Genomic DNA, 57671 nt, shown 5'->3' on the forward strand with positions numbered 1-57671 from the left:
GCTTGCTCAAGACACTGGAGGAAAGAGCCCAGTAACCCGCTTTTTTAAAAACGGCTTCCAAGTCCCAACATACACAAAATTGTAAAACATTCTTAAAATTCATTCAAAAATGGCTGACTTAAAAGCATTTGCTGAACAACTCGTAAGCTTGTCCGTTAAAGAAGTAAACGAGTTAGCACAGATTCTGAAAGAAGAATATGGTATTGAACCGGCCGCTGCCGCTCCCGTAATGGTAGCCGGAGGCGCTGCTGCAGGCGGTGGTGCCGCTGCTGAAGAAAAAACCTCCTTTAACGTAGTGCTGAAAGCTGCCGGACCCAACAAGCTGAACGTGGTGAAGGTAGTAAAAGAGCTGACCGGACTGGGGCTGAAAGAAGCCAAAGAACTGGTTGACGGTGCTCCCAAGCCCGTTAAGGAAGGGGTTGCCAAGGCAGAAGCCGACGACCTGGTTGCCAAGCTGAAAGAAGCCGGCGCCGAGGTAGAAGTACAGTAAGCTTTTTCGGAATACTTATTACAGGTCAAAAGTGTCCGCACTTTTGACCTTTCCCCCTTTTTATACGAGTCTTAATTTCGAACGCTGAATATGTCTCAAAAAAAAGCCCAAACCAACGAAAGAATCAATTTCGGAAAGATTAAACAAAGCACTGAGACACCGGACTTGCTGGCTATACAGATCCAATCTTTCAAGGATTTCTTTCAATTAGAAACTACCCCGGACAAGCGTAACAATGAAGGTTTGTTCAGGGTGTTCAAAGAAAATTTTCCGATAACCGATACGCGAAACATCTTTAACCTCGAATTCCTGGATTATTTCGTGGATCCCCCGCGCTATACCATCGAGGAGTGTATCGAACGCGGACTTACCTACGCGGTACCCCTGAAAGCCAAGCTGCGCCTCAGCTGTAACGACGAGGAGCATGTGGACTTTCAGACCATCGTGCAGGATGTGTTTCTGGGCAATATTCCCTACATGACCCCGCGGGGCACCTTTGTGATCAACGGCGCCGAACGGGTGGTTGTCTCCCAGCTGCACCGCTCTCCCGGCGTGTTCTTCGGACAGTCGGTGCATCCCAACGGCACAAAAATATATTCCGCCCGCGTCATCCCCTTCAAAGGCGCCTGGATGGAATTTGCAACGGACATCAACAACGTGATGTTCGCCTATATCGACCGGAAAAAGAAATTCCCGGTAACGACCCTGCTGCGCTCTATCGGATACGAAACCGATAAGGACATCCTGCAGCTTTTCGGCATGGCCGATGAAGTAAAGGCCGACCGCAAAGAACTTTCTGCCTATATCGGCAAAAAACTGGCCGCCCGCGTGCTCCGCAGCTGGGTGGAAGACTTTGTGGACGAGGATACCGGTGAAGTGGTATCCATCGAACGGAATGAAGTGGTGCTGGAGCGCGACAGCGTGCTGGATGAAGAAAGCATAGACCTCATCCTCGGTATGGATGTAAAGACCGTATTCCTCCAGAAAGAAGAGGTAAGCGGCGATTATTCGATTATCTACAATACCCTCAATAAAGATACTTCCAACTCCGAGCTGGAAGCCGTACAGCACATCTACCGCCAGCTGCGCGGAGCCGATGCGCCGGACGACGAAACCGCCCGGGGCATCATCGATAAGCTGTTCTTCTCCGACAAACGCTATGACCTCGGGGAAGTAGGCCGTTACAAGATCAACCGTAAGCTGGAACGCGATATCCCCCTGGACAAAAAAGTGCTGACCAAGGAAGATATCATCGCCATCATCAAATACCTGGTGCAGCTGACCAATGGCAAGGCCGAAGTGGACGATATCGACCACCTGAGCAACCGCCGGGTACGTACCGTGGGCGAGCAGCTGTATGCCCAGTTCGGCGTGGGGCTGGCCCGTATGGCCCGCACCATCCGCGAACGGATGAATGTACGCGACAATGAAGTGTTTACCCCGGTAGACCTCATCAATGCCCGTACCCTTTCCTCGGTGATCAACTCCTTTTTTGGTACCTCCCAGCTGTCGCAGTTCCTGGATCAGACCAATCCCCTGTCCGAGATCACCCACAAACGCCGTATCTCGGCGCTGGGGCCCGGCGGTATCAACCGCGAGCGCGCCGGCTTCGAAGTACGCGATGTGCACTACTCCCACTACGGACGCCTGTGCACCATCGAAACGCCGGAAGGTCCCAATATCGGGCTGATCTCCACCCTGTGCGTGCACGCCACCATCAACGATATGGGCTTTATTGAAACCCCGTACCGTACGGTGAAGGATGGCCGGGTCAACCTCAGCGAAATCAAGTACCTGAGCGCCGAAGAAGAAGACGAAGTGAAGATCGCCCAGGCCAATGCGCCCATCGACGATAAGGGTAACTTTATCAACGACAAGATCAAGTCCCGCGAAACCGGCGATTTCCCGATCCTGGAGCCGGGTGAAGTGGAATATATGGACATCGCGCCCAACCAGATCGTAGGGCTGAGCGCCTCGCTGATCCCCTTCCTGGAGCACGACGATGCCAACCGCGCCCTCATGGGCTCCAACATGCAGCGCCAGGCCGTGCCCCTGCTGCGTCCGGAAGTGCCCATCGTAGGCACGGGGCTGGAAGGAAAGGCCATACGCGACTCCCGCCTGCAGATCACCGCAGAAGGAAAGGGAACGGTGGAGTATGTGGACGCCAACGAAATCCATGTGCGCTATCAGCGGGATGCCATGCAGCGCCTGGTTTCCTTTGAAGACGATCTGAAGATATACCACCTGACCAAGTTCAAGAAGACGAACCACAGCACCTCCATCAACATGCGCCCCTGTGTAAAGCAGGGCCAGGCAGTGGAGCCCGGCGATTTCCTTACCGAAGGATACGCCACCAAAGACGGAGAGCTGGCGCTGGGCCGCAACATGAAGGTGGCCTTCATGCCCTGGAAAGGCTATAATTTTGAAGATGCTATCGTGATCTCCGAAAGGGCCGTGCGGGAAGACCTCTTTACCTCCGTGCATGTGGACGAGTATGAGCTGGAAGTGCGGGATACAAAGCTGGGCGAGGAAGAGCTGACCCCCGATATCCCGAACGTGAGCGAGGAAGCCACCAAAGACCTGGATCCCAACGGTATCATCCGCATCGGCGCCAACGTAAACGAAGGCGATATCCTGATCGGTAAGATCACGCCCAAGGGCGAAAGCGATCCTACCCCCGAGGAAAAGCTGCTGCGTGCCATCTTCGGCGATAAGGCCGGCGATGCCAAGGACGCTTCCCTCAAGGCGCCTCCTTCTACGGTAGGGGTGGTTATCGATAAAAAGCTGTTCTCCCGGGCCAAAAAGGATAAGAACACCAAGGCGCGTGAAAAAACGGCTATCGAAAAGCTGGAAAAGAACCATCAGAAAAACGAAGAGGATCTGAGCAAGGTGCTGATGGAAAAGCTGCAGGTGCTGCTGAAAGACAAGACCTGTACAGGGGTTACCAACAACTTCGGGGAAGTGCTGATCTCGAAAAATGCCAAGTTCACCGCCAAGAACCTGGCTGCGATCGACTACCAGAACGTGAATCCCCTCGGCTGGACCAACGACGAGGCCACCAACGATTTCATCAACACCCTGCTGCACAACTATAACATCAAGTACAACGAGGAGCTGGGACGCTACAAGCGTGAAAAGTTCAACATCTCCATCGGGGACGAGCTGCCCGCCGGTGTGCTGAAGCTGGCCAAGGTATACCTGGCTACCAAGCGGAAGCTGAAAGTGGGCGACAAGATGGCCGGCCGCCACGGCAACAAGGGTATCGTAGCCCGTATTGTCCGGGCAGAAGACATGCCTTTCCTGGAAGACGGCACCCCCGTGGATATCGTGCTGAACCCCCTGGGCGTACCTTCCCGTATGAACCTGGGCCAGGTGTACGAAACCGTGCTGGGATGGGCCGGGGAAAAGCTGGGCGTCAAATTCGCCACCCCCATCTTTGACGGGGCGGAAACCGAAGAGATCGCAGGCTATATCGAAAAGGCCAAGCTGCCCAGCTTTGGTCATACCTACCTGTACGACGGGGAAACGGGTGAACGGTTCCACCAGAAAGCCACGGTCGGTGTGATCTATATGATCAAGCTCAGCCACATGGTGGACGACAAGATGCACGCCCGCTCTATCGGCCCGTACAGCCTCATTACCCAGCAGCCGCTGGGCGGTAAGGCGCAGTTCGGCGGTCAGCGTTTTGGTGAAATGGAAGTATGGGCGCTTGAAGCCTATGGCGCTTCCAATATCCTGCAGGAGCTGCTCACCATCAAGTCCGACGATATCGTGGGCCGCGCCAAAGCATACGAGTCCATCGTAAAAGGCGAGAACATCCCGAAACCAGGCATCCCCGAATCGTTCAACGTGCTGGTGCACGAGCTCCGCGGCCTGGGCCTGGAGCTGGATTTTGAATAAGTTATCCGGTTTGCCCGTCCCGCCTCAGGCGGGACGGGTTTCTGCGTAAATAATATTTAATATTTATCTATGGCTATCAAAAAGGAAAATCGTCCCAAGTCGAGTTTCAGTAAGATTACGATCAGCCTGGCTTCTCCGGACGCCATCCTGGAGCGTTCTTACGGCGAAGTGCTAAAGCCGGAAACCATCAACTACCGGACCTACAAGCCGGAGCGGGACGGATTGTTCTGTGAACGTATATTCGGTCCTGTAAAGGACTATGAGTGCTACTGCGGTAAATATAAGCGTATCCGTTATAAAGGTATTGTCTGTGACCGCTGTGGTGTGGAAGTAACCGAAAAGAAGGTGCGGCGCGAACGCATGGGCCATATCAAGCTGGTAGTGCCCGTCGTGCATATCTGGTATTTCAAGTCGCTGCCGAACAAGATAGGCTACCTGCTGGGGGTTAGCTCCAAAAAGATGGAGTCTATCATCTATTATGAACGTTATGTGGTGGTGAACCCCGGGATATGCGGCGACCGGCTGAACAAGCTGGACCTGCTTACCGAAGAAGAATATCTGGATATTCTGGATTCCCTGCCCAAAGACAACCAGCTGCTGCCGGATGAGGATCCCAATAAGTTTATTGCCCGCATGGGCGCCGAGTCCGTATACATGCTGCTGCAGCGTATCGACCTCGACGGCCTGTCTTACCAGCTGCGCAACCAGGCGGCTACCGAGACATCCCAGCAGCGCAAGGCGGAAGCCCTCAAAAGGCTGAGCGTGGTGGAAGCCTTCCGGGAAGCCAATACCCATGTGGAAAACCACCCGGAATGGATGGTGATGCAGTATATCCCGGTGGTGCCGCCCGAGCTGCGGCCCCTGGTACCGCTGGACGGCGGCCGTTTTGCCTCCTCCGACCTGAACGATCTTTACCGCCGGGTGATCATCCGGAACAACCGCCTGAAACGCCTGATCGAGATCAAGGCGCCGGAAGTGATCCTCCGCAACGAAAAGCGTATGCTGCAGGAAGCGGTGGACTCCCTGTTCGACAACTCCCGGAAGTCCAATGCGGTAAAAGCCGAAGGCGGCCGCGCGCTGAAATCGCTCAGCGATATCCTGAAGGGAAAACAGGGCCGTTTCCGCCAGAACCTGCTGGGGAAACGCGTGGACTATTCCGGCCGTTCGGTGATCGTGGTGGGTCCCGAGCTGAAACTGCACGAATGCGGGCTGCCCAAAGACATGGCGGCGGAATTGTTCAAGCCGTTTATCATCCGCAAACTGATCGAAAGGGGTATCGTAAAAACGGTAAAGTCCGCCAAAAAGCTGGTGGACCGCAAAGAAGCCGTGGTTTGGGATATTCTTGAAAATATCCTGAAAGGACACCCCGTATTGCTGAACCGCGCCCCGACGCTGCACCGCCTTTCCATACAGGCTTTTCAGCCCAAGCTCGTGGAAGGTAAAGCCATACAGCTGCATCCCCTGGTATGTTCGGCCTTCAACGCCGACTTTGACGGTGATCAGATGGCCGTGCATGTGCCCCTCAGCAATGCCGCCATCCTGGAAGCACAGCTGCTGATGCTGTCTTCCCACAACATCCTGAACCCGCAGAACGGCAGTCCCGTAACCCTGCCTTCGCAGGACATGGTGCTGGGTCTTTACTATATCACCAAAGGGAAGAAGAGCACCGATACGGAAAAGGTAAAAGGAGAAGGCAAGGTATTTTATTCTCCCGAAGAAGTGCTGATCGCGCTGAACGAGAAAAAGGTGGAGCTCCATGCCTGGATCAAGGTAAGGGCCGAAGTGCGCAACGAACAGGGCGAACTGGAAAAGAAGCTCGTGGAGACGACCGTAGGCCGGGTGGTTTTCAACCAGACCGTTCCCAAAGAAGTGGGCTTTGTCAACCAGCTGCTGACCAAGAAATCGCTGCGTGAGATCATCAGCACCATCATCAAGCTGACCAACGTAGTAAAAACCGCGAAGTTCCTGGATGACATCAAACAGCTGGGCTTCCGCATGGCTTACGAAGGCGGTCTCTCCTTTAACATCAATGACCTGATCATCCCCGACGTGAAGGAAATGCTGGTGAACGGCGCCCAGTCCGAAGTGGACGAGGTATGGGACAACTACAACATGGGGCTGATCACCAACAACGAACGGTACAACCAGATCATCGATATCTGGTCCCGCGTGGATACCCGCATCACCGAGACCCTGATGCAGGAGCTGGCTTCCGATAAGCAGGGCTTCAACTCGGTATACATGATGCTGGACTCCGGAGCCCGCGGCTCCAAGCAGCAGATCAAGCAGCTGGCCGGTCTCCGCGGCCTCATGGCCAAACCGCGTAAGAGCGGCTCTTCGGGTTCCGAGATCATCGAAAACCCGATCCTGTCCAACTTCAAGGACGGCCTGAGCGTGCTGGAGTATTTCATCTCCACGCACGGGGCCCGCAAGGGTCTGGCCGATACGGCCCTGAAAACCGCCGACGCCGGTTATCTGACCCGCCGCCTCGTGGACGTGGCGCAGGATGTGGTCATCAAGGAAGAAGACTGCGGCACTCTCCGCGGTATCGCCATCAGCGCGCTGAAAGACAATGAAGAAGTAGTGGAACCGCTGTTTGACCGTATCCTCGGCCGTACCTCCCTCCATGATGTGTACCATCCCCATACCGATGAGCTGATCGTGGCCGCCGGGGGAGAGATCACGGAAGACATTGCCCATGATATAGAAGAAAGCGGTATCGATACCGTGGAAATCCGCTCCGTGCTCACCTGCGAAAGCCGCAGGGGCGTGTGCGTGAAATGTTATGGTAAAAACCTTGCTACAGGATATATCACCCAGATGGGTGATGCGGTGGGCATCATCGCCGCACAGTCCATCGGCGAACCCGGTACCCAGCTTACGCTCCGTACCTTCCACGTGGGTGGGGTGGCCGGCTCTGCCGCCATCGATTCCCAGCTGATCGCCAAGTTCGACGGGGTCATTCATTTTGACGGCCTGCGGACCACTTTCAGCGAGAACGCCGAAGGAGAAAAAGTGGAAATGGTCATCGGCCGTACGGGTGAAGTGCGGATCATGGACGATAAGAACGAACGCCTGCTGACCACCAACAATGTGCCTTACGGCTCTACCCTGACGGTAAAGGACGGGCAGAAGATTTCCAAGGGCAGCATCATCTGTACCTGGGACCCGTTCAATGCGGTAATTCTGTCCGAAATCGCCGGCAAGGTGAAATTCGAGCACGTTATCGAAGGGATCACGTTCCGCGAAGAGGCCGACGAACAGACCGGACACCGCGAAAAAGTGGTAATCGAAACCAAGGACAAGACCAAGATACCTTCTATCCTGATCGAAAAAGGGAAAGAAAGCAAATCCTATAACGTGCCGGTAGGCTCCCACATCGTGGTGGAAGAAGGTGATGATGTAAGAGCCGGACAGGTGCTGGTGAAGATACCGCGTACCATCGGCAAGCTGAAAGACATCACCGGTGGTCTGCCCCGCGTAACCGAGCTGTTCGAAGCCCGTAACCCGTCTAACCCCGCCATCGTATCGGAGATCGACGGTGTGGTATCCTTTGGGAACATCAAGCGCGGTAACCGCGAGATCGTTATCGAGTCCAAGGAAGGCATCGTGAAGAAATACCTGGTGCCGCTGACCCGGCATATCCTGGTACAGGAAGGCGACTTTGTAAAGGCAGGTACTCCCATGTCGGAAGGCGCCACCGCCCCGGCCGATATCCTGTCCATCAAAGGACCGTATGCCGTGCAGGGTTATCTCGTTAACGAGATCCAGGAAGTATACCGCCTGCAGGGTGTGAAGATCAACGACAAGCATATTGAAGTAATCGTCCGCCAGATGATGCGGAAGGTAACCATAGAGGATCCGGGCGATACCCGCTTCCTCGAGGGCGACACCGTGGATAAGTTCGAGTTCTTCGAAGAAAACGATAACATCTTTGACAAGAAGGTCGTTACCGAAGGCGGCGATTCCGAAACCCTGAAAGCAGGTCAGATCGTGACCCTGCGCCAGGTGCGGGAAGAAAATTCGCTGCTGCGGCGCTCCGACAAGCAGCTGGTGCAGTTCCGCGATGCGGAACCGGCGACATCCAGCCCTTTGCTGCTGGGTATTACCAAGGCTTCTCTCGGAACCCACAGCTGGATATCCGCCGCTTCCTTCCAGGAAACCACCAAGGTACTGTCTCAGGCTTCGATCAACGGCAAGAGCGACGAAATGCTGGGTCTGAAGGAAAACGTGATCACCGGTCACGCCATACCTGCCGGATCGGGCATGCGCGAATTCGAAAACATGATCGTAGGTTCCAAAGAGGAGTACGACCTGCTGCTTTCCTCCAAGGAAGTACTGCAGTACGATGAGGAAGAATAAAAACGGCGCATAGGCTCCGTTAAGAAGGAGTAAGAAGTTGAATGGTCATCTTCTTACTCCTTTTATTTTATCTGCCGGATTGTTAATGCTTTCCTAAAATGATAAAAGGCAGGGGCCGATTGACCGTGGGGAATATTAATTTTGATTTCTTTTTAATTTATTTGCATGGTATAAAAAAGGGTTATGAAAAACTTATCGATTGCCTTAAATGTCGTCTTGTTTGTCCTGGTGGGTATTCTTTTTTATCTCCACTTCTCCGGCCCGCGCAGCGCTGCTGTACCTGCAGGCCCGCGGAAGGCCGAGGCGCAAAACGGAACCCTTAAAATAGCCTATGTAAATATCGATTCGCTCGAAGCGAACTATGAATATTTTAAGATAAAGAAAGGCGAGCTGGAAAAACAGCAGGCCTCCATCGAACGGGAGCTGAACGCCAACGCGCAGGCCCTGCAGAAGGAGGTGTCCGATCTGCAGCAGAAAGCCTCTACCATGACGCAATCTGAAGGAGAAGCGGCGCAACGCAGCATCGTGCAGAAGAACCGGGCGCTGCAGCAGAAGGAGCAGACCCTCCGCCAGCAGTTTGTGGAGCAGCAGACCCGCTTTAACGATGAGCTGCAGAAGAAGCTTAACGATTTTCTGGAACAGTATAACGCGGATAAAAGATATACCTACATCCTGTCTTATTCCCCGGGTCTGAGCAATATCCTGTATAAGGACGAAGCCTATGATATCACCAAAGAAGTGATCGACGGGCTTAATGCGGCGTCGAAAAACCAAAAATAAAACGGCATGTCCAGAAACGCTCCTCCTCCTGATGCCGGCGGTTCCTTTCGCCGGTCGCTGACCCTGTTTGACGGGGTGATGCTCGTCGCAGGTGTAATGATCGGCTCCGGGATCTTTATTGTCAGCGCCGATATTGCCCGTACTGTCGGCGGTACCGGCTGGATGATGCTGGTGTGGGTGCTCGGCGGATTTATGACGGTGGTGGCGGCGCTGAGTTACGGAGAGCTTTCCGGTATGTATCCGGGTGCAGGCGGACAGTATGTTTACTTGCGCGAAGCCTATAACCCTCTCATTGCCTTTTTGTATGGCTGGGCACTTTTTACCGTTATCCAGACAGGACTGATTGCCGTGGTGGCGGTAGCTTTTGCAAAATATGCCGCCTATATTTTTCCCTGGTTGGGCGAAGACATACCCCTGCTATCGCTCGGCGGCTTTTCGATTTCCGTCGCCCAGGCGCTGGCCATACTGATGATCGTTTTTCTGACCTGGGTCAATAGCGGCAGCATACGCAACGGCAAGATCATCCAACGCATCTTTACCAGCGCCAAGATACTGGCGATGGTATTTCTGGTGGCGGCCGGTATTTTCCTGGGAGCCCGGGCGGGGATCTGGCATGCCAACTGGGCGGACGCCTGGGACAGTTTTCATTATGTCACCACCCAGGTCGATGGCAAAGCCGTCAGCACCGCCGTTCCTCATCACGGCCTTTTGCTGATCGCCATGATAGGAGTGGCCATGGTGGGCTCGCTCTTTTCCAGCGATGCCTGGAACAGCGTTACCTTTATTGCCGCGGAGATAAAAAATCCGCATCGTAACGTAGGGCTCAGCCTGCTGCTGGGTACTTTTTTGGTAACCGTCATTTATCTGTTGTGTAACCTCGTGTATATCGCGGCCCTGCCGATAAAGGAGATTGCCTTTGCCCCCGCCGACCGGGTAGCCGCGGCCGCTTCGCTCAACATTTTTGGTCCTTACGGCGCCATTGTCATTGCCGCCATGATCATGATATCCACCTTTGGCTGCGACAACGGCATTGTCCTGAGCGGAGCCCGGGTCTATTATGCCATGGCGAACGACGGCCTGTTCTTTAAGCGGGCAGGAAGGCTGAACAAGGCCGGGGTGCCGGCGTACGGGCTTTGGATACAATGTATCTGGGCATCCGTGCTGTGCATCTCCGGGCGCTACAGCGACCTGCTGAACTACATTATTTTTGTGGTGTTGATTTTCTATATGCTCACCATTGCCGGTATCTTTATCCTGCGGAAGAAATACCCCGATATGCCCCGTCCTTACCGTGCCGTCGGTTATCCCGTGCTGCCCGTCATCTATATCCTGATGGGGATGGTGGTCTGCATATCGCTGCTGATCTACCGGCCGCTGTATACCTGGCCCGGCCTGATTATTGTGTTGCTGGGTGTGCCGGTGTATTATCTGACGCTGCGGAAGACCCGAACCTCCTGAAGGGGGAATAGAGGTGAAGGGTGAAAGGTGAAAGGCGAAAGGCGGGTGAAAGGCATTTTAAGCTTAAAGTTCAAGGTCTAAAGTCTAAGGTTTCATTTCGGGCAGATCAACTTTAAACTTTAGACTATTGAACTTCAGACCAGAAATTACTGATTATTGACCATATCATGTTCACAGAAAAGTGCCTGGACATATTCAATGCCTGTATCCGCGATTATCATCTTACGGATGATATCGATGCCGTTTTGCCCGATCCCTATCCCGGGGAGACGGAGGAACAATTGCTTTATCATAAATGCTGGATCGACACTGTGCAGTGGCATCTGGAAGACGTGGTGCGCGATCCCGGGATAGACCCTGGCAGGGCGCTGGAGATCAAGCGCCGGATCGACCGCTCCAACCAGGAGCGTACCGATAAGGTGGAGCAGCTGGATGACCGCTTCCTGGAGCAGCTGAAAGCCGCCGTGCTGTTGCCTGCCGCCCGGCTGAATACGGAAAGTCCGGCCTGGGCGGTAGACCGCTTGTCCATACTCTGCCTGAAGATATATCATATGCAGGAGGAAGTGGATCGTAAGGATGCCGATCCTGCACATATCCGGCGCTGCAGCGAGAAGTTGCATGTATTGCAGCAGCAGCAGAAAGACCTGTGCCTGGCTATCGAGCAGCTGTTGGAAGACCTGCATGCCGGCAGGCGTGTGATGAAGGTGTACCGGCAGATGAAGATGTATAATGATCCTTCACTCAATCCCGTGCTGTACGGGAACAAGAAAGGCTGAACAATATGGGGCGAACCGCGCAACAGCCCTCCACACTGCTGGTCATGCGTTTCTCCGCGATGGGGGACGTCGCCATGACCGTACCGGTGATCGTGCAGCTGCTGCAGCATTACCCGGCGCTGCAGGTAGTCATGGTTTCCGATAAAAAATGGGCGCCTCTTTTTGAAAATATTCCGCGGCTTACTTTTTATCCGGCGGACCTGAGAGGCCTGCACAAAGGCTTTTTCGGTCTCCGGGAGCTTTATCGTTCCCTGCGTTCTTTTCGTATTTCGGCAGTGGCCGACCTGCACCGGGTACTGCGTTCGCGTGTAATGGATCTCTTCTTTTCTGTGGGAGGATACAAGGTCTCGGTGCTTGATAAGGGGCGGCCGGAAAAGCGCCGGCTGACCCGCAAAAGAGGAAAAGTGCTACAGCCGTTGCGGGCCACCGTGCAGCGTTATGCAGATGTATTTGCGGCGCTGGGATTCCCTTTCCCACTCCGCGAAGATGTAGCGCCCCTCCGGCCGCCGGTCCTCCGGCCTGAGCTGGCGGCGAAACTTCCGGAGAAAGGGACAAGACGATGGGTGGGTATCGCTCCTTTTGCGCGTCATCCGGAAAAGACCTATCCTCCGGAAAAGATGCAGGAGATCGTCGGCAGCCTGGCGTTGCGGGAAGACCTCCAGCTGCTGCTTTTCGGCGGCGGTAGCGCGGAGGTGCAGCGGCTGGAGGAATGGGCCGCGCGGTATCCGGGCGTGTGCAGCACGGCAGGAAAATACAGCCTGGAAGACGAGCTGGCGATTATCGGCCGCCTGTCGCTGATGATCAGCATGGATTCTGCCAATATGCATTTGGCGGCACTGTTTGGCGTGCCGGTCATCAGCATCTGGGGCGCTACGCATCCCTATGCCGGGTTCCGGGCCTTCGGACAGCCGGAGGAAAACCGGGTACAGATAGCGCTATACTGTCGTCCCTGTTCGGTGTTTGGAAATGTGCCTTGCTACCGGGGCGATCATGCTTGTATGGAGCAGCTGCCGCCAGCGCTGGTGCTGCAGCGGGTAAATGCAGTATTGGACGGAAATGTTTCATGATAAGGGCATGTTTTATCCGCCGCCGGATGCAGTTTGGTAAAATCTGGGATGGAAGGGGGATTTTCCGGTATGCGGCGATAACCGGGAAGGTCGGTGGGGGGAAGGAAAGACGGGAGACACGGACAAATCAAAAAAAATGTACTTTTGCAGCGCAATTGCCCGATAGTATAAAGGTAGTACGACAGATTTTGGTTCTGTTTGTCCAGGTTCGAATCCTGGTCGGGCAACAAACGCCTCCCGCGATAGCAGGGGGCGTTTTTCTTTGGCAGCGAAGCGCGCTTGCGCGCTGTAGCGGACAAAGAAAAACGCCCAGACCGCGCAGCGGTCGGGGGGCTTTGGGTAAAGCCCCCTTTGAGGATCGCCGCAGGCAATCCTGAAAAAAAGAGTGCTGAAAGCTTTGCTTTCAAGCGCGGCGGAAAAAAATAGCCTGCCTGCGCAGCGGTCGGGGGGCTTTGGGTAAAGCCTCCTTTGAGGATCGCCGCAGGCAATCCTGGTCGGCCTTTGTCGTGAAAATCCCGCAAATATATCCCCTTTTAGCGTCCGCAAGGGTCAGAAAGAAATTAAACTGCATCTCCGAATTTATCGGTGCTACCAGACCCTTTTATTCAAAAAAATTTGCGCAACTGAAAAGTTGCATTTACATTTGCAACTGAATGGTTTCATTAAGAAGATTTTATTCATGAGACGGGATGTTTTTCAGGCCATTGCCGATCCGACACGGCGCGCTATCATAGGACTTGTTGCCGGTCGCGGCATGACGCCCAATGCGATTGCCGAACATTTTGACACCACCCGGCAGGCGGTATCCAAACATCTGCGCATCCTTACGGAATGTCAGCTGCTCGAGCAAACGCATTCGGGAAGAGAGATTTATTATCAGCTCAATATTGTCAAAATGAAAGAGGTGGATAAATGGCTGGAGCAGTTCCGGAAGATCTGGGAAAACCGCTTTAATGAACTGGATCATATATTATTAACCCTTAAAACAAAAAAAGATGAACAGTAATCTTCAATTCGGCTTTTCCGTAAACAAAGAGGAAAAAGCTATCGCGATAAAGCGTGAGTTTGCAGCGGAACTGCCCGTAGTATGGGATGCTTTTACCAAAAGCGAGATCCTGGATCAGTGGTGGGGTCCGAAGCCCTGGAAAGCCAGGACCAAAACGATGGATTTCCGGGAAGGCGGCACCTGGCATTATGCCATGGTGGGTCCTAACGGGGAAGAGCATTGGGCGGTGATGAACTATCATGCCATTGATGAGCGAAAAAATTTCACCGGTCAGGACGGTTTTGCCGATGAGCAGGGTAATGTGAATAAGGATATGCCGCAATCCAACTGGCGTGTATCCTTTACCGGGAAGGGAGATAAAACCCTCGTGGAATTTCAGCTCACCTTCGACGATCTGGACCAGCTTGAGGGGCTGATAAAGATGGGCTTTAAGGAAGGGCTGACCATCGCCATGGAAGGGCTCGATGATGTCCTGGCCAACCGTCAGTAGCCGTATCCGGGACCGGAAAGCCGCTGGTATGTTATTTGGAGGTGTTTAATAAAACCGCTTTGCGGGAAACGCCTTGCCATGGGAAAGCCAAAGCATAAAATATATACCGGTACCTCGGGCTGGCATTATAAGCACTGGAAAGGCACCTTTTATCCCGAAGGTACCCGCAACGAAGAGCAGCTGGATTATTACATGAAGTTTTTTAAAACGGTCGAGCTCAATAATCCTTTTTATCATCTTCCCCCGCCCGCGACTTTCCGGAACTGGAACAGAAAAACACCCGGCGGCTTTGTTTTTTCCGTAAAAGCAAGCCGCTTTATTACCCATGTCAAGAAGCTGAAAACAGGGGAAGAGCCCGTTCGACATTTCTTTTCGAGCGTCAATGCGCTGGGCGACAAGCTGGGCCCCATACTCTTCCAGCTTCCGCCCCGCTGGCATAAAAATCATGAGCGTCTTGCCGGTTTTCTAAGTCTTCTTCCGCAGGGATATCGCTATACCTTTGAGTTCAGGGACCCCACCTGGTACGACGGAGAGGTATATGATCTGCTGCGTGAACACAACATTGCTTTCTGCATCTATGAACTGGCCGGCCATCTCTCTCCCCGGGAAATAACCGCAGATTTTGTGTATGTGCGCCTGCACGGCCCCGGTGAAAATAAATATGAAGGGTCCTATTCAAAAGCGACGCTTAAAAAGTGGGCGGTCCAATGTAAAAAGTGGCAGCAGGAAGGAAAGGATGTGTATCTTTATTTTGATAACGACCAGCTGGGGTATGCCGCCTTCAACGCCCTGGAGCTTTCGCGGCTGCTCGAAACCTGATCCCGCTGTTTAAGGCATCTCCTCTTCTGGGGAACAACTTTTTTTAGTACCGGATCTCCCGTCCGGTCTCAAAGTCATACAGCGTGCTTCTCCTCAGCTGATAATAGGCGATCCAGTATTTTTCGAGGGTCTGGATATATTCGATGAGCGCCTTATCCTTATCGTCCTGTGCCAGTCCCAGGTCGGTGATGCTGATCTTGCCCAGCAGATAACGGTTTTTGGCTACGGAATACCGCTTCTGGGCAATGGTGTCCGACTTGGCCGCGATAAGGAGCTGACCCTGCAGCTGCTTGAACTGGTTGACCGCCGTCTCCACCTGTATATCAAAATCCCGTTGTTGGTACTTCAGGTTCTCCAGGGTGCTTTCCAGGTGATAACGGCTGCTGTTGATATTGCTTTTATACTTTCCCCAGCCCACCAGCGGGATGGACACGTCCACGCTTACATTCTGCGAGCTGAGCGGGTCCATATAGGCCTGCCTGAGGTTGCCGGCGCTCTGATTAAGTCCGAAGCTTGCGGAAACCGAGCCGTTGGCGAACTTGCCGGACTGGGCTCGTTTCAGCTGCATCCTCGCCTCGTTCTCGCTAAGCTGGAAGCCGATGATGTCGCTCCTGTTTTTGCGCGCTTCCGCTACCGCCTGGGCGGGGTCGACCTCGAAAAAGGGCACGTCGGTCACAGGTATCAGATCAAACTGCAGGCTGTCGTCATTTATACCGAGGAGATTTTTCAACCTTCCGTTATTGACGCTTACGCTGAGCTGGTTCTGGGCCAGGCTGTTGCGCGCGTTCATCAGCTGCAGCTCCACCTGCAGCAGCTCGTTTTCCGCGATCCTGCCCAGGTTGAAACGGCCGGTGGAGATTTTATAGAGCGTATCGTTGTTGATAACGTTCTGACTCGCATTTTTCAGCTGCATCTTAGCTACATAGAGGTCGAAATAAGCGCGGGTGATATTGAGGGAAAGGTCTTCAAAGTCCTCTATCTGTCGGCGGGTGGCTTCATCGGCCTGCAGCTTGGCCTGCTCGTAATTCCATTTAACGGAGTTGAATAACGTTAACGGCTGTGTGAATCCTATGGTAAGCGGAGAGGATTGCCAGTATTTATATTTTTCCCCACCCAGTATGTTGTATTGGGCCAGTCCGGACGACAGGAAGACGGAGCCTCCCGTGGCCATGATGGTCTGTTCCAGGTCGATGCCGACGCGGGAGTTGAGCTGGCTCTGCGCGATAAGCTTTACCGTTCCGTCCGGCTGGGTGATCGGGTTGATGGTCCTGAAATAATTGGGCAGCCGTCCGTTCATCGATATCTGGGGCAGCAGGCCAGCTTTTATGGCGTTGTAATTCCACATATAACTCTCGAAGTCGGCCTGGATGCCTTTGGCCAGCTCGCTTTGTTTTTTGGCGAGCTGAATGGCCTCGTTCAGGCTAAGCTCTTCTGTTTTTTGTGCATGGCTGTTCAGGGCAATTCCGAGCAGTAGTAACAGTAGGGTAAAAAAATTGCATGCTTTCATCCGTTGTTTTTTATGTTTTGATGGCGGTATGGAACCTTGCATAGTAACATACCGGGATCCTAATCATGCCGGAGCGCTACCACCGGGTCATAGTTGGAGGCCCGCTTGGCGGGCAGGATGCCGAAGAACAGCCCTACGGCAATGGAAATAGAAAAGGATACCACGATGGATACCGGCGATATGATGGTCTGGATACTGGTCGCCTGTTCGATCACCACGCTCAGCAAGATGCCCAGCATCACCCCGATGAGGCCGCCGGTGAGGCTGATACAGATGGCTTCGCTGACGAACTGGGTAACGATGTCCTTTTTTGTAGCGCCGATCGCCAGGCGGAGGCCGATCTCACGGGTGCGTTCCAGCACGGAGGCCAGCATAATATTCATGATGCCGATACCGCCCACGATCAGGGAAATGGAGGCGATGATGGCCAGCACTACGTTAAAAAGGCTTTTTGTTTTTTGTTCCTGCTTAAGCAGCAGCTCGGGTACCACGATTTCATAATCCTGTATGCCGTTGTGCCGTCTCAGCAGGAGCCGGTTGATGACACCTGTGGTGGCCTGCATCATATCGCTCTGCTTGACATTCACCACCACCCTGTCCAGCTGGTTGTAATTACCGCGGCTCCGGTGCCGGGCGGCCGCCTTTACCTTGTTGGGCGTTACCAGCGAACGGTTTCTGTACCGGAGCAACATGGTTTGTATAGGAATGTAGACATCATCGTTGATGTTCCGTATGGAGAGCTTCTGAATATCTTTGGTATTGATATCTTTTCCTTCCAGGACGCCCACGATCCGCATCCAGTCGCTTCCGCATTTTATGAACTGTCCGATGGGATCGTTGGTGGCAAACAGCCGGGTTTTTATGTTCTTTCCGATAATGCACACCTGCTCCGCATGCCGTAGCTGCCGGTCGTTGAAGAGACGGCCTTCCCCCGCCTGGATATTGGACAGGGCGAAGAAATTGTTGTTAACGCCCACCAGCCTTCCGTCCCGGTAGTGGCCGCCGTACATGAACTGCGTGTGGATCTCCACCTCGGGGCTGATATAATTTATGCTGGGAATGGAGGTCAGCATATTCGTGACATCTTCCATATCGAGGCCGGGAGAAGTATTGCGTTTGGTGATATTTCCTTCGGGACGGCTGCTGCCGCTGGCGCTGCTGTTGTCCGTACCGGTGCCGGCGTCACCGGCATCGGATTTATCATCGTTGCTTTGCTGGTTCCTGGCATCGTCTGTCTGGGGTTTGATGATGATATTGTTGGCCCCCACTTCTTTGATCTGCTCCAGGATTTCTTTTTCCGCCCCGTTCCCGATGGCCAGCATGGCAATTACAGACGCCACCCCGAAGATGATACCGAGGGAAGTGAGCACCGCTCTGGAGCGGTTGTTCATCAGGGCGTCTATTCCTATCCTGAGGTTAAATATAAAACGTGTGAAGTTCATTCAATAGAGGTTGCTTGAGTGGATGGCCGGGACCGGATCTGCTGTCCGGGACGGCTAAAAGGCGGCGGCAGTGGTCTTCCCTTCCGCTTTTACCTTCGCGGGCTCTTCCTGGCTTTCTTCCGCTCTCATACGTCTGACCATGGCCGTATCTATGGTCGACAGCTGCCGGGGAACCATCTGGTTTTTGGGCTCTACGGCCACCAGCTTAAGGCCGGAGGTGTCCGCCGGCAGGGAAAGATATATCTTATCGCCTTCGCTGAGGCCGTTGGAGATAAGCGCGCTCGTTTCGTTGACCGTCAGGATCTTTACTTCCTGTTTGGTCACCCGGCCGTTGTCGCCGGTAAAGACGAAGCTGGAATTGTGATCGTTGTAGATGGCTTCCAGCGGTATCTGCAGTCCCTGATCATACATTTCAGAGGAGATACGGCAGCTGGTGGTCATGGCGGGGCGGAGCGAAGAGTCTTTTGTGAGCACGTTGATCAGGACTTCGAAGACCTTGGCATCGCTGTTGGGTTTCTCCTGTCCGATGGTAGCCACGTTGCGTACGATACCCTGCAGCTTTTTTTCAGGTGCGGCATCCAGCCCTATGGCCACTTTTTGTCCCATCTTCACCTTTTGCATGTCCACTTCGTTGACATAGGTTACCACCTCCATCTGTGTGAGGTCGGGGAGGGTCGCCACCGTGCCGCCGTCCCACAGCTGAAAGGAGCTGCCTACTTCCTTTTTCCGGCCATCCCAGTTTTTGTCGTAGATCACCATGCCGCTCTTCGGCGCCATAATATCCATCCGGCTGAGCACATCCGTATACTGCTTCATCCGGTTTTGTTTCTGGGCCAGATCGGAACCAATGATCTGCATTTTTGTCTGTGCCTGTATCTGCTTGGTCTTGTAATTATCTTCGGTCTGCTTTAACGTTCTCAGGGCTTTTTCATAATCCAGCTGTGCATTCTGGAGCACCGAGGGTGCTTCGAAGCGGGATTGTTCCTTCTCCAGCTTCATGCGTTCCAGGTCATAACGGAGATTCACCAGCTCGTCCCGGGCGGCGCGCATTTCTAACATAGTGTCCAGCTTGGCCTGGGTATACTCGGCCTGCTGCTTGTCGAGGTCCAGGCTTTGCTGCTCCATCTTGGTGGCGATGTCGGACTTATCGAGACCGGCTACAAAATCTCCCTTTTTAACGACGGTTCCTTCGGGAACAAGGCGGGATATCTTTACCTGGTATATGCCGATCTGAGTGAGTCCTGCGGGGGCGGTGATCTTGGTTTGGGAACGGGACCGCAGTTCCCCGGAGGTGACCACCACTACTTCAAATTTCCCCCTTTTTACCTGGGTGGTCAATTCAACGCTGGCTGCTTTTTTTCTGAAAAAAAGGAAATAGGAAGCGACGCCCAGCACGAGCAGAAGGACGATAGAGATGAGGAGCTTTCGTTTCACGCTTTAAGTGACTTTAGATTAAAAAAGGCCTGGTGGTTAAACGGGTATTAAAATAACATTCTTTTTTCAAATTTTAGATATAAAATTTAGTTAAAACGCAAAGAGAAGCCTGCCGACAGAGCTTATATGCCGGCGGAAAGCAGTTCGGGGCGATCCAAAAAACCAGCGGGACGCTGCCGATGCGCCCCGCCGGGAAGAGGATTATTTCAAAGGCCGTATCCAGATATTGCGATAGCTTACCAGATGGTGGTGGTCCTGCAGCTTGATGGGAGCAGGTCCGTAATCCGTATAGTACGGGTGACCGATAAATACGGTCCTGCCTTTTAGTACGGAATGGTTCTGGATCAATACGCCGTTCTGGAAAGCGGTGACGGTAGCCGGCGAGGCTACGGAGCCGTCTGCATTAAAACGGGGAGCGGTCCAGATCACATCGTAGGTCTGCCACTGTCCGGGAGGACGGCAGGCATTTACCAGCGGGGGAAACTGCTTGTAAAGACTTCCCGCCTGGCCGTCCACATAGGTAGGGGCGTGATACGAGTCCAGCACCTGCAGCTCGTATCCGTCGTCGCCCGGTCCTACCGAAGCCAGGAACAATCCGCTGTTGCCCCGGTCCTGACCCTTGTGGTCGGGCTCTGAGGGCGTACGCCATTCCAGGTGCAGCTGATAGTCTCCGAACCGCTGGCGCGTCTGTATGTTACCGGCGCCGGGCTTAACGGTGAGCGCGCCGTTTTCCACGGTCCACTGGGCAGCTTTGGTAGTATCCTGGGCGCTGACCCAGTTTTGCAGGCTTTTGCCATCAAACAATACGATGGCATCTGAAGGCGCTTCGCCGGAAGCGTTTCCCGGCGTTACCGTCGGAGGCACAGGAGTATAATATTCCGTTTCTTCCGGCTTCATGGTTTTGTTTTCCGGCGGCTCGCTGGTGAGGTACTTTCCCGTTTCCTGGGCGGACGCCTGCAGGCCGGTGCAAACGATGGCAAGCACAAACGCCAATTGTATCTTTTTCATTCTCATTGATTTTAGATAGGCCAAGATACAGCAAATACCGCGTTTTTTTTATCCGTTCATCCCAAATATGCCTTCGAAAACGGAAAACGGAGGGAAGACCGATCTTGTCTCGCTGGCAAGCATATGTCAGTGGTGGTACAAAAACGAAAGACTGACCTTGCCGGCCTGTGGGGTTTCTCCGGTTAGTGGTTTGTTGGTTTGAAATTTGCGGCTTCTCTCACGGACTCATTCCAAGTTTTATGCAACACACAACGGTAAAACAGCTCCATGATCTTGGTCAGAGCGTATGGCTGGATGCCCTGGACCGTAAGATGATTCATTCCGGAGAACTGAAAGCCCGTATTGAAAACGAGGGCATACGGGGCGTTACTTCCAACCCGTCTATTTTTGAAAAGGCGATCGTGGAAAGTACGGACTATGCTGCAGACATAAAAAAATATGCAGCCACGGGCGTCGATGACGAATCGATATTCATCAGTCTGGCGGTGGAAGATATACGGGATGCCGCCGGACTTTTTGCCCCGCTTTATAAGGCGGAAAACGGGGCTGACGGGTATGTAAGCCTGGAGGTGTCTCCCCGGCTGGCGCGGCAGAAAGATGCCAGCATCGCCCAGGCGGAGTCGCTCTGGCAGGCGGTGAACCGGCCGAATGTGATGATAAAGATACCGGGTACACAGGAATGTTTACCCGCCATCCGGGAATGTACCCGTCAGGGCCTTAACATCAACATTACGCTGCTGTTTGGGCTGGAACGCTACAGGGCGGTAGCCGATGCCTACCTTTCCGGACTGGAGGACCGGCTGAAAGATCAGAAATCGATAGAAAAGATCGCTTCGGTAGCCAGCTTTTTCCTGAGCCGTATCGACGTCATCACCGATCCGCTCCTGGAGGAAAAGGGGCAGCCGGAGCTAAAGGGGGAGACCGCCATTGCCTGTGCCAAGGAAGCCTATCAGATCTACCGGGAGATCTTTGGCGGAGAACGTTTTGCACGGCTGAAGTCGCGCGGGGCAAAAACGCAGCGGCTGCTGTGGGCCAGCACCGGTACCAAGGACCCGGCTTATTCCGACGTCAAATATGTGGAGCCGCTGATCGGCCCCGATACGATCAATACCATGCCCATTAAAACCCTGAAAGCCTATCTGGATCATGGTCATCCGGAGAGCCGGCTGGAAGAAGCGCCCGAGAAATCGGCGGCTTTGCTGGAGCAGTTGAAGAAAGCAGGCATCGACCTGGATGAGATTACCGACCGGCTGGAAACGGAGGGTATCGAAAAATTCTGTAAGCCCTATGACAAGCTGTTGCAGGCCATCGCCGAACGCAGGACAGGATAGCGGCTTTCTACAGGTTGTGGATATACTGCCCCATAGGACTTATCATTTCAAAAGGCCGAGGTATGAAAAAATATTTTTTCTTCTGCATGGTCCTGTCTGCCCTCTTCCTGCAGGCCTGCCATAACGGGAACGGCAATGTGCATACGGCCGATCCCACCGATCCCCCGGACAGCGGGATAACGGCTGCCGATACCGGATTTGCCGCCATGGCGGTCCAGAGCGCGATGATGGAGGTGACCCTCGGCAATATTGCGCAGCAGCGCGCCGGAGATGCGCGGGTCAAAGCCTTTGGGGCCATGATGGTAAAAGACCATAGCCAGGCGAATGATATGCTGAAAGGCATTGCCGACAGGAAGGATATTGTCTTAGCAGATTCGCTGGATCAGGACCATCACTCGGATATGGACTCGCTGAGCGGCAGGAGCAATGCCGATTTTGACGATGCGTATATAAACCGCATGGTGCAGGCCCACGAAGCCGATATCCGGGCTTTTGAAAAAGGGGCTGAGCAGATTACCGATCCGGATATAAAAGGATTTATACAAACGCAGCTGCCGGTGCTGAAAATGCATCTCGATTCGGCCCGGGCCATACAGCGCGATCTGGAGCAGCAGCATGATGCTTCCCTCCGCTCCCGGCGGGAGCCGTTCGCATCGCATTGAAAAATCCGTTTTTTAATTCTGAATATGTTCATAACTTTGCCGTCCCTTAGCCCCCGTTCCGGGAAGGGGTTTTCCGGACGGATTTTTTGTAGGTGGTTGAAGATCAGGGCGATGGGATATTATTGCTGCCCGATAGTATAATGGTAGTACGACAGACTCTGACTCTGTTTGTCTTGGTTCGAATCCAGGTCGGGCAACAAACGCCTCTCGCGACAGCGAGGGGCGTTTTTCTTTGGCCCGCGCGGAGCGCTTGCGCTCCATAGCGGGCCAAAGAAAAACGCCCTGGCCGCGAAGCGGCCGGGAGGCTTTGGGTAAAGCCCCTCGTAAGGATCGCCGGAGGCAATCCAGGCATTGAAAGCGTACTTTCAGAAGCTTCCTCTTCTTGTCAACTTGTCAAATATTTGTATCTTTGCAAAAAGGACAGATCATGGAAACAATGACTGTAGGGCGGTTCAAAGCGCACTTCTCCGAAGTGCTGAAACGGGTGATGGCCGGGGAGGAAATCGGTATTTCCTATGGAAAGAAAAAGGATGTCGTGGCCCGGCTGGTACCCAAGGTGACCCCGAAAAAGCCGAAACGGAAAATGGGGATACTGGAAGGAAAGGCGAAAGTGGTTTTTGCGCCTAATTTCAAAATGACCGGTGAAGAATTTTTGGGCTTATGACCCTTCTCCTGGATACACACTATTTGATCTGGGCGCTTACGGATACAAAGAAATTGTCCGGAAAGATAAAGCCGCTCCTTACTGATCCGGAAAACCGGGTATTGGTGAGTGTGGTTAGCCTTTGGGAGGTCTCGCTTAAAAGCGCTTTGGGGAAGCTGAATATCCAGGGTTTTTCGCCGGAAGACCTGCCGCTGCTGTGCCAGCAGATCGGTTTTGATATCTTACCGCTATCGGTAACGGAGAGCAGTACTTATCATCAATTGGAGGCGTCGTATCATAAAGATCCGTTTGATCGTATGTTGATCTGGCAGGCCCTGTCGAACGGTTATATCTTTGTTACAGCTGATAAGCAGGTCAGAAAATATTGTTCAGCAGGATTGAAGCTGTTATAATTGTGAGCAAACCTATACTTGTCATAAAATTCGGAACGGCGTCCATTACCCGCGAAAGCGGGGAGCTGGATGAAGAGGTAATGTCGGACATTGCGCGGCAGGTAGCCGCTGTACACCCGCATTACCATGTGGTGCTGGTATCTTCCGGCGCGGTGGCGGCTGGAAAAAAGCATCTCCGTCAGTATAACAATACGATCAGCGAACGGAAAGCGGCGGCGGCGATCGGGAATCCCCTGCTGCTGGGCCGGTATGCGAAATACTTTGCGCCTTATGGCATTGCCATTGCACAAAGCCTTTGCGAGCGGCAGCATTTTTCGGACCGCAACCAGTTCCTTCAGCTGAAGAAAACCTATGAAGAGCTGTGGCGCAGCGGTATCATCCCTGTCGCCAACGAGAACGATGTGGTCAGCAGCCTGGAATTGAAGTTTTCGGACAATGACGAGCTGGCTACCCTCATTGCGGTAGGATTCGGAGCCTCTTTGCTGCTGTTCAGCACTTCCGTAGCGGGGCTGCTGGATAAGTCGGGGACGGTGATACCGCAGATCGACGCCATTGACGAATCCGTGCTTTCCCTGGCAGAAGGAAAGTCCGCGCCGGGACTGGGCGGGATGGTCTCCAAGCTGACCTTTACACGGCTGGCTACGCGTATGGGCATCCGGGTAGTGATCTTTGGCATCCGTACGCCGGACGGCATCCTGGAGGCCATAGAGGGCCGGACGGGAACGCTTTGTCAGCCCCAGCCCTGCAGTATGCCTGCCCGCAAAAAATGGCTGGCCAGCGGGAGCCTGGTTACCGGTCGCCTCCAGGTGGATGCCGGTGCGCAGCAGGCCATACGGCAGCGGCACAGCCTGCTGGCCGTAGGCGTACAGGCGGTACTGGAAAAATTTGAGCGGGGGGAGGTGTTTGAAATTGTAAACGAAGCGCAGCAGGTCATTGCCGTAGCGAGGGCGAAAATCGCCTCCGGCGTGCTCACCGCAAAGACCAGCCGGCAGAATATAGAGATCGCCCACGCTGACGATATTGTTTTGTTGTAATACCGATTGAATAAAGTATACCTATGGAGTCCATACAATCCTTACTTGAAAAAGCGAAGCGCGCCACAACAGCCGCCCGTTCGCTTCCCGATCATAAAAAGCAGGAGCTGCTGCAGGAGCTGTCCGTCCGCCTGCTGAAAAACAGCGGAAACATCATTGCCGAAAACCGGAAGGATCTGGAGCGTATGGCGGATACGGACCCCAAAAAGGACCGGCTGCTGCTGAACGAAGCCCGGATAAAGGAGCTGTCTGACAGCCTCCGGGATATTGCGGCGCTGCCGGATCCCGCGAACCAGCTGTTGCTGGAGCACAGGCTGGACAACGGCCTGCAGGTGCAGAAAAAAACGGTACCCCTGGGCGTGGTGGGCGTGATCTACGAATCCCGTCCCAATGTAACGGTAGATGTGGCTGCCCTGTGTATCCGGTCGGGCAATGTATGTGTGCTGCGCGGCGGATCGGATGCCTTTTATACCAATACCTGCCTGGTGGCGCTTATTCGGGAAGTGCTCGAAGCATTTGACGTGGATAAGAACGTGGTACAGCTGCTGCCGACAGACCGTAACCTGGTCGGCGAGCTGCTGACCGCCTCGGATTATGTTGACATACTCATCCCCCGGGGATCGCAGCAGCTGATCGATTTTGTGCGGGAAAATGCACGGGTGCCGGTGATCGAAACCGGTGCGGGGGTATGCCATACCTATGTAGAGCAGTCGGCCGACCTCGAATCGGCGGCAGCCATTGTTACCAATGCCAAGGTATCCCGTCCCAGCGTGTGCAATGCGCTGGATACCGTGGTGGCGGACCGACAGATCGCAAAGCCCCTGATGGAGCTGCTGGCTCCCCTGCTGGCGGAGTATCAGGTGGAGATATTTGCGGACGAAACCGCTTTCGGCTTTCTCCGGGCATTGAATTATCCTTTTCTGCAGCATGCCGCCCCCGGCGATTTCGGGAAGGAATTCCTGGATCTCAAATGTTCCGTCAAGGTCGTGGAAAACATGGACGAAGCGCTGGAGCACATCAGCCGTTTTTCCTCCAAGCACTCCGAAGCTATCGTGACGGGCAATGCGGAGGCCGGAGAGCGCTTTTTGACCGCTGTAGACGCCGCTGCGGTATATGTAAATGCTTCCACCCGTTATACGGATGGCGGCGTATTCGGACTGGGTGCGGAAATAGGCATCTCCACCCAGAAGCTGCATGCCCGCGGGCCCTTTGCCCTGGAAAAGCTGGTGACCGAGAAATGGTTTGTGCGCGGCAGCGGCCAGGTGCGGAAATAGACCTGGCCGGAGATGCCCGGCAGTAGTGCGGCTCCGCTGCGGCTGCCGGCATCGAACCATAGCGGCTGCCGGAGTGTAATACCATAAATACCGATGTCATGACGGTCACGGCACTCGAGGAAAAGTTAATGGATAAGCGGGTCGCTCCCACGGCCATGCGCCTGCTTGTGCTGGACTTCCTGCTGCAGCAGGAGACGGCGGTAAGCCTGGCCGATCTCGAGAAAAACATGGCCCATTCCGACCGGGTAACCCTTTACCGCACCCTCAAAACTTTTGAAGAAAAAGGACTGGCCCATCGCATTGAAGACGGCACGGGCACCGTCAAGTATGCGCTGTGCGATAAAAGCTGTGACGCCGGCCGGCATCATGATCTCCATGTTCATTTTTATTGTAGCTGCTGCAGGGAAACCTTTTGTCTGCCCCGTTCGGGCATTCCCGCCGTGAAGCTTCCCCCCGGTTTCCGCGAAGAAGAGATCAGCCTCACTGTAAAGGGCATCTGTGCAAAATGCACCCAGGGATAACAATGCAATGCTGTTGCATGTCGTTGCCGGGTATCTTTGCGGGGTATGAAAAAGTACCTGCTGATCAGTTTTTTGCTCTTGCTGGCGGGCATAGGCATGGATACCTTCCGGGAGCCGCTCTGGTTCAGGGGAGGAATACGGCTATGCTGGTATATCCTCGCTTATCTTCCGGTAGGGTTGCCGGTATTGTGGAAGGGGATAAAGCTGCTGGTAAAGGGCAATGTATTTACCGAGTTCTTTCTGATGAGCCTGGCCACGCTGGGCGCTTTTTATATCGGCAAATATCCGGAAGGCGTGGCGGTCATGCTTTTTTATACGGTGGGCGAGCTGTTCCAGGAAGGGGCGGTAGGCCGGGCCAAAAGAAGCATTCGTGCCCTGCTGGATATCCGGCCGGAAAGAGCGGCCGTTTTCCGCGACGGCCGTTTTGTGGAAACGGACCCCGCAGCTGTCCGTCCGGGCGAGCAGATACAGGTGAAAGCGGGAGAGCGGGTGCCGCTGGACGGCATGCTGCTCGATGACGAAGGGGTTTTCAATGCCGCGGCGCTGACGGGAGAAAGCCGGCCGGCCGTAGTGCGGAAAGAAGGGGCTGTGCTGGCCGGCATGATCAATGCCGGGAACGTCGTCAGGCTGAAGGTAACCCGTGTTTTTGACGACAGCGCGCTGGCCCGGATCCTGGCGCTGGTACAGGAGGCCACGGCCCGCAAGGCGAAAACAGAACAGTTTATCCGGAAATTCTCCCGTATCTATACCCCGGTGGTGGTGGTGCTGGCGCTGCTGATTGTGCTGGTGCCTTTTCTTATTCATGTTTTTACCCCCGGTACGGCGGGAGCATTTGATTTTAACAACTGGCTGTACCGCGCCCTGATCTTCCTGGTGATCTCCTGCCCCTGTGCGCTGGTCGTTTCCATACCGCTGGGTTACTTTGGCGGTATCGGCGCCGCTTCGCGCAACGGTATCCTGTTCAAAGGATCCAACTTCCTGGATATCATTACCCGTGTAAATACGGTGGTCATGGATAAGACCGGTACCCTCACCCAGGGCGTCTTTGCCGTGCAGCAGGTACAGGCGGAAGGAGTAGAGGAGACCGAGCTGATCCGGATGCTGGCTTCGCTGGAGCAGTCAAGTACGCATCCCGCAGCCAAAGCAATAGTGGCCTATGCAAAACAGCGGGGGATTGTGCCGGAGCAGCCGCAGGAGGTCCGGGAAATCAGCGGGCGGGGCATCGGCGGCATGGTGGGAAACAAAAAAGTACTGGCCGGTAATATACAGCTGATGCGGGAAGCCGGTGTTTCCGGCATTCCGGATGATATGGAGCTAACGGAAACGGTCATATGCTGCTCTATCGGGAGGAGATGGGCGGGCTATCTGACGGTAGCAGACCGCATAAAACCTGATGCCGCGGCGGCTGTTGCCGCATTACAGAAAAAGGGCATCGCGGTGGTGATGCTTTCCGGCGACCGGCAAGCGGTGGTCGATAAGGTGGCACGGGAGCTGGGCATCTCTGAAGCTTACGGCGGCCTCCTGCCCGAAGACAAGGTGCGGCAGCTGGAGATTATCCGGCAGCGACAGGGAAAGGCGGTAGCCTTTGTAGGCGACGGTATCAACGACGCTCCCGTGCTGGCCATGAGTGAGGTGGGTATCGCCATGGGCGGGCTCGGAAGCGATGTGGCCATTGAGACTGCCGATGTGATCATCCAGACGGATCATCCTTCCCGGATACCGCTGGCCATGGCTATCGGCCGCGCCACCCGGCGCATTGTCTGGCAGAACATTACGCTGGCCTTTGCCGTGAAGCTGGCCGTACTGGCCCTCGGCGCCGGCGGGCTTGCCACCATGTGGGAGGCCGTATTTGCCGATGTGGGCGTAGCCCTGCTGGCTATCCTGAACGCTATCCGGATACAGCACATGAAGGAGTAGCCGGATAGAGAGCGCTTAAGGGTTCAGCAATTGTTTTGCCGCGGTTATGCTGCTGTCCATGGAGGCGTTCAGCGTTTTTACCAGCTGCAGCTGCTCCTGTTCGTAGGCCGATTTCTCGTCGTCGGTTTTACCGGTCTGTTCGGTGTCATAACGCTGCATCCATCCGAACATGGCGGTATCGCAATAGTTCAGTGCCTGCGAAGCTTTTGCAAGCTGGAGAGTATCCTTTCCTGCTTTAACCCGGGCGACCTTTGCCTCGTTGAGCTCCTGCTCAAGCTGGCGCATCTGGGATATCTTGCTCATGGCTTTATCATGGATGTTCATGATATCGGCCGACACGCTGTTTTGGGCGGCGTCATTTTTAGCGGCCGTATCCTCCAGGTTAGCGGCGTTGCGCGAGCCCGACGATTGACAGGCTGCCGCCGATACAAGCATAGCTCCGGCCAGGAAGCCATGATAAAAAGTCCGTTTCATTTATGAACATTTACAGGTGAAGAACTGGGATCACTTGCAAAGTTCACGAATTATTTACGATCCGCCAATCTGCGCTGCGGTCATTTTAGAATCAGCTCTACCACGGGAATGTCATAGGGGGGCTTCAGCTTCGGAACGGTCAGGGTCAGGTCGCCGCTATTGTCGTCTCCGTCTTTGAACAGCAGCTCGGAGTCGTCATTGAGAAACTGCGCATATTTTATCTTACCCTTGTAACCCGGCAGCAACAGCGAACCGTTTTCCGGATAATCAAATAAAAACAGGTACAGCCGCCGGGTGTCGGGGTTATAGCTGAGCTTGGTGCCGGCGGGCGCCTTGAAGGTTTCCGGTGCGTAAGTGCAATGATAAATGGCCCGGTTGTTGGCATGCATCCAGTAAGCGAGGCTGTCCAGGGCGTTGTCGGCACGATAATCAAACTCGCCGCGGGCTGTGGGGCCGACGTTGAGGATGAGGTTGCCGCCGTTGGATACCGATGATATCAGCAGGTCCAGCAGCTGCCGGTGCGTTTTCCAGGAGGTCTCGTCGCGGTAGTAGCCCCAGGAGCCGGAAAAGGTCTGGCAGGTTTCCCAGGTCTTGCCGCGGTATTTTTCCAGCGTTTCGGGTTTTACCTGTTCGGGGGTTTCAAAATCGGCTCCGTCTGCATATTCACCCAGGTCGGCGCGGTTATCCACGATGATGCCCGGTTGCAGGCGGCGGACCATTTTCAGCAGCTCCACCGAACCCCAGTCGTCTTTTCCCTTGCCGAATTGACCGGGATAGGAAAAATCCAGCCACAGGATATCGATTTTGCCGTAATTGGTCATCAGCTCCCTGACCTGGTTGTGCAGGTATTCCCGGTATTTCGCCATGTCGCGGCCCTTGTTCAGCCGGGCATAGGCAGCGGAATCCTTTTCATCCTTCGGCCGGAGCGGGTGTACCCGGTCGATCGGGAAATCGGGATGGTGCCAATCAATAAGCGAATAATAAAATCCCACCTTGATGCCTTCGGCGCGGAAGGCGTCTACAAACTCCCGGACCAGGTCGCGGTGCGCCTGGGTATTGGGCGCCTTATAGTCGGTGTACTTGCTGTCGAACAGACAGAAACCTTCGTGATGCTTGGAGGTGAGCACGGCATATTTCATACCGGCCGCTTTGGCTTTCCTGGCCCAGGCCTTGGGATCGAAATGATCGGGGTCGAATTCATCAAAATATTTCTGGTATTGCTCATTGCTGAGCCGCTCATGGTTTTTCACCCATTCGTGACGGGCCGCAAGCGAGTACAGGCCCCAGTGGATGAACATGCCGAAGCGGGCGTCTGTCCACCATTTCATCCGCTGCTGCTTCTGGGCGGCCGTTTCGTTGAAAAGCTTTTTGGTCTGCCCGTTTACCGATAAGGTCAGCAGACCGGCCAGCAGGGACAGGAGGATCGTTTTTTTCATTATTGAGGTCTTATGGGTTCAGCATCTGGTTGTAATAAGTTGAAAGATAGTTAGAAAGGAGGAAGGCATTGTCCAATAAATTACCCGATATACGTACTATTTTAACCCGGCTCTGTACGAAAATTAATGCGGTGGGGCTGAATAATTGAATAGTTAAGAAAATTCAGTATATTTGAAATATTCTATTGCTTTTTGAAATGTTGTTAAAATCCACCGTCATGAAGATGATCCTCTCTGCGGTCGATGGTTGGAAGCGGGTATGCCATCGTTCCCTCATTGCCCGGTGCCCGGGCTTTCTCCCGCTGATGCTGCTGGTTATATTGGCCGGCTGCCGGAAAGAAAAACACTCCTTCAGCCCGCCCGGGTCCCGGAGCACTGCGGAGGCGGCGCTGCGGCAGCAGAATGCCGCCCTCGAGGAGTTTGCGGAAATGCTGGCGGCAGGCCTGACCGACGCGTCCCTGCGCGCGTTGCTGCACGATGAGCTGGCCCGGAAATTTGACCGGGATTTCGATGTGCTGTATACCGCTTTCCGCCATAAAACAGCGGCGGGTATCTCCGCGCAGCAGCGTCTTGCCGCTGCGGCGGCTCAGCCGAACTTACGTCTGAAGACCGACGGCAGGGCTGCCCTGCAGGAGCGGCTGGACGACATTGCAGCTGTATTTCCCCTGCTGAACCTCTCGGTGCCGGTGCATTTTGAAAGATGGGATGCTGCGGAAAGTCCCTGGGTAGCGGTCTGCCCGCTGGACTTCCGGGAAGGGATAACCGGGAAGATAAAAACGTTTGACGCGGCAGGCAAAGTCCATTTCCTGAGGGCTGACACTCCTCCGGAGCGGCCGGTAGTGGTGGTCGGGATGAACGAACGGGTGCGGATACAGCCCGATGGCAGTTACCGTTTAAAAGCAGATTATCTGCCGGAAGCGGGTATGGATATTCAGGCTGCGCGGCGTGACGCCGTGGCTGTGGTGACGACGGCCTGCCCGGATTCCTTTCGCACGGACGGTACCTATGAAAGGCTGACCGGCATGTATTTCGGAGATCTTTCTCACTATGAATCCTGGGTGCAGGGTGCTCCGGAAATACATCTCCGTCTGATCGCCCCCAACAAGGACAATGATTTCCGGAGTCTTACCATAGTGAAAGAGATCGATCATATGGAACCCCGCAAACGTAAAGACATCAACGAACGCTGGTGGTTCACCGACGTGGCCTTGCTGCCGTGGTACCGCGAGACCTATGGCAAGACGCTGATGCTGGACTTTACGGAAGACGATCCTTCACTTTTCTTTCATCCGCAGAAGATGACGGTGGGCGGAGGCTTCGATGTCAACGATGATCTGGATACCGACATGTCCCTTACCTTTGAGATATCCACGCAGGACGATCATATCGGCTCTGCGATCATCGACCAGCTCAAATGTCCGCCCACGCATGCGCAGGACGGATCCTTCGGATTCCGCTTTTACGATGTGGGGCCGGACTTCTTCTTCAGGCTGGAAAGTTATGATTAGTGGGGTTCAGAACTCCTCCGGCAATCCCCGGAATGCCGGCAGCTGCAGGTCTTTTTCGGAGATGACGGCGCGGGAAAGATCGATCTTCCAGTCGATTTGCAGATCGGGATCGTCATACCGGATGCCGCCTTCGCTGGCTTTTTGATAGAAGTGATCGCATTTGTAAAACACTTCCGCTGTGGGGGAAAGCACCGCATACCCATGTGCAAAACCTGCAGGTACCAGCAGCTGCTTTTTGTTTTCCGCAGAAAGCTCCAGGCCATACACCTGCCCGAAGGTAGGCGAGGACCGGCGCAGATCGGCTACCACATCCCAGATGGCGCCTTCCAGCACCCGTACCAGCTTGGTTTGTGCATAAGGCGGGCGCTGGTAGTGCATGCCCCGCAGCACCCCGTAGGATGAGCGGGCCTGGTTGTCCTGTACAAAACGGATATCGATATCCGCCTCCCGGAAAACATTTTCGTTATAGCTTTCAAAAAAATAACCGCGGCTGTCTTCAAAAACAGCCGGCTCAAAAATCAGCAACCCCGCAAAGCCGGTTTGGACAAAAGGCATGTATGTTTGGATATTAAGCCCCGAAGATAGAAAATGTCGGTGAAGGGTCAAAGGTCAAGCCAGAAACCGGAAATTCTGCTCACCGCTTCTCGTACTGCTGCTGGTAATACCGCTGGTAGGCGCCGCTGGTGAGGTCCCGCAGCCAGGCTTCGTTGTGCAGGTACCAGTCCACCGTTTTTTCAAGTCCTTCCTCGAACTGCAGCGAGGGCGACCAGCCCAGCTCCCGGTTCAGCTTGGTGGCGTCGATAGCATAGCGCAGGTCGTGCCCCGCCCTGTCCTTTACAAAGGTGATCAGGCGGGCAGAAGTACCCGGCTGCCGATCCAGCTTCCGGTCCATGATGCGGCAAAGCAGATGGATCAGGTCGATGTTCTTCCATTCGTTGAACCCGCCGATATTATAAGTAGCGCCGGTTTTCCCTTTGTGGAAAATAGTATCGATGGCCTTCGCATGGTCGTCCACCCAGAGCCAGTCCCGGATGTTTTCCCCTTTGCCGTAGACCGGCACGGGAAGATTATTTTGTATGTTATGGATGGCCAGCGGAATCAGCTTTTCGGGGAACTGGTGCGAGCCATAGTTGTTGGAACAGTTGGAGATAACCACCGGCAGCCCGTAGGTGTGGTGATAAGCCCGGACGAGATGGTCGGAACCCGCCTTGGAGGCGGAGTACGGCGAACGGGGATCGTAGCGCGTTTCTTCCGTAAAAAAGCCCTCTGCGCCCAGCGAGCCGTATACCTCGTCGGTAGAGATATGATAGAACAGCTTTCCTTCGGGTTGCGTTTTCCATTGCTCCCGGCAGGCATTCAGCAGCTGTATGGTACCCAGGATATTGGTTTTTACAAAAGCCGCAGGGTCCATGATGGAGCGGTCCACATGACTTTCCGCGGCCAGGTGGATCACGCTGTCGAAGGTGTATTGTTCAAATATATTCCGGAGAAAGACTTCGTCGGTAATGTCTCCTTTGACAAAGCGGTAGTTGGTTTTGTCTTCCACATCCTGCAGGTTTTGCAGGTTACCTGCGTAGGTAAGCGCATCCAGGTTAACGATCAGGTAGTCCGGATAACGGTTGACGAACAGGCGCACGACGTGCGATCCGATAAAGCCGGCTCCGCCGGTGATCAGTATGGTCTTTTGCATAAGGTCAGGCATTCATAAACTGAAGTACGTGGTCGGTAATATATTTTAGCTGGGCTTCGTCCAGCTCGGTATGCATGGGCAGGGACAATACCTCTCCTGCCAGGAAATCGGTGACAGGGAGGGTGAACTTGCCTGCTTTGAAGGCGGCAAACATCTGCTGCTTGTGGGCCGGTACCGGATAGTAGATCATGGCCGGTATGCCCTGGGTAGCCAGGTAGTCCCTCAGGGAGTCTCTTTTATCGGCCGGTACCCGGATGGTATACTGGTGGAAAACATGCAGGGTATTGCCGGCGCGATAAGGGATGATGATATCGTCGCAGGAAGAAAAGGCCTTGTCATAATAGGCTGCGGCATTGCGGCGGGCGGCGATATACTCATCCAGGTGCTGCAGCTTGATGCCGAGCACGGCGGCCTGGAGGGTATCCAGCCGGGAGTTGCAACCTACCACGTCATGATAATAACGTTTGCTTTGCCCGTGGTTGGCGATCATCCGGATACGTGCGGCGAGCTCCTCATCGTCGGTGAACAACGCTCCGCCGTCGCCATATCCGCCCAGGTTTTTGGAGGGGAAAAAAGAAGTACACCCGATGGTGCCGATGGTGCCGGTTTTTTTTGTGCTGCCGTCTTCGAAGGTATAGGTGCCGCCGATGGCCTGGGCATTGTCTTCGATGACCGCCAGCTTGTGTTTCCGGGCCAGGGCCATGAGCGGTTCCATGTCGGCGCTCTGGCCGAACAGGTGCACCGGTACGATGGCCTTTGTTTTGGAGGTGATGGCCTTTTCAACCTGCTGTATGTCCAGGCAGTAGGTCTGCTCGTCCACGTCCACAAATACCGGTTTCAGCCCCAGCAGAGCAATTACTTCTGCGGTGGCGATAAAGGTAAAAGAAGGGGTAATGACCTCATCGCCCGGTTCCAGCCCCAGCGCCATCATCGCGATCTGCAGGGCGTCGGTGCCGTTGCCGCAGGGTATGACATGGTCAATGCCGAGGTATTGCTCCAGGGAGCGGGCGAAGTCCTGTACCGGCTGTCCGTTGATAAAGGCGCTGTTGTCCAGCACCGCTGCAATGGCGGTATCCACTTCGGGCTTGATGCGCCGGTACTGCCGCTGCAGGTCCACCATCTGTATAGGAGCCGTTTTTTCTTGTATAGGGGCCATTTCTTTGCTGTTTGTGATAAAAGTCCGCAAATTTACAAATTAATGTGTAGTCCCTTAGTTTTGTAGCCGTTTAATATGGGTGTTTTACTTTATGATATTGTTATTCGGCTGTACGGCGCGGCCATACGGCTGGCTGCGCTTTTCAACGCCAAGGCGGCCTTATGGGTGCAGGGGCGCCGGGGCTGGCGTCAGCGCCTGGCCGCATTTTACGCTCCCGGCGGCTCCGGCTCCGGGGCCGGGCAGTGGGTATGGGTGCATTGTGCCTCGCTGGGAGAATTTGAGCAGGGCCGGCCGGTGGTCGAGGCGCTGAAAAGCCGCTATCCGCAGGTCCGGATACTGCTGACCTTTTTTTCCCCTTCGGGCTATGAGATACGGAAAGACTATGCCGGGGCGGACCTGGTCAGCTATCTGCCCCTGGATACGAAGGCCAATGCCGCTGCGCTGATCTCCCGGGTAAAGCCGGCGCTGGTGATCTTTGTAAAGTACGAGTTCTGGTATCATTATCTGCATGAGCTGGCCCGGCAGAAAATACCGGTGCTGCTTATTGCGGCCATCTTCCGGCCCGGGCAGCCTTTCTTTAAGAGATACGGCGGCTTGTTCCGCGGCCTCCTGCGGAGCTATACGCATATTTTTGTACAGGATGCTGCGTCTGCGGAGCTTTTACAACAGGCCGGTACCGGAGCCGTCAGTATTGCCGGGGATACCCGTTTTGACCGGGTGGCCATGCTGGCGGCCCAGCGTCGCCGTTTTCCCCAGGTAGAGGCCTTCCTGGAAGGCCGCCGTGCCCTCGTCGCCGGCAGCACCTGGCCGGCTGACGAGCGTCTGCTGGCGGCCTGTTTCCGCCGGCAACCTCCGGCAGCGAAGTGGATACTGGCGCCCCACGAGATCCATTCTGCCCATCTGGAGCAGCTCGAGATGCTGTTTGCCGGAGAAACGGTCCGTTATTCGGCCCTCCAGGAGGCCGGTGGCGGCGGTAAGCGGATATTGCTGATCGATAATATCGGCATGCTGTCTGCCCTGTATGCTTACGGATGGGCAGCTTATATCGGCGGAGGGTTTGGCCATGGCATCCACAACATCCTGGAAGCGGCGGTATACGGTATGCCGGTACTTTTCGGACCGCGCTTCGGGAAGTTCCGCGAAGCCCATGCGCTTATAGGCGCAGGCGGCGCTTTCCCCGTGCAGGATGAAAAAGGGCTCTGTGAGCAGCTGGCCCGGCTTTCTGATCCGTTGGCACTGCAGGCGGCGGCAACGGCGGCGGCGCATTATGTAAAGGAGCAGACGGGCGCCACACCGCTTATTATGGATTATATCGAAGCGAAGCGTTTTCTCACCAGGGTATAGAAATGGCGGACGGTCTCATTGGTTTCCAGCCAGCCCAGTTTGATCTTCAGCTCTCTTTCCATCCAGTATTCCGCGTCTTCCAGACGGGAGCAGCCGTTGATGGTTTTTAGCGAACGTTCGTACATGTTGCGGTCGCCGCGGAAAAGCTCGTTGATAAAAAGGAACTTATCGTTGATGCCGATGGCGGCATGCAGATCGTCAATGGGGGAATCGCCCAGCTTCCGCCCCAGCTCCAGCTGCTCGGTTCTCAGCCGGTCGTTGAGCGACAGCCCTTCCCGGGCGATCAGCTCATGCAGCTCTTTGGGTATGGGGGTGTTTTGGGGATGCGATTCACGGGCAGGGACGGCTGCCGGCGCTTCCGTCCTGTGTGTTTCCGGCGTCTCAAATAAAGTGGGGGCCGTGGTTTTGCCGGGCGGGGGAGCGGATGGTTCTGCCGTACGGGCGGGTGACACCGGGGGGGCAGATCGTTCTGCCGCAGGGTGGGACTGCACTGCTGGCGCGGCAGTTTGTGCTGCGGGAGGAGCAGGCTGGGCTGCCGGGACAGCGGATTGTGTTGCCGCCGCAGGCTCCGGTTGTGGCTCCGGACGCGCCTGGGGCGCGGGCGGCGGAGCGGGCTTAGCGGTCTCCCGGGGTGACGTCGGCGCGGAAACGGGTGAGGTTGCTGCGGCCGGTACGGATTCGGGGACAGGCGTTACGGAGGGCTTTGCCGGAGGCGGCGCCGCGGCAGCTTCCTGCACGACGGGCGCCGCGGCAGCGGGTGCCGGGGGCTGCTTTCCGGGAAGGATCACCGCCACATTGGCGCGGGTGCCGGCATGAGACTGTATCCCGCTGCGCGCATGCATGATTTCTGCATACAGCACCTGGGTATAATAGGAAAGCGTATTCAGGTCGGCATGATCGTTCTTCAATTCCTGCAGCTTATCAATCAGGACATGAATTTTTTCCATAGCAACCGGTTAGCTGATTTTTGTTTTATTTGCAATAAAGTTAGCAATTTTCGGGCGGTTAATGTATCAAAATTGGTACCATGTTTATAGAACCTTCCTTTTCAGGAACGCGCTACGGCTGGATAGAAGTGATCTGCGGATCCATGTTTTCCGGCAAAACGGAAGAGCTCATGCGGCGGCTGAGGAGAGCCCGTATCGCCAACCTGAAAGTAAAGGTCTTCAAGCCGGCCCTGGATACCCGTTATGATGAGCAGCAGATCGTGTCTCATGATGAACACATGATCCGCTCCATCCCCCTGGAGCATTCCCGGCAGATACTGCCCCTGGCCGAGGGAATGGAGGTGGTGGGTATCGATGAGGCGCAGTTCCTGGACCAGGAGCTTCCCGCGGTCTGCGACGAGCTGGCCGGGCGCGGCATCCGGGTCGTCGTGGCCGGACTCGATATGGATTTCGAAGGGCGGCCCTTTGGGCCGGTCCCGTTCCTGCTCGCCAAGGCGGATTTTGTGACCAAGCTGCATGCCATCTGTATGCAGTGCGGCGACATGGCGACTTATTCTTACCGTAAGTCCGGCGACAAAAGCACCCTGCTGCTGGGGGAGAAGGACCTTTACGAGCCCCGTTGCCGGAGATGTTATCTCTTAGGGCAATGAATTCCGGCGGCGGTCCGGGGGTATCCGGAAGGTGAATTGCTTCTGGGCCAGATAGGTAAAGGATACGACAATAATGGTGGTAAAGATCTTGGCGATGGTAGGGAAAAAATGGCACCATTCGATAAACAGCTTCAGGAAGAAATAATTGAGCAGCACATTGCAAAGCACCACCAGCAGGTAGCGGAACAGCTGTGTTCTCCCCCGCAGCTGCGACTCTGGAAACACCACGAACTTGGACAGCAGGAAGCCGGTAGGGAAGCTCACGCAGAAAGCCAGGATAAAGGCGGCGATATAAGGACTAACGGCGATAAAAGGAAGATGCACTACGCGCTCCCGGAGGATATAATGGTAGCTGATGAAAAACAGCAGGATGTCCAGCCCCGTGCTGAAGCCGCCGCAAAACATATACCGGAACGTCCGCACCGGCACCCACCGCGAGAGGGGAGGAAAATAAAACCAGTCTATGATATGTAATATGGCCTTTCGCATACCGGAGGTTGCAAAGTTAGTTTTCATCCGTTAATATTTGTTTTTTTCAGGGGGGCGCCCTCCTGCGGTCGCCTGATATGATCTACCTTCGCCTGTTCAATCGAATGTGATGCGCAAACTAAGCATGGAGGAGCTGGGCCGTAAGAGCGTGGCGGAATTCCGGTCTGCCGGGAAAACGCCCCTGGTGCTGGTGCTCGATAACGTACGCAGCCTGCAGAACGTGGGGTCCGTATTCCGTACGGCAGACGCCTTCCTGTTGCAAAAGATATATCTCTGCGGCTATACCGGCACCCCGCCGCACCGCGACATCCAGAAGACGGCGCTGGGCGCTACCGAAACGGTGGAGTGGGAATATGTCAAGGAAACGGTTGCCGCGGTGGAGATACTCCGGGAGGAGGGGTACGCGGTATGGGCGGCTGAGCAGGCGGCGGGCAGCATGCCGCTGGATACTTTTGTTCCCGAACCTGGACGGCCGCTGGCGGTGGTATTGGGGAATGAGGTGTATGGGGTGCAGGATGCGGTGATGGAGATCGTGGACGGCAGTATCGAGATCCCGCAGCTGGGAATGAAACACTCGCTGAATATCGCGGTCAGCGCGGGTATTGTGGCGTGGGACCTGTTCCAGAAAATCCGGAATTGAAGGTTCTGATTCAATAGTCTAAGGTTTAAAGTTTAACGTCTAAAGTTAATTTGCCTGGCATGAAACTTTAGACTTTGGGCTTTAAACTTAAAATGCCTTTAACCCTTTACCCTTCACCTTTCACCTCATTCCCCCTTCAGGGGGCAGGGGGTTTCACCTTTTCACGTACCTTTGCAGGTCTATATCTGCTTTGTCTCTTGAAAACGATCGCTCGATATCTTTCGCTGGTAAAGTTCAGTCATACCATCTTTGCCATGCCTTTTGCCCTCATCGGCTTTTTCCTGGCCCTGCGCGCGGATGCCGGCGCCTTGTCCCTGCGCGTTTTTCTGCTGGTACTGGTCTGTATGGTCAGCGCCCGCAGCGCGGCCATGGCATTCAACCGCTACCTGGACCGGCATTTTGACGCCCGGAACCCGCGTACCGCCATCCGTGAGATCCCGCGCGGCATTATTTCCCCGGGGAACGCGTTGCGGTTTGTCATTGGTAACGCTCTGGTATTTGTCGCGGCTACCTGGTTCATCAACCCGCTTTGCTTTTACCTGTCGCCCGTAGCTTTATTCGTGGTGCTGTTCTACAGCTATACCAAGCGGTTTACCCCGCTCTGCCATCTTGTGCTGGGTCTGGGGCTCTCGCTGGCGCCCATAGGCGCTTACCTGGCGGTGACCGGGCATTTCGCCCTCCTGCCGGTATTGTTTTCGCTGATCGTGCTGGGCTGGGTATCGGGTTTTGACATTATCTATGCCCTGCAGGACGACGCCTTTGACCGGCAGCAGCACCTGCATTCCATACCGGTATGGCTGGGCAGAAAAAAGGCGCTTGCCTTTTCCACGCTTTTACATACCGTCTCGGCCCTGCTGGTGATTGCCGTCGGGCTATACGGGCAGTTTCACTGGCTGTACTGGCTGGGAACAGCCGTATTTGTCGGCATGCTCGTTTACCAGCACTGGCTGGTGAAGCCGGATGACCTGAGCCGGGTGAACCTGGCGTTTATGACCGCCAACGGTATTGCCAGCTGCGTATTTGCGCTGTTCGTGATCGGCGCCCTGTTTTTTCCTGCCTGAGCAGATCATCCTCAAACCCATTCCCATGTCCCGGATACTGGCGATCGACTATGGAAAAAAGCGCTGCGGCCTGGCGGTGACCGACCCTATGCAGCTGATTGCCGGAGGTCTGGCTACCATACCTACACATGAGCTTATTCCTTATCTGAAAAAATATATCCAGCGCGAGCCGGTGGAGCTGTTCGTGGTCGGCGACCCGAAAAGTCTTGACGGTACCGCCACGGATGCCACTCCTCTGGTGGAACAATGTATCCGTTCGCTGAAAAAGCATTTCTCCGGTATAGGCGTCCGTAAGCTGGACGAGCGCTTCACCTCAAAGCTCGCGTTCCGTTCGATGATTGACAGCGGGTTGAAGAAAATGCAGCGCCGGGACAAGGCATTGGTAGACGAAGTCAGCGCCACTATCCTGCTGCAGGATTATCTCGAAGCCGCCGCAGGAGGAGGACGGCTGCCGGATGCGGAATGAACCTCTGCCGGTATTTACATTTTCTTATTTTTGTGGCGGATATTGCCGGCAGCGGCAGCTAAGCATTTATCATGATTTTACCTATTATCGCGTATGGCGATCCCGTGCTGCGGAAGGCGGGAGAAGATATCGGACCCGACTACCCGGGCCTTCAGGAACTGATTGCCAACATGTGGGAAACGCTTTATGCCTCGCATGGCGTCGGGCTGGCCGCGCCACAGATCGGGCGTTCCATACGGCTTTTCGTGGTGGACAGCCGGCAGGTGCTGGATAACCTGGAACCCGATGAGCGGGAGGAATATGCCGGGGACGACGGGGTAAAGCAGGTCTTTATCAACCCCCGCATCGTGGACCGGGAAGGAGAGGAGTGGGCTTACGAAGAGGGCTGCCTGAGCATCCCCAAGATACGGGAAGACATTTACCGGCCGGAGACGCTGCATATCCGGTATATGGATGAGCATTTCCAGCAGCAGGAGGCTACCTTCAACGGTCTTTCAGCCCGTATTATCTTCCACGAATATGATCATGTCGAAGGCAAGCTGTTTATCGACTATCTGAAGCCGCTGAAGAAGAAGCTTATCCGTAAAAAGCTGGACGATATTACCCGGGGCAAGGTGCAGGTGGATTACAAAATGCGCTTTCCCCGCTAATTGCTGTTCGTAGCAGGATAATTCACCGAACGCTTGGCGCTGCTGAGCCCGATCTTCACTTTTCCGTCCTCGCCGTCCGTGGCCCGCAGGTGCACGACGATGCCCTTTCCGCGGCGCCGTTTCCTTTTACCGTTATCCTCATTGTCCGAAAGGGCAAGCTCATCTTTCTGCGGATTGCGCAGCGGCACGTCGATGCTGATGTCCGTGCCGGTAGGCAAACCATAAACGCCTCCCACGTCCATGTTGAGCGCGCTGGAGGCAATGCGCATGGAGGGGATGATTATTTTGTTGCCTTTCAGCTCAAAGGTATTTTTCAGCTCGTCAAAGGTGACCTCGGAAAGGTTCCTTTTCCGGAAAACGAAGGTGCCGATGTTCTCCAGGGGGGCGAAATGAAGGAGGGCGCCGTTGCGCAGGTCAAAGGCCACGGTGCCGTAGAGCGAATGCGGCACGATCCCCGCCTGGTCGCTGAGGCCGCCCCTGATCTTTGCCGTAGCCGACAGCGTTCCCCGCAGGTTATCGCCCGTCAGCGACTTCAGACCGAAATTTTCAAAGGCGCGGAACAGCTGATCTACATGAACGCCCTGCAGCCGGGCATTCAGATCAAAACGGTTGCCTTTCCCCTGCGGCTGTACGTTCCCGGAAACCAGCATAGTGCCTCCGGCATGGCTGAGGGCGATCTGCTGCAATCGTACGCCCGACCCCGTGAGCGCAATACCGGCGCGGACATTTCCGGCAGTAAACTGCCGGTAGGTCAGCCGGTCGACCTGCAGCTGCATGTTTACATTACAGGCCTCCATCACCACGTTCAGCTGGCTGACAATGCGGTTGGTTGAGTTGTTGCGGCCTTTCCGGGTACCTGCGGTATGGCGGCGGGGCTGCAGAAAGCTGCGGAATTCGTTGAGGTCCACGAGGGGACTGCGGATGTTCCAGTCGAGCACCAGCTTTTCCGGAGCATTGAAGTAAAGGCTGGTCAGGTTCCGGACAGTGCCGTCCATCTGCAGGGTGCTTTTGTTGCTTTGCAGCTTTATCTGCCGGAGGAAGAGATCCTGACCCCGGAAATCAAGCAGGGCCGAGAAATCCTTGAGGGTCATGTTGCGCGGAAGGTAGCTGAGCGCTCCCTTTTCGATGTTGATGCTGCCGTTGATCTGTGGGGGTACAGTGTCTTTTGCCTCCAGGCCGCCGCTGTAGCGAAGGTCCATCCGGGCATGGCCCCCGTCAAAACGGAAGGGCGATCCCGAGCCGGGGTCGTTTAAGGCGGACAGCGGGAAGTCTGAGTAAAGATGACTGCTGAGCCTGGGGTGCTTCAGATTGCGTATGTTCAGCGTATCGGCGCGCAGGGGTATGTTCCAGCAAACGGCCCTGAAATGTTGCAGGCTGATTTCGGAATTGGGATCGTTATGCCCATAGCCCGGAGTGACCTCGTTATAGAAGAAGCCTTCAAAGCTGCATTGCTGCAGGGCTATGCCGTATGCGGAAAGCGTGTTGTCGGTGGTTTTCCAGCGCACCCGTACCAGCGGAGTGTCCGGGTATTGCATGCGCCCCCGGATATCGGCCTGTACGTCCAGCGGCTTTTGAAAAGAAAGACTGTCCAGGTGGCGGGAGATGTTGGGCGGCAGCATGGCTGCTGCGGCCGGTATGGGCAGACCCGGCGCATCGATGTGCAGGGTAAAGGCAACGGGCTGTCGGGCAAAATCAAAGACCGCGCTGAGCAGCAGCGGCTGCCGGTCTATTGTGATGCGCTGCCGCTCCAGCTGCAGCCGCCGGAGGACGCGGTTGTATTGCAAGGTCAGGCTGCCGCGCAGCGCTTTGTTTTTGAGATAGCTTCCCTTTTGTACGTTAAAGGAAAAATCCTGTATGCGGGCATGCCATTCCATCTTTCCGGTCCATCCGCTGTCGGTGGGTTGTGTGATCCCCTTCAGGGCGGGGAAGGCGATCTGAAAATGTTTGTGCTTCTGGCGGTTGTCGATGATCAGCCGGACGTTTTCCAGCTGGAAGCGGGCCATGTCGGTCCGGCCGGAACGACGGCTCTTTTGCCGGGAGGAACGGAATACCCGTGTATTGCTGTATCCGCTGCTGTCGGTAAAAAGATAGATGGAAGCATCGCTCAGGGTAATTTGCCGGATATCCGTTTTCCGCTTCAGCAGGGCGAGGGTGTTGATCTTGACAAAGATATTTTTGGCCTCCAGCAGGGTATGCCGGTGTTGCTGCCAGAGGCTGTCCCGCAGGGTAACGCCTTCCAGCGAGAGGGAGATATTGGGGAAGCTGCGGAACAGGGAAGGATGTATGTCGCGGATCTCCAGCGCGCCGGTGATCCGGTCATTGAATTTTTCGGTAATCTGTTTCAGGAGGGCGGCTTTGTGCTGCCGTATGTAAAATGTCAATCCCAGCCAAAGCACCAGCAGGAGCGCAACCACCGCTCCGGCCGACCACAGGGTAATCCTTTGCCACCGCTTCATAGACAAGATTTAGAAAGAAAAATTACGATATATTTTTAACATATCGTCTTCGGGAAAAGAGATGCCGGGCAGGGTTGGTATGGGGGTTTGTAGTAATTTTAGGGGATAAATCAAAAAGACAACTACTTGCGGATGCGGGCACGGTTTTGTTTATGGGTGATCCTGGGCTTCTGGCCCCTGTTGGGACGGGCGCAGGACAGCAGCGGGAATTATGTGGCGCGAAACATTCAGCTGGACGAAGTGGTAATACAGGCGGCGAAGGTTGGGTTCGATGTGCCCGGCTTTATCCGTCTTGTGGAGGATGATACCACCTTTTACAAGGCTTTTAAGAACCTCCGTATCCTGGGCTATACCGCCGATAACGATATCCGGGTTTTTAGCAAAAACGAAAAGAAGACAAAAGCCTCCCTCCGCAGCGTTACCCGCCAGGCTGTGCAGGATGGCTGCCGTACGATGCAGGTACTGAAGGAGCAGACCACGGGGAATTTTTACGGCCACGGACATACTTATAACTACTATACCGCAGAGCTGTATGCCAGCCTGTTCTTTACCAGCGGGAAGGTCTGCGGGGAAAATAATATCGTAGCGGGAAGCCAGTCCCGTGACGAGGGTGGAAGCCTGGCCCGGCACAAGGAGCAGCTGAAAGAGCTGATCTTTAATCCCGGCAAACCGATCCCGGGCGTTCCGCTGGTGGGCAAAAAGGTGGCGATATTTGACGATAAGATGGCGCCGTATTACCAGTTCTCCATTACCTCTGCGGAATATAACGGCATTCCCTGTTATGTATTTACCGCCCGGGCGAAACCGTACAACCGCAGCGAGGTGGTGATCAATGAGCTGGTCACCTATTTCAGCAAACAGAACTTCGAGATCGTCGCGCGCAACTACGCCTTATCTTACAAAGCCTTCGTCTTTGACTTCGATGTGCACATGGAAGTCAGCATGACCCATTTCAAAGGGTACCTCGTTCCCGCCGTTATCCATTACCGGGGCAACTGGAAAGTTCCCTTTAAAAAGCGGGAGCCGGCCGCATTTGACAGCCGGTTTTATGATTTTAACGAAGGCGTGCCGGGATCCTGACCACCCCGCAGTGAGCCCTGGTCCGGTTGCAGGGACAGGCCGGCATCCGGCGCTTCCCGACCGGGTATCCACCGTCCTGCCTTCAAAATGGTTACTTTTACGCCTCCAAAAACGGCAATACCCTTATGAAGAATGCATACATTGTGGATGCGGTGCGTACGCCGATCGGGCGTTACGGCGGCATACTGAGCAGCATACGTCCGGACGACCTGCTGGCGCTGGTCATCCGGAAGCTGCTGGAACGAAATCCGGCGGTGCCTGCGGAGCATATCGAGGATGTGATCGCCGGAGATGCCAACCAGGCGGGGGAAGACAACCGGAACGTGGCCCGTATGGCCGCGCTGCTGGCGGGGCTGCCGGTGACGGTGCCGGGCTGTACGGTAAACCGGCTTTGCGCCTCAGGGCTACAGGCCGTTATGGATGCGGCGCGCGCGGTCATGTGCGGAGAAGGGGATGTCTACATTGCCGGAGGGGTGGAAAGCATGAGCCGGGCGCCTTTTGTGATGGGTAAGGCGGCCGGGGCGTTCAGCCGGCAGGCGGAGCTGTTTGACAGTACCATCGGCTGGCGTTTTGTGAACCCTGCCCTCACAGATACCTATCCCCCCTATTCGATGGGAGAAACCGCCGAGATCGTGGCGGAGCGCTGGCAGATCAGCCGGGAGCAGCAGGACCGCTTTGCGCTGGACAGCCAGGAAAAATATGCCGCCGCGCTTGCCGCGGGCCGCTGGGACGACGAGATCGTCCCCGTCACCGTTACCCCCAACAGGCATGATCCGCTGGTGGTCGCCCGGGACGAGCATCCGCGGAATACCTCCCTGGAGCGGCTGGCGGGGCTGCGTCCCGCCTTCCGGAAAGGAGGGACGGTGACGGCAGGAAACTCCTCCGGCATCAACGACGGGGCGGCCGCCCTGCTGGTAGTGTCGGGGGATGCGCTGGACCGCTACGGGTTACGGCCCTTGGCCCGGGTCAAGGCGATGGCTGTTGCCGGTGTGGACCCTGCCGTAATGGGCACCGGACCGATCCCCGCTACCCGGAAAGCCCTGGCGCGGGCCGGCTTGCGGATGTCGGATATTGGCCTTATCGAGCTGAACGAGGCTTTTGCCGCACAGGCCATTGCCTGCATCCGGGAGCTGAAGCTTGATGTACAAAAGGTAAACCCGAACGGGGGCGCCATTGCCCTGGGACATCCGCTGGGATGTACCGGCGCCCGTATTGCGGCGACCCTGCTGCATGAGATGCGCCGCCGGCATACCCGATACGGGCTGGCTACGCTTTGTGTCGGGATAGGGCAGGGCGCCGCGATGGTGTTTGAGCGTTCCTGAACCGGGAACCCCAAAAATAAAACGGGCGGAAAGCTGGGCTCTCCGTCCGTTCTATGGCAAGCAAGCAAAACTAATGGGCAGCAAGATATTTTACAATACGATTTGTTTTTCCGACATCATTTTCCGCAGGTTGATCAGTCCGTAACGCATCCTCCCCAGGGCCGTATTGATGCTGACCTGGGTAAGGTCGGCTATTTCCTTAAAGCTCAGCTCGGCATAATGCCGCAGGATGATGACCTCGCGCTGCTCTTCGGGCAGCATGTCCAGCATCTCCTGCACCCGCGAATGACTCTGACGTGTGATCAGCCTTTCCTCCGCGCCGGGGTCGGTGAAGCGGAGCACATTAAAAATATCCTTATTGTCCTGCGTCCGGATAACGGGCGTGCGTTTGGTACGCCGGAAATGATCCACGCACAGGTTATGCGCGATCCGCACCGCCCAGGGAAGAAATTTCCCTTTTTCCGTATAGCGCTCCGTGCGAAGGGTGTCGATGATCTTTATAAAGGTATCCTGAAAAATGTCTTCTGCCAGGTATTGGTCTTTTACCAGGAGAACGATGGAAGTAAAGATTTTTTCTTTATGTCGGCAGATCAGCTCAGCCAGCGCATCCTCACGCCCCTGTCTGTACAGGTCAATAAGGCACTGGTCATTTTGCTTACACATCAACTGCATAACCATGGCTACAGGTTTCAGGTTAACAACGTTTGCGCAGCTACGGGCCGACACAACTACGTTTGCTGTACGAGTAGAAGATTATGCGATATGCCGTCTTTTTTTTATGATATACGATACCCCTAATCAGGGAGCTATGGGGTTTTTCGGATAAGATGCTGCATGCAAATATAATAGAATCTGTTTAATAAACAACTTTTTTCGGGCCCCTGCTGTATATACGGTACAAAGGAAAAAACGGTTCCCGGAGAAAAACAAAAAACCGGGACGCGGTCCGCCCCGTTAAAAAGTATATTTGCATTCCCTAAAATAACTTTTGTGAAGGCAACAACGCTGAAGAAGAAGCCGGCTGCATCCAAAAAGACCTCCCCGTCTTTTGATGCCATTTATATCAAAGGCGCCAGGGTGCACAACCTGAAAAACGTGTCCGTAGCCATTCCGAGAAACAAGCTGATCGTGGTGACCGGCGTCTCCGGATCGGGTAAGTCTTCGCTGACCATGGATACCCTGTATGCCGAAGGGCAGCGCCGCTACGCAGAGAGCCTCAGCGCCTATGCCCGGCAGTTCCTGATGCGGATGAACAAACCGGACGTGGATTATATAAAAGGAATATGCCCTGCCATTGCCATAGAACAAAAGGTGATCAGCGGCTCACCCCGTTCCACCGTCGGCTCCATGACCGAGCTTTATGACTACCTGCGGCTGCTTTTTGCCCGGGTGGGCAAAACCTATTCCCCCATCTCCGGCCAGGAGGTGAAAAAGCAGGATGTCAACGATGTGGTAGAGTTCATCGCCGGCCTTCCCGCCGGCAGCCGGGTACAGCTGCTGGTGCCCTTGAAGCGCCATGCCAGGCGTTCCCAGAAGGAGGAGCTGGAAATCCTCCTGCAAAAAGGCTTTTCCCGGATCTATACCCTTCCTGCCGGGGAAACGGGGAAAAAAGCCAAAGCCGCTGCCGGCGGCGAGGTGATCCGCATTGAGGACTGGCAGGAATCCGGCAGCTCCAGGCTCCCGGCACAGACCTATGTGCTGATCGACCGGCTGGTTGCCAAGGATTTTGACGAGGACGACCGGCATCGTATTGCCGACAGTATACAGACGGCTTTCTATGAAAGCGAAGGCGATTGTATCGTGGAGGTGCAGGGCGACCGCCTCTATTCTTTTTCAAACCGCTTTGAACGGGATGGCATGCAGTTCGAAATCCCGGTTCCGAACCTGTTTTCCTTTAACAATCCTTACGGAGCCTGCCCCGAATGCGAAGGTTTCGGGCAGGTGCTGGGCATCGACCCGGAGCTGGTGATCCCGGACAAGCGGCTGAGCGTATATGAAGGGGCCATCGCCTGCTGGCGCGGGGAAAAAATGAAGGAATGGAACGAGGCGCTGATCCGGAATGCGCGGAAATTCGGCTTTCCGGTCCACAAGCCGGTAGCGGAGCTTACCCCGGAACAGTATAAGGAGCTGTGGACGGGCAATGCTTATTTCGACGGCATCGACGCTTTTTTTAAAATGGTGGAGGAGAATCTGTACAAGGTTCAGTACCGCGTGATGCAGTCGCGGTACCGGGGACGCACCACCTGTCCTTCCTGCGGAGGCGCCCGCCTCCGCCCCGAAGCCCTGTATGTAAAAGTGGGAGGAGCGGATATTGCTGCGCTGGTGGCGATGCCCGTGGAGCGGCTGCGCGCCTGGTTTGATGAGCTGGCGCTGACGGATTATGAGCAGCAGGTGGCCCGGCGTATCCTGATCGAGGTAAAACACCGTCTGAAGACCCTTACGGATGTCGGGCTGGGATACCTTACCCTGAACCGCGTGGCCAATACGCTGAGCGGAGGGGAAAGCCAGCGTATCCAGCTGACCCGCTCGCTGGGCAGCAATCTCACCAACTCGCTCTATATCCTGGATGAGCCCAGCATCGGGTTGCATGCCCGCGACACGCTGCAGCTGATCGGCGTGCTGAAAGAGCTGCGCGATCTCGGCAATACGGTGGTGGTGGTAGAGCATGAGGAGCAGATGATGAAAGCCGCCGATCATATCATCGATATGGGCCCGCTGGCGAGTCACCTGGGCGGGGAAGTGGTCTTTGAAGGAAATTACGAACAGATACTGAAAGATAAGAACAGCCTTACCGGCGGCTACCTGAGCGGAAGGCTCCGCATCGATCCGCCGGCCCGGCTGCGGGAGTGGAAACGATCCGTAACCGTGGAGGGCGCGCGGCTGCACAACCTGAAAGATATCGACGTGACCTTCCCGCTGGGTGTGCTCTGTGTGGTGACGGGGGTCAGCGGCTCCGGGAAGACCACCCTGGTCAAGCAGATTCTGTACCCCGCGCTGAAAAACCAGCTGGGCGATATGGCCGGCAAGCCCGGCCCGCACCGTGTCCTTGGTGGCGATATATCCGAGATAGCCCAGGTGGAGCTGGTGGATCAGCAGCCGATCGGCCGTTCATCCCGCTCCAACCCGGTGACCTATGTCAAGGCTTATGATGAGATCCGGGGCCTGTTTGCCCGGCAGCCCCTGAGCAAGATGCGGGGATTCCAGCCCAAGCATTTTTCTTTCAACGTGGACGGGGGACGTTGCGACACGTGTAAGGGAGAAGGGGAGATCGTAGTGGAAATGCAGTTCCTCGCCGATGTGCATCTTACCTGCGAAAGCTGTGGCGGCAGACGGTTCAAGGACGAGGTGCTGGAGGTGACCTACCGCGATAAAAATATCCATGACGTGCTGGAGATGAGCGTGGATGAGGCGCTGGACTTTTTCAAAAAGGAAAAGGAGGTGTCCAGAAAGATACAGCCGCTGAGCGACGTAGGACTGGGTTATGTGAAGCTGGGTCAATCCTCCGACACGTTGAGCGGGGGCGAGGCGCAGCGGGTAAAGCTGGCCTCCTTCCTGGGCAGGGGGCGGGTACAGGGTCATGTGCTGTTTATCTTTGACGAGCCTACCACGGGGTTGCATTTCAATGATATCAAAAAACTGCTTGGCGCTTTTGACGCCCTCATTGCACAGGGGCATACCATACTGGTGATCGAGCACAATACCGATGTGATCCGTTGTGCGGACTGGGTCATCGATCTCGGTCCCGAAGGCGGCGAAGGCGGAGGGCAGCTGCTCTATGAAGGCCCTCCGCAAGGGTTGAAAAAAGTAAAGAAAAGCTATACGGGAAAATACTTGCCCTGAACCCCCTAACCCCCTAAAGGGGGAGGTAAAGGGTAAAAGGTAAAAGGTAAAAGGTAAAAGGTAAAAGGTAAAGGGTGAAAGGTGAAAGGCACTATCAGGAAACGTCATCCCGGCGAAAGCCAGGATCTCATAAAGGAAAGGTGAAAGATAAAACAGGATTATGATAAAAATAAAAAAAGTGCCGATGCTTATTTTTTTGGCGCTGATGTTCTTTGGTGTTGCTGCCGCACAGACCCCCCGGATGATGTATGGAGATGCCACGGGGGCATCAGGAATGCCTTTTTCAAAAGATCCCTATGTTGTAAATTTTAAGGGACGGTACCTGATGTATTATTCGATGTGGAAATTGAAAGACAGCAATGATCCCCATTCCGGTAAGTTTCTGGCCATCGGCATCGCCCAGAGTTCCAACTTGAATGACTGGAAGAAGGTGGGTGAAATGCTGCCCGAAGGGCCCTATGAAAAAAAAGGCCTGGGGGCGCCCGGGGCGCTCATCAGAGACGGAAAGGTTCATTTGTTTTACCAGACCTATGGCAATGACGCAAAAGACGCGATCTGCCATGCCGTTTCTGACGACGGCATTCATTTTATAAGAGACGCCTCTAATCCGATCTTCCATCCGAAGAAAAGTGCGTGGACCAATGGCCGGGCCATAGATGCAGATGTATATTTTTTCAACGGGAAGTACTTTCTGTACTTTGCTACCCGCGACACTGCCGGACGGATTCAGAAGTTGGGAGTAGCCACAGCGCCGGCTAACACCGATTTCAGCAGGAAAGACTGGACCCAGGCGAGCCATGACGCTATCTTAGCGCCTCAGTTGGACTGGGAAGGCCAGTGTATAGAAGCTCCTTCGATAATAGCGCATAAAGGAAAACTTTTTATGTTCTATGCCGGTAATTATAATAACCATCCTCAGCAGATCGGCGTGGCGGTAAGCAGGGATGGGATATCCTGGGAACGGATCAGCCGGTCCCCGTTTTTATCTAACGGTAAACCGGGGGAATGGAATGAAAGCGAATCCGGGCATCCGGATATCTTTGAGGATAGCGACGGAAAAACCTATCTTTTCTTTCAGGGAAATAAGGATAACGGGAAGACCTTTTATCTGAGCAATGTCAGGGTCTATTGGAAAAGGAAGTTTCCGTATTTAAAGTCCGCTGCAAAAAGGTAGCTTTACTGACCGGCCATAGGATTACAAAACATCCGCTCATTTATGAAACGCATCACATGGTTTCTCCTGCTTCCCTTCTGCGGTATACTGCTTACCTTAAAACCCTTGTCTGCCCAGAGGGCCGCGACCCATTCCGGCCATCCGCCCCCTCCCAATATCCTGTGGATCGTGAGCGAGGATAACAGCGCGGAGTATGTGGGTTGCTACGGCAATAAAATGGCCACCACACCGAATCTGGATAAGCTGGCGTCGGAAGGTGTTTTATATGAAAATGCTTTTGCGTCCGCGCCGGTTTGCGCCCCCACCCGTTCTACGCTGATCGCCGGCGTTTATGCCACTGCTATGGGGACCCAGCACATGCGCAGTACCTATCCCATCCCGGATTTTATTCGTTTTTTTCCCTATTATCTGCAGCAGTCGGGATACTATTGTACCAATCAGGCCAAAAAGGATTATAATACGGTAGATCAGCCCGGTGCATGGAACGAGAGCAGTAAAAAGGCCATTTACCGGAACCGCCGGCCCGGACAACCTTTTTTCGCGGTCATTAATCTGGGTACAACACACGAAAGCAGCATCCATAACAGCATCCCGGCGGCTCAACTGAAGCATGATCCGGAAAAAATGCCCATCCCTGCCTATCTGCCGCATACACCCGAAGTGAAACACGATCTGGCACAATACTACGATAAGATGCAGCAGATGGATGCACAGGTGGGTAAGATATTGGATCGCTTGGAAAAAGATGGCCTGGCCGGTAATACGATCGTTTTTTACTACGGCGACAACGGAGGTGTGCTGCCCCGCAGCAAGCGTTTTGTTTATGAGTCCGGGCTGCGTATACCCCTGATCATCCGTTTCCCGGAGCAATACCGGTATTTGTCTCCGGCGAACCCTGGCACCGCAACAGACCGGATGGTGAGCTTTGTTGATTTTGCACCTACCGTTCTCAGTCTGGCCGGGATAAAAATTCCTCCCTATATGCAGGGTAAGGCGTTCCTGGGCAGCGAAAAACAACCGCCTGCCGTATATGCGTATGGTTTCCGGGGCCGGATGGATGAAACGTATGACATGTCCCGGACGGTAAGGGATAGCCGGTATCGTTATATCCGCAATTATATGCCCGACCGGATCTACGGACAGCATATTGCATATCTGTGGGAAGCCCCTTCCATGCAGTCCTGGGAAAAGGCGTACAAAGAAGGTCGCTGCGATCAGATACAGTCTGCTTTCTGGCAATCCAAACCGCCTGAAGAGCTGTACGATATCCGGAACGATCCCGATAACGTCCATAATCTTGCCGGGGATCCGAAATATAAAGCGGTATTGATAAGCATGCGGAAAGCCAATGCAGCCTGGATAAGACATATCCATGACGCCGGCTTTATGCCGGAAGCCATGATGGCAGAGCGGGCGGAGCATGCCGGTACCACCATTTATCAGTATGTCCGAAGCCGGGCTTATCCGCAGGAAAAGATACTGTCGATGGCGGAAATAGCCTCCATGGGAGCGCCCCGCGATCTGGAAAAACTGATGGAAGGACTGAAAGATGCCGATCCGGCCGTGCGTTACTGGGCCGCTTATGGTTGTGTCCTGCTGAAACGGAAGGCGCTGCCGGCCAGACAGCAATTGTCTGCGCTGCTGGACGACCCCTATCCGGATGTAGCGATTGCGGCCGCCGAAGCCTGCTATAACCTGGGCGACACTACCAGGAGCATAAACAGATTATTGAAAGCCCTGGATCACGATAATGATAAGGTACGGCTGCATGCGTTGAATGTTTTGCGCGTAATGGGCCGCGGAGCTTTACCGGCTTTGCCCAAACTGCGGGCCCTGCAGCAATCGCCCCGGATCGTTAAAGGAGAAACATACGGACAACGTACGATCGACTATATCATCAGCAATTTATGATGTAAACCTCCTATCTCAGCCGGTCCAGCGACCGGATCAGCTTCTCGTCCTTACGGATACGGTACAACGCCATACAAAGGAGAACAAAGCTGAGCACCGGCAGGAAAGCGCCGATCCAGTAACGAGAGGAGATCACTTCGGTAAGGCTGCCGCGAAACAGCTCGATGCTGCGGTACATCCAGTAAAACAGCCCGATGGTCACCAGCAGGTTCAGCCAGGTCAGCCCCGCCTGCCGTTTCCGTTTCTTAAAAAGAAAAATAGCGACCAGGCTCAGCGCAATGCTGATCACCGTCAGGATAATACCTACGTAATTATCGCTGAAGGTCATCGACTTCAGGGCTTTTATTCCGTTCTCCATTACCGTGGCCTGGTAGATGTCAAAATAAAAAATGCCGGCCGTCACAACGGCGGCAAAAAACAGGTACAGGGTTTGTATGCGCTGGATCATAAGGCAGCTGTTTTGCAAGTAAAAGTAAATAATATTCAGCATTCCTGGGGGAAAAGCATACCCTCTGCGTCCTCCGGTTCGTATACTGTTCGTATATTGCGGGTACGGGCTGCCGGTGGCAACAGGAGAAGCGGCCCGTGTTTTTACCGTTATAAACAGTAATGCTCCGGTTATGGCGAGAAAGCTCAACAAACAGGACGCCCTGGACTACCATGCCCAGGGACGGGCCGGTAAGATAGAGGTGATCCCCACCAAGAATACCAAGTCGCAGTGGGACCTTTCTCTTGCCTACTCACCGGGGGTAGCAGAGCCCTGCAAGGAGATATACCAAAATCCCGAAGCCAGCTATAAGTATACCGCCAAGGGTAACCTGGTGGCTGTCATCAGCAACGGCACCGCTGTGCTGGGGCTGGGCAATATCGGTCCCGCTGCGGGCAAGCCCGTCATGGAAGGCAAAGGGGTGCTGTTCAAGATATTCTCCGACATCGACGTGTTTGACATCGAGTTGGACGTCACCGACCCCGACGAGTTTGTACGGGTGGTGAAGGCCATGGAGCCCACCTTCGGCGGGATCAACCTCGAGGATATCAAAAGCCCGGAATGTTTTCTGATCGAGGAGCGGCTCAGGGAGGAGCTCAATATTCCCGTGATGCACGATGACCAGCACGGCACCGCCATCATCTCGGGGGCGGCGCTGCTGAACGCGTTGGAGCTGGTGGGCAAGGATATCGGAAAAGTCCGCTTTGTGGTGAGCGGGGCCGGGGCGGCCGCCATCGCCTGCGTACGGCTGTATATTTCCCTGGGCGCCGATCCGGACAGGATCGTCATGTTTGACAAGGACGGCATGCTTGGCGCCGACCGTACCGGCCTGGACGATCTGCACCGGCAGTTCGTCTGCCGGCAGAAAGGCTGTACGCTGGAAGAAGCTATCCGGGACGCGGATGTATTTATCGGGCTGAGCGTCGGCAATGTGCTTACCCCGGCGATGGTAAAAAGCATGGCATCACAGCCCGTCATCTTTGCCATGGCCAATCCCGACCCGGAGATCTCCTATGAGGCGGCTACGGCCGCACGCCCGGATCTGATCATGGCTACCGGCCGCTCGGACTATCCCAACCAGGTGAACAATGTGCTGGGTTTTCCCTATATCTTCCGGGGCGCGCTCGATGTACGGGCTACCCGGATCAACGAGGCTATGAAGCTGGCGGCCGTCAGGGCCCTGGCGGAGCTGGCCCGCCTGCCGGTGCCCGATATGGTGAACATGGCCTACGGGGAACGTAATCTGTATTTCGGACCAAATTATATCATTCCCAAGCCCCTGGATCCGCGTCTGCTGCGGACCGTGGCCCCCGCCGTGGCCAGGGCGGCCATGGAAAGCGGGGTGGCGCAGCATGCCATCACCGACTGGGAGGTCTACCGGCAGGAGCTGGACAACCGGCTGGGTCTGGATCCTCAGCTGGTGCGCGCCGTCGGGGCCAAGGCCAGGAAAGATCCGCGAAAGGTGGTCTTTGCCGAAGCAGACAATCTGAAGATACTCAAAGCTGCCCAGGTAGTGCGGGACGAAGGCATCGCCCATCCCATCCTGCTGGGCAACGAGCAGCGCATCCGCCGTCTGGCCAAAGACAACAACATCGAGCTGGATGATATTCCCATCATCGATCCCCGCAGTCCCGAAATGGATGAAAAACGCCATCACTTCGGAGCGCTCTTTTATGAAAAACGGAAACGCCGCGGCTATAACTATTACGAAGCCCGCAAGGCCATGCGGGACCGGAACTTTTTCGGCTGTATGATGGTGGAAACGGGAGAGGCGGATGCCCTCATCTCCGGACTTACCCGCAAATATCCGGATACCATACGCCCTGCCCTGCAGATCATCGGTATGGAGCCGGGTGTGAAAAAAGTGGCCGGCATGTATATCATCATCACCAAACAGGGGCCGCTCTTCCTGGCGGATACCACCATCAACCTCAATCCCACGGCGGAAGAGCTGGCCGATATTACCCTGCTGACCGCCCAGGAAGTGCAGCGCTTTAACGTCACCCCCCGCATTGCCATGCTTTCTTACTCGAACTTCGGCTCAAGCCATACTCCGGAAGCTATTTTGGTGCGCGACGCCGTGGAGCTGGTCCGCAAAAAGGCGCCGGAGCTGGTGGTGGACGGAGAGATACAGGGCGCCATCGCCTTTGACCCGGAAATACTGAAAGACAATTATCCCTTCAGCCCCCTGGTGGAAGGCGGGGTGAATACCCTGATCTTCCCCAACCTCTCCGCCGGCAATATCGCCTATCACCTGCTCATGGGTGTGGCGGGCTTCGACGCCATCGGCCCCATACTGCTGGGGCTCAAAAAGCCGGTGCATATGCTGCAGCTGGGCAGCACCGTGCGGCAGATCGTGAACATGGTGTCGGTGGCCGTGCTGGATGCCCAGGGGAAGTGCGGCAGAAAACAGGCTGTGGACTAATTTTCGTATCTTGATCCGATGCCGGATATTTCAAAGAAAAAGATTTTTTTTCCGCTGAACAAAGCCTTCCGGAAATTCCTGAAGCTGTATGAGCGGGATACCCCCCTGCCTTTGTCGTACGACAGCCTCCGCTATTACAACTCGGCTATCCCGGTGTATGACAAGGAGGGAAAGGATACCCTGTGGGAATCGGTTTTTTATCCCCAGGAGATGATGGGAGAGGTGCACCGCGGGCTGAAACGCATTTATTCCATCCTGAAGGCGGGGGGAGATCATGCAGCGGAAGAGCATCTTTCCATAGAGCGGATCGACTACTGTACTTTTGGCAATTCCCACCCTTTCCGGATCCGGATCGTCAATAACTACAACGAGGTCTACGATTATTTTTATATCAAGGTAGCCGACGCCTCCCGCATCTACGGGCTGGAGCTGGAGCATATCCTTTCGCCCTACTGGATCAACTTTGTGGTAGACGGTAATACCCTGGTGGAGGAGCATATCGCCGGGGTACCCGGAGACCAGTTTGCCGCCGCCTGGATGCAGCGCCCGGAGTTCAACCCCAAACGAATCGCGAAGGAATTTGTCAAGTTCAACGAACGCTGCTTTGTGCGCCTGCTGGGCGACATGCGCTCCTATAACTTCGTTTTTGACATTACGCCGGACTTTGACGATGTACAGTTCCGCATCCGCGCCATCGACTTCGACCAGCAATTTTACGAAGGGAAAAAAGCCCTTTATATGCCCCAGTTCTTTAAGGAGAACCGGCCTTTTGTAGAGCTGGTGCTGCAGCATCTGAACGGGGAAGTGGTGCGCCAGTACCAGCAGGAAGAACGCGCCCTGATGGCCCGGCGGATCAAAACGCAGCGCCACCGCATCCGGGACCTGCGGGATGTGATCATGACCGATACGGTATCCACCCCCGAGAAGATCCTGCAGCTGGGCCATGAGCTGGCCCGGCATTACGGGGATAATGTATTCAGCCGCTGCAGGACCATGGGAGAGATCATCGAGCGCAGCCTCAAACGGCTGCTGGTAAGCCGGCTGCGGTAAACCCCTTTCCCGGAAAATCAATAACTTCCCGCTTTAAAACCCCTATATGCTGCGAAACGTCCTGTTGTGCTGTATGCTTGGTTTATATACCCTGTCCGGTATGGCGCAGGATACCACGCGGTTTACACATGCCGATACGCTGCGCGGTTCCGTTACGCCGCAGCGGGCCTGGTGGGACGTCACCTTTTATGATCTCCATGTGCAGATCAGTCCGGCAGACAGCAGCATCCGCGGATACAACCGGATCACCTACCGCGTGCTGCAGCCGGCGCAGGAGATGCAGATCGACCTGATGACGCCGCTAAAAGCGGACAGTATGGTGCAGGACGGAGCGCATCTCCGTTACCGCAGGGACGGCAACGCTTTTTTTGTGACGTTGCCCGCCGCCCAGCGTGCAGGCACGTTCCATACCATTGCCGTCTATTATCACGGTCGGCCCCGCGTGGCGCAGACCCCCCCCTGGGATGGCGGCTTTATCTGGACGCAGGACAGTCTCGGGAATCCCTGGGTAGCCACCGCCTGCCAGGGCGTCGGGGCCAGCATCTGGTGGCCCAATAAGGATACCCAGGCCGACGAGCCGGACAGCCAGCGGATCGCCATTACGGTGCCCGACCCGATGATCGATGTTTCCAACGGGCGTCTGCGCAGCAAGACAAAGCATACCGACGGCACCACTACTTATGAATGGTTTGTACAGAACCCCATCAATAATTATGACGTAGCCGTCAATGCCGGCAGCTATGCGCATTTCAGCGATGTCTACGAAGGGGAAAAAGGACCGCTTACCCTCGATTTCTGGCCATTGGCGGTGAACCTGCAGAAAGCCAGGAAACAGTTTGCGCAGGCCAAGGGCATGCTGAAATGTTTTGAATACTGGTTCGGTCCCTACCCCTGGTATAAAGACGGGTATAAGCTGGTGGAGTCCCCGCATCTCGGAATGGAGCACCAGAGCGCGGTGGCTTACGGCAACGGTTATGAGAACGGTTACCGCGGCATGGACCTGTCCCATACCGGCTGGGGTATGAAATGGGATTTTATACTCGTGCATGAAAGCGGCCACGAGTGGTTCGGCAACAGCATC

At 55.0% G+C, this 57671-nt stretch carries 48 protein-coding genes and 2 tRNA genes (2 of these 50 running past the window's edge); 36 read left to right on the forward strand and 14 right to left on the reverse strand.

All coding sequences use genetic code 11. From position 1 onward, the window contains the following. From rplJ to ABD851_RS03905, 12 genes are all read left to right on the forward strand, one after another. Positions 1 to 35, forward strand: partial view of a 50S ribosomal protein L10 gene (gene rplJ / locus ABD851_RS03850; protein ID WP_344975606.1) — the 3' end only. 496 nt of this gene lie to the left of the window's left edge; 35 of the gene's 531 nt are visible here — the last part of the coding sequence; its start codon lies beyond the left edge, outside the window; its stop codon occupies positions 33 to 35. A 74-nt stretch (positions 36 to 109) separates the two neighbouring features. After that, positions 110 to 490 carry a 50S ribosomal protein L7/L12 gene (gene rplL, locus ABD851_RS03855; RefSeq protein ID WP_344975609.1) on the forward strand — a complete coding sequence of 127 codons (381 nt, stop codon included), beginning with the start codon at positions 110 to 112 and terminating at the stop codon, positions 488 to 490. Positions 491 to 580: 90 nt separating this feature from the next. Beyond that, entirely contained in the window at positions 581 to 4390 is a 3810-nt protein-coding gene (rpoB, locus tag ABD851_RS03860; protein WP_344975612.1) for a DNA-directed RNA polymerase subunit beta, read from the forward strand. Positions 4391 to 4459: 69 nt separating this feature from the next. Further along, on the forward strand, positions 4460 to 8752 hold the full coding sequence (gene rpoC, locus ABD851_RS03865) for a DNA-directed RNA polymerase subunit beta' (protein ID WP_344975616.1): 4293 nt from the start codon (positions 4460 to 4462) through the stop codon (positions 8750 to 8752). A gap of 183 nt (positions 8753 to 8935) precedes the next feature. Continuing rightward, positions 8936 to 9532, forward strand: a complete 597-nt coding sequence (locus ABD851_RS03870) for an OmpH/Skp family outer membrane protein (protein ID WP_344975620.1) — start codon at positions 8936 to 8938, stop codon at positions 9530 to 9532. Between the two features lie 6 nt (positions 9533 to 9538). Further along, positions 9539 to 10990, forward strand: coding sequence for an APC family permease (locus tag ABD851_RS03875; RefSeq protein ID WP_344975623.1), 1452 nt, complete (start codon positions 9539 to 9541; stop codon positions 10988 to 10990). A gap of 167 nt (positions 10991 to 11157) precedes the next feature. After that, on the forward strand, positions 11158 to 11766 hold the full coding sequence (locus ABD851_RS03880; protein ID WP_344975626.1) for a DUF4254 domain-containing protein: 609 nt from the start codon (positions 11158 to 11160) through the stop codon (positions 11764 to 11766). Positions 11767 to 11771: 5 nt separating this feature from the next. Beyond that, a complete protein-coding gene (locus ABD851_RS03885; protein WP_344975629.1) occupies positions 11772 to 12833 on the forward strand; it encodes a glycosyltransferase family 9 protein in 1062 nt (353 codons plus the stop codon). A gap of 156 nt (positions 12834 to 12989) precedes the next feature. After that, positions 12990 to 13060: transfer RNA gene (locus tag ABD851_RS03890), tRNA-Gln, on the forward strand. Between the two features lie 452 nt (positions 13061 to 13512). Further along, positions 13513 to 13839 carry a metalloregulator ArsR/SmtB family transcription factor gene (locus ABD851_RS03895; RefSeq protein WP_344975632.1) on the forward strand — a complete coding sequence of 109 codons (327 nt, stop codon included), beginning with the start codon at positions 13513 to 13515 and terminating at the stop codon, positions 13837 to 13839. Beyond that, positions 13829 to 14329 carry an SRPBCC family protein gene (locus ABD851_RS03900; protein WP_344975635.1) on the forward strand — a complete coding sequence of 167 codons (501 nt, stop codon included), beginning with the start codon at positions 13829 to 13831 and terminating at the stop codon, positions 14327 to 14329. Before ABD851_RS03895 ends, ABD851_RS03900 begins: the two co-directional genes overlap by 11 nt. 78 nt (positions 14330 to 14407) lie before the next feature. Continuing rightward, positions 14408 to 15148: a DUF72 domain-containing protein gene (locus tag ABD851_RS03905; RefSeq protein WP_344975638.1), complete on the forward strand. Its 741-nt coding sequence runs from the start codon at positions 14408 to 14410 to the stop codon at positions 15146 to 15148. 43 nt (positions 15149 to 15191) lie between these two features. Here ABD851_RS03905 and ABD851_RS03910 read toward each other — a convergent pair whose 3' ends face one another. The 4 genes from ABD851_RS03910 to ABD851_RS03925 all read right to left on the reverse strand — a co-directional run bounded on the left by ABD851_RS03910 (position 15192) and on the right by ABD851_RS03925 (position 20539). After that, positions 15192 to 16655 carry a TolC family protein gene (locus ABD851_RS03910; RefSeq protein ID WP_344975641.1) on the reverse strand — a complete coding sequence of 488 codons (1464 nt, stop codon included), beginning with the start codon at positions 16653 to 16655 and terminating at the stop codon, positions 15192 to 15194. A gap of 59 nt (positions 16656 to 16714) precedes the next feature. Further along, the gene (locus ABD851_RS03915) at positions 16715 to 18097 is read right to left on the reverse strand and encodes an ABC transporter permease (RefSeq protein WP_344975644.1); all 1383 of its coding nucleotides are present in this window, start codon (positions 18095 to 18097) and stop codon (positions 16715 to 16717) included. Positions 18098 to 18151: 54 nt separating this feature from the next. Next, positions 18152 to 19531, reverse strand: a complete 1380-nt coding sequence (locus ABD851_RS03920) for an efflux RND transporter periplasmic adaptor subunit (RefSeq protein WP_344975647.1) — start codon at positions 19529 to 19531, stop codon at positions 18152 to 18154. 201 nt (positions 19532 to 19732) lie between these two features. After that, positions 19733 to 20539, reverse strand: coding sequence for a 3-keto-disaccharide hydrolase (locus ABD851_RS03925; RefSeq protein WP_344975650.1), 807 nt, complete (start codon positions 20537 to 20539; stop codon positions 19733 to 19735). Positions 20540 to 20778: 239 nt separating this feature from the next. Here ABD851_RS03925 and tal point away from each other — a divergent pair, with 239 nt between their 5' ends. The 9 genes from tal (at position 20779) to ABD851_RS03970 (ending at position 28334) form a co-directional block, all read left to right on the forward strand. Then, positions 20779 to 21870 (forward strand): transaldolase, encoded by a 1092-nt coding sequence (gene tal, locus ABD851_RS03930; protein ID WP_344975653.1) that lies wholly within the window; start codon positions 20779 to 20781, stop codon positions 21868 to 21870. A gap of 62 nt (positions 21871 to 21932) precedes the next feature. Continuing rightward, the gene (locus ABD851_RS03935; protein WP_344975656.1) at positions 21933 to 22532 is read left to right on the forward strand and encodes a DUF4142 domain-containing protein; all 600 of its coding nucleotides are present in this window, start codon (positions 21933 to 21935) and stop codon (positions 22530 to 22532) included. Between the two features lie 126 nt (positions 22533 to 22658). Then, positions 22659 to 22729: transfer RNA gene (locus tag ABD851_RS03940), tRNA-Gln, on the forward strand. A 230-nt stretch (positions 22730 to 22959) separates the two neighbouring features. Continuing rightward, a complete protein-coding gene (locus ABD851_RS03945; protein WP_344975659.1) occupies positions 22960 to 23196 on the forward strand; it encodes a type II toxin-antitoxin system Phd/YefM family antitoxin in 237 nt (78 codons plus the stop codon). Further along, complete coding sequence (locus tag ABD851_RS03950; protein WP_344975662.1) at positions 23193 to 23588, forward strand: type II toxin-antitoxin system VapC family toxin; 396 nt, start codon at positions 23193 to 23195, stop codon at positions 23586 to 23588. Before ABD851_RS03945 ends, ABD851_RS03950 begins: the two co-directional genes overlap by 4 nt. A gap of 2 nt (positions 23589 to 23590) precedes the next feature. Next, positions 23591 to 24622: a glutamate 5-kinase gene (proB, locus tag ABD851_RS03955; protein ID WP_344975665.1), complete on the forward strand. Its 1032-nt coding sequence runs from the start codon at positions 23591 to 23593 to the stop codon at positions 24620 to 24622. Positions 24623 to 24645: 23 nt separating this feature from the next. Continuing rightward, positions 24646 to 25896, forward strand: coding sequence for a glutamate-5-semialdehyde dehydrogenase (locus ABD851_RS03960; RefSeq protein WP_344975668.1), 1251 nt, complete (start codon positions 24646 to 24648; stop codon positions 25894 to 25896). 98 nt (positions 25897 to 25994) lie between these two features. Next, positions 25995 to 26417, forward strand: coding sequence for a Fur family transcriptional regulator (locus ABD851_RS03965; protein WP_344975671.1), 423 nt, complete (start codon positions 25995 to 25997; stop codon positions 26415 to 26417). A 45-nt stretch (positions 26418 to 26462) separates the two neighbouring features. Further along, the gene (locus ABD851_RS03970; protein WP_344975674.1) at positions 26463 to 28334 is read left to right on the forward strand and encodes a heavy metal translocating P-type ATPase; all 1872 of its coding nucleotides are present in this window, start codon (positions 26463 to 26465) and stop codon (positions 28332 to 28334) included. 15 nt (positions 28335 to 28349) lie between these two features. Here the strand turns inward: ABD851_RS03970 and ABD851_RS03975 are convergent, their stop codons facing one another. Both ABD851_RS03975 and ABD851_RS03980 read right to left on the reverse strand, forming a co-directional pair. Then, the gene (locus ABD851_RS03975; protein ID WP_344975677.1) at positions 28350 to 28808 is read right to left on the reverse strand and encodes a hypothetical protein; all 459 of its coding nucleotides are present in this window, start codon (positions 28806 to 28808) and stop codon (positions 28350 to 28352) included. A gap of 80 nt (positions 28809 to 28888) precedes the next feature. Then, a complete protein-coding gene (locus tag ABD851_RS03980; RefSeq protein WP_344975678.1) occupies positions 28889 to 30244 on the reverse strand; it encodes an alpha-L-fucosidase in 1356 nt (451 codons plus the stop codon). A gap of 218 nt (positions 30245 to 30462) precedes the next feature. Between ABD851_RS03980 and ABD851_RS03985 the strand changes: the two genes are divergently transcribed. Continuing rightward, the gene (locus tag ABD851_RS03985) at positions 30463 to 31752 is read left to right on the forward strand and encodes a DUF3103 family protein (RefSeq protein ID WP_344975680.1); all 1290 of its coding nucleotides are present in this window, start codon (positions 30463 to 30465) and stop codon (positions 31750 to 31752) included. Positions 31753 to 31758: 6 nt separating this feature from the next. Here ABD851_RS03985 and rfbC read toward each other — a convergent pair whose 3' ends face one another. The 3 genes from rfbC to ABD851_RS04000 form a co-directional block, all read right to left on the reverse strand. Beyond that, complete coding sequence (gene rfbC, locus ABD851_RS03990) at positions 31759 to 32307, reverse strand: dTDP-4-dehydrorhamnose 3,5-epimerase (RefSeq protein WP_344975682.1); 549 nt, start codon at positions 32305 to 32307, stop codon at positions 31759 to 31761. A 79-nt stretch (positions 32308 to 32386) separates the two neighbouring features. Beyond that, positions 32387 to 33442 carry a dTDP-glucose 4,6-dehydratase gene (gene rfbB, locus ABD851_RS03995; protein WP_344975685.1) on the reverse strand — a complete coding sequence of 352 codons (1056 nt, stop codon included), beginning with the start codon at positions 33440 to 33442 and terminating at the stop codon, positions 32387 to 32389. Between the two features lie 4 nt (positions 33443 to 33446). After that, a complete protein-coding gene (locus ABD851_RS04000) occupies positions 33447 to 34598 on the reverse strand; it encodes a DegT/DnrJ/EryC1/StrS family aminotransferase (protein WP_344975688.1) in 1152 nt (383 codons plus the stop codon). A 75-nt stretch (positions 34599 to 34673) separates the two neighbouring features. Between ABD851_RS04000 and ABD851_RS04005 the strand changes: the two genes are divergently transcribed. Continuing rightward, positions 34674 to 35942, forward strand: a complete 1269-nt coding sequence (locus ABD851_RS04005) for a 3-deoxy-D-manno-octulosonic acid transferase (protein WP_344975691.1) — start codon at positions 34674 to 34676, stop codon at positions 35940 to 35942. Here the strand turns inward: ABD851_RS04005 and ABD851_RS04010 are convergent. Then, a complete protein-coding gene (locus ABD851_RS04010) occupies positions 35906 to 36889 on the reverse strand; it encodes a hypothetical protein (RefSeq protein ID WP_344975694.1) in 984 nt (327 codons plus the stop codon). The two genes, ABD851_RS04005 and ABD851_RS04010, sit on opposite strands and share 37 nt — an antisense overlap. 80 nt (positions 36890 to 36969) lie before the next feature. Between ABD851_RS04010 and ABD851_RS04015 the strand changes: the two genes are divergently transcribed. Then, complete coding sequence (locus ABD851_RS04015) at positions 36970 to 37539, forward strand: thymidine kinase (protein ID WP_344975697.1); 570 nt, start codon at positions 36970 to 36972, stop codon at positions 37537 to 37539. Here the strand turns inward: ABD851_RS04015 and ABD851_RS04020 are convergent. Continuing rightward, positions 37528 to 38055, reverse strand: coding sequence for a GtrA family protein (locus tag ABD851_RS04020; protein WP_344975700.1), 528 nt, complete (start codon positions 38053 to 38055; stop codon positions 37528 to 37530). The two genes, ABD851_RS04015 and ABD851_RS04020, sit on opposite strands and share 12 nt — an antisense overlap. 82 nt (positions 38056 to 38137) lie before the next feature. Between ABD851_RS04020 and ABD851_RS04025 the strand changes: the two genes are divergently transcribed. The 4 genes from ABD851_RS04025 (at position 38138) to def (ending at position 40845) form a co-directional block, all read left to right on the forward strand. Beyond that, a complete protein-coding gene (locus ABD851_RS04025) occupies positions 38138 to 38668 on the forward strand; it encodes an RNA methyltransferase (protein ID WP_344975703.1) in 531 nt (176 codons plus the stop codon). A 197-nt stretch (positions 38669 to 38865) separates the two neighbouring features. Then, positions 38866 to 39729 carry a UbiA-like polyprenyltransferase gene (locus ABD851_RS04030; protein ID WP_344975706.1) on the forward strand — a complete coding sequence of 288 codons (864 nt, stop codon included), beginning with the start codon at positions 38866 to 38868 and terminating at the stop codon, positions 39727 to 39729. Between the two features lie 25 nt (positions 39730 to 39754). Next, complete coding sequence (gene ruvX, locus ABD851_RS04035) at positions 39755 to 40195, forward strand: Holliday junction resolvase RuvX (RefSeq protein ID WP_344975709.1); 441 nt, start codon at positions 39755 to 39757, stop codon at positions 40193 to 40195. A gap of 71 nt (positions 40196 to 40266) precedes the next feature. Beyond that, positions 40267 to 40845: a peptide deformylase gene (def, locus tag ABD851_RS04040; protein ID WP_344975713.1), complete on the forward strand. Its 579-nt coding sequence runs from the start codon at positions 40267 to 40269 to the stop codon at positions 40843 to 40845. Here the strand turns inward: def and ABD851_RS04045 are convergent. After that, a complete protein-coding gene (locus tag ABD851_RS04045; protein WP_344975716.1) occupies positions 40842 to 43301 on the reverse strand; it encodes an AsmA family protein in 2460 nt (819 codons plus the stop codon). The two genes, def and ABD851_RS04045, sit on opposite strands and share 4 nt — an antisense overlap. Before the next feature lie 132 nt (positions 43302 to 43433). On the opposite strand from ABD851_RS04045, the gene ABD851_RS04050 reads away from it, so the two are divergent. Together ABD851_RS04050 and ABD851_RS04055 are read left to right on the forward strand one after the other, a co-directional pair. After that, complete coding sequence (locus ABD851_RS04050; protein WP_344975719.1) at positions 43434 to 44381, forward strand: hypothetical protein; 948 nt, start codon at positions 43434 to 43436, stop codon at positions 44379 to 44381. Between the two features lie 125 nt (positions 44382 to 44506). Further along, positions 44507 to 45703: a thiolase family protein gene (locus ABD851_RS04055; protein WP_344975722.1), complete on the forward strand. Its 1197-nt coding sequence runs from the start codon at positions 44507 to 44509 to the stop codon at positions 45701 to 45703. 90 nt (positions 45704 to 45793) lie between these two features. Here the strand turns inward: ABD851_RS04055 and ABD851_RS04060 are convergent, their stop codons facing one another. After that, positions 45794 to 46375 carry an RNA polymerase sigma factor gene (locus ABD851_RS04060; RefSeq protein ID WP_425549946.1) on the reverse strand — a complete coding sequence of 194 codons (582 nt, stop codon included), beginning with the start codon at positions 46373 to 46375 and terminating at the stop codon, positions 45794 to 45796. 318 nt (positions 46376 to 46693) lie between these two features. On the opposite strand from ABD851_RS04060, the gene uvrA reads away from it, so the two are divergent. The 3 genes from uvrA to ABD851_RS04075 all read left to right on the forward strand — a co-directional run bounded on the left by uvrA (position 46694) and on the right by ABD851_RS04075 (position 52628). Further along, entirely contained in the window at positions 46694 to 49543 is a 2850-nt protein-coding gene (gene uvrA / locus ABD851_RS04065) for an excinuclease ABC subunit UvrA (protein WP_344975728.1), read from the forward strand. A 184-nt stretch (positions 49544 to 49727) separates the two neighbouring features. Further along, positions 49728 to 50717, forward strand: a complete 990-nt coding sequence (locus ABD851_RS04070) for a family 43 glycosylhydrolase (RefSeq protein WP_344975733.1) — start codon at positions 49728 to 49730, stop codon at positions 50715 to 50717. A gap of 42 nt (positions 50718 to 50759) precedes the next feature. Beyond that, positions 50760 to 52628 (forward strand): sulfatase-like hydrolase/transferase, encoded by a 1869-nt coding sequence (locus tag ABD851_RS04075; RefSeq protein WP_344975736.1) that lies wholly within the window; start codon positions 50760 to 50762, stop codon positions 52626 to 52628. Between the two features lie 10 nt (positions 52629 to 52638). Here ABD851_RS04075 and ABD851_RS04080 read toward each other — a convergent pair whose 3' ends face one another. Then, positions 52639 to 53076 carry a DUF4293 domain-containing protein gene (locus tag ABD851_RS04080; RefSeq protein ID WP_344975739.1) on the reverse strand — a complete coding sequence of 146 codons (438 nt, stop codon included), beginning with the start codon at positions 53074 to 53076 and terminating at the stop codon, positions 52639 to 52641. Between the two features lie 172 nt (positions 53077 to 53248). On the opposite strand from ABD851_RS04080, the gene ABD851_RS04085 reads away from it, so the two are divergent. The 3 genes in view from ABD851_RS04085 to ABD851_RS04095 are tightly spaced (at most 46 nt apart) and all read left to right on the forward strand, a layout consistent with a single transcriptional unit that may run on beyond the window. Next, complete coding sequence (locus tag ABD851_RS04085) at positions 53249 to 55540, forward strand: NADP-dependent malic enzyme (protein WP_344975742.1); 2292 nt, start codon at positions 53249 to 53251, stop codon at positions 55538 to 55540. Positions 55541 to 55558: 18 nt separating this feature from the next. Then, the gene (locus ABD851_RS04090) at positions 55559 to 56590 is read left to right on the forward strand and encodes a hypothetical protein (RefSeq protein ID WP_344975745.1); all 1032 of its coding nucleotides are present in this window, start codon (positions 55559 to 55561) and stop codon (positions 56588 to 56590) included. A 46-nt stretch (positions 56591 to 56636) separates the two neighbouring features. Then, positions 56637 to 57671 carry the 5' portion of a M1 family metallopeptidase gene (locus tag ABD851_RS04095; protein WP_344975748.1) on the forward strand. 609 nt of this gene lie beyond the right edge of the window, so 1035 of the gene's 1644 nt are visible here — the first part of the coding sequence; the start codon lies at positions 56637 to 56639; the stop codon falls past the right edge of the window.

Origin of the sequence: Compostibacter hankyongensis, assembly GCF_039541075.1 — a bacterium.
Classification (GTDB): Bacteria; Bacteroidota; Bacteroidia; order Chitinophagales; family Chitinophagaceae; genus Compostibacter; species Compostibacter hankyongensis.

What these genes read in the sequence shown, in the direction of transcription:
- rplL (WP_344975609.1), top strand. Translation starts at nt 110, where the DNA reads ATGGCTGACTTAAAAGCATTTGCTGAACAACTCGTAAGCTTGTCCGTT.
- rpoB (WP_344975612.1), top strand. Translation starts at nt 581, where the DNA reads ATGTCTCAAAAAAAAGCCCAAACCAACGAAAGAATCAATTTCGGAAAG.
- rpoC (WP_344975616.1), top strand. Translation starts at nt 4,460, where the DNA reads ATGGCTATCAAAAAGGAAAATCGTCCCAAGTCGAGTTTCAGTAAGATT.
- ABD851_RS03870 (WP_344975620.1), top strand. Translation starts at nt 8,936, where the DNA reads ATGAAAAACTTATCGATTGCCTTAAATGTCGTCTTGTTTGTCCTGGTG.
- ABD851_RS03875 (WP_344975623.1), top strand. Translation starts at nt 9,539, where the DNA reads ATGTCCAGAAACGCTCCTCCTCCTGATGCCGGCGGTTCCTTTCGCCGG.
- ABD851_RS03880 (WP_344975626.1), top strand. Translation starts at nt 11,158, where the DNA reads ATGTTCACAGAAAAGTGCCTGGACATATTCAATGCCTGTATCCGCGAT.
- ABD851_RS03885 (WP_344975629.1), top strand. Translation starts at nt 11,772, where the DNA reads ATGGGGCGAACCGCGCAACAGCCCTCCACACTGCTGGTCATGCGTTTC.
- ABD851_RS03895 (WP_344975632.1), top strand. Translation starts at nt 13,513, where the DNA reads ATGAGACGGGATGTTTTTCAGGCCATTGCCGATCCGACACGGCGCGCT.
- ABD851_RS03900 (WP_344975635.1), top strand. Translation starts at nt 13,829, where the DNA reads ATGAACAGTAATCTTCAATTCGGCTTTTCCGTAAACAAAGAGGAAAAA.
- ABD851_RS03905 (WP_344975638.1), top strand. Translation starts at nt 14,408, where the DNA reads ATGGGAAAGCCAAAGCATAAAATATATACCGGTACCTCGGGCTGGCAT.
- ABD851_RS03910 (WP_344975641.1), bottom strand. Translation starts at nt 16,655, where the DNA reads ATGAAAGCATGCAATTTTTTTACCCTACTGTTACTACTGCTCGGAATT.
- ABD851_RS03915 (WP_344975644.1), bottom strand. Translation starts at nt 18,097, where the DNA reads ATGAACTTCACACGTTTTATATTTAACCTCAGGATAGGAATAGACGCC.
- ABD851_RS03925 (WP_344975650.1), bottom strand. Translation starts at nt 20,539, where the DNA reads ATGAAAAAGATACAATTGGCGTTTGTGCTTGCCATCGTTTGCACCGGC.
- tal (WP_344975653.1), top strand. Translation starts at nt 20,779, where the DNA reads ATGCAACACACAACGGTAAAACAGCTCCATGATCTTGGTCAGAGCGTA.
- ABD851_RS03935 (WP_344975656.1), top strand. Translation starts at nt 21,933, where the DNA reads ATGAAAAAATATTTTTTCTTCTGCATGGTCCTGTCTGCCCTCTTCCTG.
- ABD851_RS03945 (WP_344975659.1), top strand. Translation starts at nt 22,960, where the DNA reads ATGGAAACAATGACTGTAGGGCGGTTCAAAGCGCACTTCTCCGAAGTG.
- ABD851_RS03950 (WP_344975662.1), top strand. Translation starts at nt 23,193, where the DNA reads ATGACCCTTCTCCTGGATACACACTATTTGATCTGGGCGCTTACGGAT.
- ABD851_RS03960 (WP_344975668.1), top strand. Translation starts at nt 24,646, where the DNA reads ATGGAGTCCATACAATCCTTACTTGAAAAAGCGAAGCGCGCCACAACA.
- ABD851_RS03965 (WP_344975671.1), top strand. Translation starts at nt 25,995, where the DNA reads ATGACGGTCACGGCACTCGAGGAAAAGTTAATGGATAAGCGGGTCGCT.
- ABD851_RS03970 (WP_344975674.1), top strand. Translation starts at nt 26,463, where the DNA reads ATGAAAAAGTACCTGCTGATCAGTTTTTTGCTCTTGCTGGCGGGCATA.
- ABD851_RS03975 (WP_344975677.1), bottom strand. Translation starts at nt 28,808, where the DNA reads ATGAAACGGACTTTTTATCATGGCTTCCTGGCCGGAGCTATGCTTGTA.
- ABD851_RS03980 (WP_344975678.1), bottom strand. Translation starts at nt 30,244, where the DNA reads ATGAAAAAAACGATCCTCCTGTCCCTGCTGGCCGGTCTGCTGACCTTA.
- ABD851_RS03985 (WP_344975680.1), top strand. Translation starts at nt 30,463, where the DNA reads ATGAAGATGATCCTCTCTGCGGTCGATGGTTGGAAGCGGGTATGCCAT.
- rfbC (WP_344975682.1), bottom strand. Translation starts at nt 32,307, where the DNA reads ATGCCTTTTGTCCAAACCGGCTTTGCGGGGTTGCTGATTTTTGAGCCG.
- rfbB (WP_344975685.1), bottom strand. Translation starts at nt 33,442, where the DNA reads ATGCAAAAGACCATACTGATCACCGGCGGAGCCGGCTTTATCGGATCG.
- ABD851_RS04000 (WP_344975688.1), bottom strand. Translation starts at nt 34,598, where the DNA reads ATGGCCCCTATACAAGAAAAAACGGCTCCTATACAGATGGTGGACCTG.
- ABD851_RS04005 (WP_344975691.1), top strand. Translation starts at nt 34,674, where the DNA reads ATGGGTGTTTTACTTTATGATATTGTTATTCGGCTGTACGGCGCGGCC.
- ABD851_RS04010 (WP_344975694.1), bottom strand. Translation starts at nt 36,889, where the DNA reads ATGGAAAAAATTCATGTCCTGATTGATAAGCTGCAGGAATTGAAGAAC.
- ABD851_RS04015 (WP_344975697.1), top strand. Translation starts at nt 36,970, where the DNA reads ATGTTTATAGAACCTTCCTTTTCAGGAACGCGCTACGGCTGGATAGAA.
- ABD851_RS04020 (WP_344975700.1), bottom strand. Translation starts at nt 38,055, where the DNA reads ATGAAAACTAACTTTGCAACCTCCGGTATGCGAAAGGCCATATTACAT.
- ABD851_RS04025 (WP_344975703.1), top strand. Translation starts at nt 38,138, where the DNA reads ATGCGCAAACTAAGCATGGAGGAGCTGGGCCGTAAGAGCGTGGCGGAA.
- ruvX (WP_344975709.1), top strand. Translation starts at nt 39,755, where the DNA reads ATGTCCCGGATACTGGCGATCGACTATGGAAAAAAGCGCTGCGGCCTG.
- def (WP_344975713.1), top strand. Translation starts at nt 40,267, where the DNA reads ATGATTTTACCTATTATCGCGTATGGCGATCCCGTGCTGCGGAAGGCG.
- ABD851_RS04045 (WP_344975716.1), bottom strand. Translation starts at nt 43,301, where the DNA reads ATGAAGCGGTGGCAAAGGATTACCCTGTGGTCGGCCGGAGCGGTGGTT.
- ABD851_RS04050 (WP_344975719.1), top strand. Translation starts at nt 43,434, where the DNA reads ATGCGGGCACGGTTTTGTTTATGGGTGATCCTGGGCTTCTGGCCCCTG.
- ABD851_RS04055 (WP_344975722.1), top strand. Translation starts at nt 44,507, where the DNA reads ATGAAGAATGCATACATTGTGGATGCGGTGCGTACGCCGATCGGGCGT.
- ABD851_RS04060 (WP_425549946.1), bottom strand. Translation starts at nt 46,375, where the DNA reads ATGCAGTTGATGTGTAAGCAAAATGACCAGTGCCTTATTGACCTGTAC.
- ABD851_RS04070 (WP_344975733.1), top strand. Translation starts at nt 49,728, where the DNA reads ATGCTTATTTTTTTGGCGCTGATGTTCTTTGGTGTTGCTGCCGCACAG.
- ABD851_RS04075 (WP_344975736.1), top strand. Translation starts at nt 50,760, where the DNA reads ATGAAACGCATCACATGGTTTCTCCTGCTTCCCTTCTGCGGTATACTG.
- ABD851_RS04080 (WP_344975739.1), bottom strand. Translation starts at nt 53,076, where the DNA reads ATGATCCAGCGCATACAAACCCTGTACCTGTTTTTTGCCGCCGTTGTG.
- ABD851_RS04085 (WP_344975742.1), top strand. Translation starts at nt 53,249, where the DNA reads ATGGCGAGAAAGCTCAACAAACAGGACGCCCTGGACTACCATGCCCAG.
- ABD851_RS04090 (WP_344975745.1), top strand. Translation starts at nt 55,559, where the DNA reads ATGCCGGATATTTCAAAGAAAAAGATTTTTTTTCCGCTGAACAAAGCC.